The sequence below is a fragment of the Winogradskyella poriferorum genome (assembly GCF_036553625.1).
GTDB classification, from domain to species: Bacteria; Bacteroidota; Bacteroidia; order Flavobacteriales; family Flavobacteriaceae; genus Winogradskyella; species Winogradskyella poriferorum.
The window spans coordinates 57,672-115,342 of the sequence record NZ_JAZHOU010000008.1 but is presented as its reverse complement, the minus strand read 5'-3'; the positions used below and the strand labels follow the sequence as shown (position 1 = coordinate 115,342).

Here is a 57,671-nt window from a genome sequence, read left to right as displayed (position 1 = left end):
GATTATCAAATTGAATACCACATTATAGAAGGTGGCCAGCACAATGAGAAACTATGGTCTGAAAATTTTTCAGCAGCATATGAATGGTTATTTACTAAAGCAAACTAAATTATGACGAACAACGATATTTTTAAAAAACTAAGAGTCGCCCACAAACTCAGAGACGAAGACATTGTAAAAATCCTAGAACTTGTAGATTTTAGAATTACTAAAAGTGAGCTTAATGCCTTTTTTAGGCGAGAGGATCACCCTAAATACATGGAATGTGGAGACCAAATACTCAGAAATTTCCTAAACGGTTTAATTATTCATTTAAGAGGTCCAATGCCAAAAAAGCAAAAAAAGACGTCTTAAGCTAAGAATTTCATAAAAATAATTAAATTCCTTTTTTGTTATATTCTTTGCTTTTAAATTGCATAATAGAAATTGATTGATAGCATGTTTGAAACCTCTTCAAATTACACTCCTTTGCTAAACATTTCTGCAGAGGAAATTAAAGCACTTAATAAAAAGCACAAACCTTTATCTCCAAGTGAACGTATAAAGCAATTGTACTTAGATTTTGATATTGCAGATGTAATGCTAACCAGTTCTTTTGCTGCAACGTCGGCATTTTTATTAAAGTTGGTTTCTGATATTAATAATAAACAAGAAGTGTTTTTTATTGATACAGGCTATCATTTTGACGACACCTTAAAATACAAAACTACCTTAGAGAAAAAATACAATCTCAATGTTACTTCTATTTCTGCAATTAAGGAAGAACACGAGTTTACAACCAAAGATGAAACCTGGAAAAAAAACCCTGATTTCTGTTGTTCAATCAACAAGGTTCAACCTTTAGAAAAAATAAAGAAAGAATACAAAGTTTGGATTTCTGGTTTAATGGAGTGGCAAAGTGACCATAGAGCAACCTTAGATATCTTTGAAGAGCGTGGTAATATTTTAAAGTTCTACCCTCTTTTGGATGTTAGCAAAGAAGAGCGAGATGCTTTTATAGAAGAGCACAACCTTCCTTTCCATCCTTTAGTAGCTAAGGGCTATCATTCTATTGGTTGTACACATTGTACAGTTCCAGGAGAGGACAGAAGTGGCCGTTGGAACAACAACCCTAAAACCGAATGTGGTTTGCATTTATAAAAGACACATACTAACTAAAAAAAATAATTGTTTTTTAGTTTTTTATCATAAAAAAGCGCCTTAATTAAGGCGCTTTTTAATTCTATATTTATTGTTTTCTTAAGAAAGAACTTCTTGTACTTTATCAGCAGCTTCTTGGAATTCTGTAGCACTTAGTACGTCTAAACCAGAATTATCAATTAAGTCCTTAGCAATATCTGCATTGGTACCTTGTAAACGTACAATAATTGGTACGTTAATGTTACCCATGTTTTTATAAGCATCAATAACACCTTGTGCTACTCTATCGCAACGAACAATACCACCAAAGATATTAATTAAGATTGCTTTTACGTTAGGATCTTTTAAAATGATTTTAAAAGCAGCCTCTACTCTAGCAGCATCTGCAGTACCACCAACGTCTAAGAAGTTAGCTGGCTCACCACCTGCTTGCTTAATTAAATCCATAGTAGCCATTGCTAAACCAGCACCATTTACCATACAACCAACGTTACCGTCTAGGTCTACATAGTTAAGGCCTAATTCACCAGCTTCAACCTCAATTGGGTTTTCTTCACGCTTATCGCGTAATTCAGCTAAATCTTTATGTCTGTATAATGCATTAGCGTCCAAAGTAACTTTAGAGTCTACAGCCATAATTTTATCATCACTTGTTTTTAAAACAGGATTGATTTCAAATAAAGATGCATCAGATTTTACATATGCAGTGTAAAGTGAAGACACAAACTTGGTCATTTCTTTAAATGCAGTACCAGATAATCCTAAATTAAAAGCTACACGACGTGCCTGAAATGGTAAAAGACCTAAAGCAGGATCGATTTCTTCTGTAAAGATTAAGTGAGGTGTTTTCTCAGCAACTTCCTCTATATCCATACCACCTTCAGTAGAATACATAATCATATTTTTACCACTACCTCTATTTAAAAGTACTGACATGTAGTATTCTTCTGGTTCGTTATCACCTGGATAGTAAACATCCTCAGCAACTAAAACTTGGTGTACTTTTTTACCTTCTGCAGAGGTTTGTGGTGTTACCAAATTCATTCCGATGATTTGACCAGCAAGATCTTTAACCTCGTCTAAGTTTTTGGCAAGTTTTACACCTCCACCTTTTCCACGTCCACCAGCATGAACCTGAGCTTTAATAACATGCCAACCTGTGCCTGTTTCTTCAGTTAATTTCTTAGCTGCTTCTACAGCTTCGTCAGCAGTTTGAGCCACAATGCCGCGTTGAATGCGTACTCCAAAGCTGTTTAGTAATTCTTTTCCTTGATATTCGTGTAAATTCATGTGTGATCTGAAATTAATTCGTTACGCAAAAATACATATACGCTTAGTTTAAACCAATAATTTTTGGGTTGAATTTTTAATCCTTGTCTTTAACTGAAAACTTTACTTTTTATTCAGGTTTTTTATAATAGAAAATGCACTATCTACATAGGCATCTTCAACTACAATTGTAAATTCGTTGGTTGTAGAAATCACTTCATATAAGGCCACATTTTGCCATGCCAAACGCTTTAAAATTTGATAGTATAAACCAGCAACAGTCGTATTACTCTTTGGTAATGTTAGACTGATGGCAGATAAATTTTCTTTTACAGCGATACACTCTTCATTCTTAAAACTTTCTTGTACAGAAGACTTTTCTGAACTAGAAATGATGATATTACTTTCTAAAATACCTCTGGTGAAAGTGTAAAACACATTACTCTTATCTTTTATTTTAGTGAGAATTGCTGCCTGACTATCTATTAAGGTGTTAGAGTTCTTATACGTAAAGTCACTTAAATTAGAACGCAACGTAATATCACCTAACTGCCCTAGAAGTGTATCTAGTTTATAATAAGGTTTACTGACCGCCAAACGATCTTTAAAGCGTCGTAATGCCATCATTATAGCCCCTGTTTTTACTGGTTTCCCTAACTTCTTGGAGACTTCATCTTGTAAGGCCTCTGCTAGTGCTGAATAATTAATAATTTCTTTTGCCAGACCTTCTTCTAAAAAAGGCTGCTCTAATACAATACGCTCTACACAAGATGCAATTGTCTTCATTTTGTTAATTATTTAACTTAATGTGTAAAATTAGTAAATATTCAACAATAAATTCCATTATAAAGTATCTAACTCTATGTTTGTGACTTTATTTAAAAAAATTGATGGACAACAATACGTTATTACAAATTGCCAAAGAATACGGGAGCCCAGTTTATGTATATGATGCAGAAAAAATTACAGCACAATACAAGCGCTTAACCAAAGCATTTAATTCTGTAAACAACTTAAGAATTAATTATGCTGTTAAAGCACTATCTAACATATCTGTGCTAAAGCTATTTAATACTATGGGTTCTGGATTGGATACAGTTTCTATTCAAGAGGTTCAACTTGGCTTAAAAGCAGGTTTTAAACCAGAAAATATTATTTATACTCCTAATGGTGTTTCTCTTGAAGAGATTGAAAATGTAGCAGAATTAGGTGTTCAAATTAATATTGATAATCTTTCTATTTTAGAACAATTTGGCTCTAAACATCCAAAAATCCCAGTTTGTATAAGAATAAATCCGCATGTTATGGCTGGTGGAAACACTAACATTTCTGTTGGTCACATTGACAGTAAATTCGGTATTTCAATTCATCAGATACCTTTATTGCTTCGTATTGTTGAAAATACAAACATGACCATAAACGGTATACACATGCATACTGGTAGTGATATTTTAGACATTGATGTGTTTTTGTATGCCAGTGAAATTTTGTTTGAAACTGCTAAGAATTTTAAAAATTTAGAGTTTATTGACTTTGGTTCTGGTTTTAAAGTCCCTTACAAAAAAGGAGATATAGAAACCAATATTGAAGAACTTGGTAAAAAACTATCAAAGCGATTTAATAGTTTTTGTAAAGAATATGGAAAAGACCTAACCCTTGCATTTGAGCCAGGTAAATTTTTAGTGAGTGAAGCTGGTGTGTTTTTAGCAAAAGTGAATGTTGTAAAACAAACAACATCTACAGTTTTTGCTCAAATAGATTCTGGCTTTAATCATCTTATTAGACCTATGCTTTATGGATCTCAACATGAAATAGAAAACATCTCTAACCCAAAAGGCAGAGAACGTTTTTACTCTGTTGTAGGCTACATCTGCGAAACCGACACCTTTGCCAATAACAGAAGAATTTCAGAAATAAACGAAGGTGATATTTTGTGTTTTAAAAATGCTGGTGCCTATTGCTTTACCATGTCTAGCAACTACAACTCACGCTACAGACCTGCTGAAGTTTTAATATACAAAGGCAAACCTCAACTCATACGACAACGAGAAACCTTTGAGGATATCTTAAGAAATCAACTTGAAATTGCTATGTAAAAGTTGAGAAGCGTTGCAAATTGCAGCGCTTTTTTTATACCTTTAAGCAATAGGTAATTCATCAATTAAAAGTTATATGAGTGGTTTTGATATTGTCATAGTTATTTCGGTAATCTTATTTGCCAGACTCGGAGTCCGCTTAGTATCAAAATACTTACAGATGAAGAAAGAAAAAAAGGATGATAAATAAAAACTATGATTCGTGTCTTTAGAAAAATCAGAAAGAAGTTCTTCGCCAACAAAGTAAGCAGCTACTTAGTATATGCCATAGGCGAAATAGCATTGGTAATGATTGGTATTTTATTGGCACTTTATGTCAATAACTGGAACGAAAACCGAAAGCTAAAATCAGTAATCAACAACACACTTAGCACAATTTCTTATGATCTTGAAGCAGACACATTATCTGCTAATACCATTATAGAATTTTACAAAAAAAACCTTGAAGACAGTAATAGAATATTAAATAATGAAATTACGCCAGAGAACTATATGGACTGTTTAAATTGTTTTAATCTTGTAACGGTTTACCAACCTTTTGCCATACAAACCAAAGGTTTTGAGCAGTTAAAGCGACTAACAGACGAAACTAACACACAAAAGGACAGCCTTATTTCTGATATTACCAGACTATATTCTGTTTACACTCCTATAATTGACAAGAATAATGACAGAATGGAAACCATTGTGATGAAGAATTTTTATGAACTTGAAAAATTTCCTTGGTTTATAGATTTAGCCACCAACAAATTAAGTGAAGAAGTCATAAAATATTACACAACAAGTGAAGATTATAAAAAACGTGTAGCATCTCATAGAATGCTCGCTGTCGGTAACCATTTAGGCGCAACACAAAAATACAAGGAAGATGCGATTGAACTAATAAACAGAATAAAACAAAGGCTTGACAAATCTCAATAGCTCTGTTTTAATCCTTTATCTCTTTCATTTTTAACGTCGTTTCCACACCATACTTATCTACCAAATACACCAAAGCTGTCATAGTTGCCGCTCCAAGTTCTAGTTCGCGTTTATTAACGTGTTCAAAGGTATCATTGGCAGCATGATGATGGTCAAAATATCGTTGCGAGTCTGGTCTTAAACCTGCTAATAAAATACCGTCATCTTTTAGTGGACCAATATCTGCACCACTATAACCTTTTTCAAAATAATGAATTAAATATGGTTTAAAAAGTGGTCTCCATGCATCAATTTTTTGCAGCATTAATTCACTACCATCAAAGCTAAAGCCTCTAGGTGTAAAACCACCTGAATCGCTTTCTAGTGCAAAAACATGTTTTTCGCCTTTTGCTTTTGCAACTTCTGCATATTTACGTCCTCCTCGCAGTCCGTTTTCTTCATTCATAAAAAGCACAACTCTAATGCTTCGTTTTGGTTTAATGCCACTTTCTTTCAACAAACGCAACACATCCATAGATTGTACGACTCCTGCACCATCATCGTGTGCTCCATCACCTAAGTCCCAAGAGTCTAAATGACCACCAACAACGATATATTCGTTAGGAAATTCGTTTCCTGTAATTTCACCAATGACGTTATAAGATTGTACATCATCAAACTGCTGACAGCTCATCTCGAAGAAAAATTCTAAGTCTTTATTTTGTTTTAAAGCTTCACTGAGCTTTACAGCATCATTGGTACTTATTGCTGCAGATGGTATTCTTTTTTCTATTGGCAAATCGCCGTAACTCATACTACCAGTATGTGGATAATCGTCTTGCCTAGAACTGAGTGAACGTACAATAGTCCCAACAGCACCATATTTTGCTGCTTCTGCCGCGCCTCTGTAACGCTCCACAGAACAACCTCCATAAGCTTCGAAGGTATTTATCAAATCTGGCTGTAAAGCTCTATTAATGAATACAATTTTGCCCTTAATCTTCGCCTCTCCAAGATCCTTTAAATCTTCATAACTACCAACCTCAATAACCTTTGCTTTTAATCCATTTTCTGGTGTAGCAACAGAGCCTCCTAAGGCACAAATATTAACCTTATTAAATTCATTATTAGAAACAAAGTAAGCCATTTCCTTTTCACCTCTCACCCATTTTGGAACCATTACAGGTTGTAGCCACACTTTATCTAAGCCAAGTTTTTCTAATTCTTTTTTAGTGTATTGCACTGCAAGTTCTGCATTGGTTGAACCAGATAAACGACCACCAATAGTATTGGATAAATAGCCTAACCATTGGTAACTTTTACCATTGGTTAAAGACTGTTTGTAAATGGTTTTTAATGCTGCTTCGTCTGTTTGTGCTACACAAAAAGAATATGAAAACAATATTAATATGAATGATAGTGAGGTTTTCATCTTAATTAATCTTCGGTTAAAACTTTTTCTAAAATTGAACTCGGTAATATGGACTTTAGTAAGAACGGATTTCCTTTTTCAACAACTAAAAATTTCCATGTCTTTTCGTCCTCATCATAAATAGCAATCGCTTTTTTTATAGCTTTTATATCAAAAAATTCAGTAGATTCATTGTAGGTCACATTCCCTTTACCAAACTGCTGTTCTAACAGTGACTGCGTCATCAATTGAGTTAACTTTTTGTCTTCTTCAGAAGTTTCTTCTTGTTGCTGCGTATATTTAATAGACATCTCATTCTCATAATTAAGAATAACATAAGAGGTGCTATCAACAACAATAGGTTCTTTTATTTCATTTATAACAAAATCTCCAAAAGTAAACTCCACGCCCTCAACATTAAACATTTGCTCCATTAGAGTTAGCATAGTTTCCTTAGGAATAATTTCGAAAACATCTTCTACCAAATAATCTAAAGAGGTTTCAAAATCCTGAGTCTTTATGGCTTTAAGATAGTTTGCAAAATCAGATTTAATGGCTTCTGAATTATCTTGCGCAAACAATGCAGAATTAAAAGCCAGAAATAACAGCAAAATAATGCTTTGGGTAACCTGCTTTGTTTTACTCATTTTCTAATTCTTGTTTATACAAACCTATATTAGCTTTTTCCTCTGCAGGAAGTTCTGGCTCTTTTATATCTGTGTAAGTTTTTAACGTATCATACAAAATTTTTGCCACCAAATATCTTGCTGTTGGTTTATCATCAGCCGGAATATTAAACCAAGGTGCATGAGGCTTTGAACTTTTGTTTAAAACTTCTTCGTAACATGACTGGTATTGATCCCAAAGTTTGCGTTCGTCTAAATCATCCGCAGAAAACTTCCAATGCTTAGAAGGCTTTTCTAGACGTCTTAACAATCTATTTTTTTGTTCATCTTTTGAAACATTCAAAAAGAACTTAAAAATAATGGTACCGTTATCTGCAATATGCTTTTCAAAATTATTTATTTCTTCAAATCGCCTTTCCCAAAAAGCTTCATCGACATCATCAACACTATTAATATCTGGCATATTTTCATACATCAAATACTCTGGATGAACTCTAGTCACTAAAACATTTTCATAATGCGTACGATTGAAAATCCCAAACTTACCTCTAGCTGGTAATGCGATATAATGCCTCCATAAATAATCATGTTTTAATTCAATATCTGTTGGTTTTTTAAAACTGTGTGCTACAATTCCTCTTACATTAAACTCCTTAAAAACTTCACGAATTAAACTGTCCTTTCCTGCAGTATCCATACCTTGGATACACATTAAAACCGCATATTTTCCATGAGCATACATGGTGTTTTGAATATCTGCCAATTCTTCACTTACCGTTCTTAGTTCGCGTTCGGTTTTCTTTTTGTTAACACCTAAATCTAATGTTGTTGGTAAATCTTTAATGCTGACTTGGGACTTAATCCTAAAATCTTCTATGTTTATTTTTTTCATATTCAAATTGATTAAAAGATAAAAAATAAATGTAATGGCATATCACTTAAAATAATAACTACAGTAGAAATCATTATTCCTAAAAAAGCCTTTTTTTTATTTGATTTAAAACTATAAATATTAAAAAAGAAACCTATTACACCAACAAACAAGGCTATTAACTTCAAGTTTTCTTTATAATCAAATGGCATAGGAAAATTAATATTCCTTAAATTTTCTTGATAATAAATATAATAATCATAATTAAGCCAAATTATAAGTAATAGGCCCATCAATGCAATACTTAGTCCTGTAGTTATTGATTTCAATACATCCTACTTTGAAGCAAAAGCTTTTACATCTGCCTCACTAACTTCTTTACCTCCTAAGATAATTAACCTTTCTACTACATTTCTTAACTCTCTGATGTTTCCTGTCCAGTCATAATTTTGAAGAAGCTTTATTGCTTTGTCAGAAAAGGACTTCTTAGCATTACCTTGTTCTCCTGAAATTTTATTAGCGAAATAATCTACAAGTAAAGGAATATCTTCTCGCCTATCATTTAACGCTGGAACTTCTATTAAAATCACTGCCAATCTGTGGTATAAATCTTCTCTAAATTTACCATCTGCAATTTCATTTTTTAAGTCTTTATTTGTTGCAGCAACAACTCTTACATTTACCTTAATATCCTTATCGCTACCAACACGTTGAATTCTGCTTTCTTGTAAAGCACGTAGCACTTTAGCTTGCGCAGAAAGACTCATATCTCCAATTTCATCTAAGAAAATAGTGCCTCCGTTTGCTGCTTCAAATTTACCAGCTCTGTCTTTATTTGCAGATGTAAAAGCACCTTTTACGTGTCCGAATAATTCACTCTCTATTAACTCACTTGGTATAGCAGCACAATTTACCTCAATCATAGGTCCTTTAGAGCGCTCACTCTTTTGGTGCAACCAATGCGCTACCAACTCCTTACCTGTTCCGTTTGGTCCTGTAACCAAAACTCTGGCATCTGTAGGCGCTACTTTATCTATCATGTCTTTGATGCGAGCAATAGCAGCACTCTCACCAATCATTTCATAGTTTTTGCTTACTTTTTTCTTTAGTCGCTTATTTTCTACAACAAGTTCCTTTCGATCTAAAGCTATGCGAACGGTATTTAATAATCGATTTAAATCTGGTGGCTTTGATATATAATCAAAGGCACCCAAACGCATGGTATTTACGGCTGTGTCTAAATCTCCGTGACCAGAAATCATAACCATTGGTATTTCTGGCTTTAGCTTTTTAACAGCTTCAAGAACTTCTACACCATCCATTTTTGGCATCTTTATGTCACAAAGTACCAAATCGTAGTCATCTTTTTTAATTTTTTCAATTCCGACTAAACCATCTTCAGCTTCTTCAACTTGGTATGTATCACTTTCTTCAGAAAGTATCTTAACCAATACTCTGCGGATTGCAGCTTCATCTTCTATTATTAATATTTTAGACATATCTATATTTTAAATTTTAATCCTGTTCTCAAATAAAATGTATTTACATCATTTAACTTAAAAACTTCTCCTCTATCTTCGTTTCTTAAGGCATTATTTAACCTGAATGTGTAACCTGTATACATATATGCTACTAAGTGTTTTGTAAAGCAATATTCGTACCCAAGTCCACCAACAGCTAAAGATAATGATATATTATCTACTTGTTTTCCATTAACTTGTTGCGGACGTTGTATATGTGCAAAATAGCCATCTAAAGTAACAAAGGTTTGAAGCATATTTTTTTCATTGAAAAAATACTTAATATTAGATTTTGGTACACCTGCATTAAAGGACCATTTCTCGTTAACTCGCCTGTAATAGCTTATAAAAGGCAAAGGAATAGGCAGACCTGTTGTAGAATTGTAAGTAAGTCCCAAAACTAAACGATACGGTTTTTTAGCACTTTCGTCTTTTGTTCTATCATTTATTGCAAAAACTCCGCCATTAAGAAAAAAGTCATCAGACGTTAATCTTTCTGTTAATGTAGATGCGATTCTTGGATTAAATTTTAAACCTAAACGCCATTTGGTACTAGATTTAAAAGTATATCCAATACTTACATCAATAATATTTATAGTCTCTAAAAGTGACGTATCAAACGGATAGTTATCTTCTAAATTTAGTATAACACGGTTATATTCTGCACCTAAAACCAAATAACAATCTTTACTCGTTTCAATAGGATAATTAAACAGCGCCCTAAGTCTTGTATATTGATCTTCAGACTTATTATTAGGAATAAATGAATATTCTAAACGTGCTAAATCTGTAAGTTGTGCTTTTGCAGAATACATACAACATACTACAACAAGAGCTAATATTGTATGGCATTTCTTAAAGCGTAAAATCATATATTTTTATTTCGTTTCTATTATGTGAACATCGCGCTGAGGGAACGGAATGGTAATGTTATTTTCTCTAAAGAGTCTATCAATTTCAAAACGAATATCACTCTTAGGGAAAGAGGCTTTAAAACTATCGTTTAACGTAAATACTAGTCTAAAATTAAGGGCACTATCCCCAAAGTCTCTAAATAAAACAATAGGCTCTGGTTCTGAAATAACGTCTGGATGTGTGCTTGCAGCCTGTAACAATAATTTTCTTACCAGCTGTACATCACTTCCGTAAGCTACACCTACATCAACACTTTCTCTGGTTAATGTCCCATTTTGTGTCCAATTGTATAACGAATTGGTTAAATACAAATGGTTAGGAATTACCAGCACTTTATTATCTATGGTTACTGCTCTGGTTGTTCTTAGTTTAATTTCTTCTACTCTACCAACCTTACCTTCAATCTCAATGATATCTCCTACATGCACAGACTGATCTATAAGTATAAAAACACCCGAAATAATATCTTGAAACAACGTTTGCAATGCCAAACCAACACCAATTAAAAGTGCTGCTGAAGCTGCAAATACTGCAGTAACATTAACACCTACAGAGTGTAATGTTATAAGCAAAATAATGATATAGATTAACCATCTAAAATAACCATAGACAACATTAAATTTTCCTTTATCTGCATCTGGCAAGTTTCTGGTAATAATTCTTAAGAAAATTTTTAATACAACTGTTGTGATTACAATAGCCGTTACAACAACAATCATATCAAAAATTGAAATACTAATATCCTTAGTAAAATCTATATGCAGACTTAGAAACTCTTTGGTATTTTCCCAAGCTGAACTTTCCGTTATTTTTTCCTCTATTTCACTAAGTCCTTGCATAATGCTATTAATACTTCAACCATTTAAATAGCTCTTTGTAGGTTGGTTTTTTACCATACATTAAAATACCTACACGATAAATTTTGGCAGCAAACCAAACAGCAAACATAAATGTACCAATAAGAAGTAACAATGACAAAATTTGTTGCCATGGTGGTACTCCAAACGGAATACGCATTAACATCACCACAGGAGACGTTAATGGTATAAATGAAAACACTGTTGAGACTGTACCATGAGGATCCTCAATAACCGTAAATACACCAACGTATACAGCCAAAATCAACGGCATTAAAATAGGCAACATAAATTGCTGTGTATCTGTTTCGTTGTCCACAGCGGCACCAATTGCAGCATAAAGCGAGCTATACAATAAGTAACCACCTATAAAGAAGAAAATAAATGCAATTACAAGGTTTAATAGAGGTAAGTTATTAATACCGTTTAAAAGATTTTCAGCCATGGCTTGAGCACCTTCTGCCTGCATAGCTTGGTTCATTAACTCTTGTTGTGGAGTTGATGTTTGAGCTAAATCTATTCCAAATATTGTGGAAACAACAATCATCAAAACACCACCTAAAACTACCCAAATTGCAAATTGGGTTACACCCGCTAATGATGTACCTATAATTTTCCCCATCATTAACTGAATAGGCTTAACTGAAGAAATTATGACCTCTATAATTCTACTGGTTTTTTCTTCAATAACACTTCGCATAATCATGTTACCATAAATTATGATAAACATAAATAGTAAATAACCTGCAACACCACCAAATGCTAGTTTTATAATATTGTCTAATTTCGAACTTTTTTGACCATCAAAACTCTCTTGAGCAATATCTACATTTGTTTTGGCTGCCTCTATTTGTGTTATTGAAACACCATCTTGTTGAAGCTTCTTGTCTCTTAAGAATTTTTCTATTTTACCTTCTAATCCAGAAATAACCGTCAAAGAAGGGGTTTCTTCTGAATAAAACTTAATCTTCTCAGAAACGGCATTTAAAGAATCAACTTTCTCTACATAAAGTAACCCATATCCTTCGGTTTCTTTAACCAAGGCGACCGCCTCTTCCAAGCTAAAATCTTCCAGGTTATTATAGGTTGTGTTCTCTGTACTCTGAAAAATATCTTTTAAAAATCCAGATTTATCAAGTACTGTTATTGTTCGTTTTTTATCATTGTTAAGTTGCGACAAATAAGCCACCACAGCGATAAGCGCAATCATAATTAACGGACTTAAAAACGTCATTATAATAAAGGACTTATTCTTTACCTTAGTTAGGTATTCTCGTTTTATAATGAGTGGTAAATGATTCATTCTTAGTTATTTTGAACAGTTTGAATAAAAATATCATTCGCTGTAGGAATCACTTCTACAAAGTGATGCACCTCTGCTTTTGAAGCTAAAAACGATAGCAAATCGTTTGATGATGTTGACTCATTAATTTTTATATTGAGTTTTACATCATCATTTAAATTCTTGAAGGTTGCAGGCAAGACTTCAAACTTATTTTTTATTTCTGCAATAACAGCTTCGCTATTGTTAGACTGTAAACCAACCTCAAATGTATTGGTTTTGTACTGACGTTTTATATCATTTAACTTCCCGTCTAGAATTTTATTTGACTTGTGAATTAATGCTATATGATCGCAAAGTTCTTCTACAGACTCCATTCTATGGGTAGAAAAAATAACTGTTGCTCCTTCATCTCTTAATTGTAGAATTTCATCCTTTATTAAATTAGCATTTATAGGGTCGAATCCCGAAAACGGTTCGTCAAAAATTAAAAGCTTTGGTCTGTGCAAAACTGTAACTACGAATTGTATCTTTTGTGCCTGACCTTTACTTAACTCTTGTATTTTTTTGTTCCACCAATCTCCTATTTCAAGTTTATCAAACCAATACTTCAATCGGCTTCTAGCCTCTGATTTAGACATACCTTTTAGCTGTGCCAAGTACAAAGCTTGCTCACCAACTTTCATGGATTTATACAACCCACGTTCTTCCGGCAAATAGCCGATATCTCTAATATGCTCAGGTTTTAAAGGCTGTCCATCTAATTGCACTAAACCTTCATCTGGCATTGTTATTTGGTTAATAATACGAATTAGAGTGGTTTTTCCGGCTCCATTAGGGCCAAGTAATCCAAAAATACTGCCTTTAGGAACAGCGATTGAAACTTCATTTAGTGCTTTAAAATTTCCGAAGCTTTTAGATACGGAATCAGCAACTAATAAATCGTTCATAGGAGTAGTAGTTTTTTACGACGGTTAGTTTGTAAATATATTAAATGTTAAACATTTTGTTGCATTTAGACCTTACTTATTAAGTGTTTTTTTACTGTACAAATAACATGTTGTGCACACAAATAATGTTCTGTATTGTCTAAAAAAACAAAACCCACCCTTATGGTTAGATAAGGATGGGAAAAAATTGCTATGAAAAAGAAAAATTACCGCTAATAAGAATTAGCGATAATTCAAAGATAGTATTTTTTATTTAACATTTAAGGTTTTATGAAAACATATCTTTAACCTTTTCGAAAAAAGACTTATCAGAGCTCTCTGGCTTAGGCTCAAAGTGCTCGTCATCTCTCATGTTTTCAAAAAATTCTTTCTGTTTTTTATTCAAAGTCTTTGGTGTCCAAACGTTTACATGCACCAATAAATCTCCTTTACCATAACCATTAATACTTGGTATTCCTTTGCCTCTTAGTCTTAAGATTTTGCCCGATTGCACACCTGCATCAATCTTAATTCTTACCTTACCAGTTACTGTATCAATCTCTTTAGAAGTTCCTAAAACAGCATCTGGCAAACTTACATACATATCATAGTGTAGGTTATCTCCTTCGCGCTTTAATGTTGGATGCTCTTCTTCCGAAATTACAACCAAAAGATCTCCTGCAATTCCATTTCCTGGCGCATCATTACCTTTTCCTGTTACTTTTAACTGCATACCATCTACAACACCTGCTGGTATTTTTACAGAAACAGTTTCTTCAGATACTTTTAAGCCTTGAGCATCTGCATCAGAAGGTTTTTTGTCTATAATTTGACCTGCACCACCACAGGTTTGGCAGGTAGTTGCAGTTTGCATTCTACCCAAAATAGTATTGGTAACTCTCATTACCTGACCTGCACCATTACATGTTGTACAGGTTTTATAGGTTGTACCTGGTGCTTGTATTTTTCGCTTTACTTTTATCTTCTTCTCGACTCCATTAGCAACTTCTTCTAGAGATAATTTAACGCGTATTCTAAGGTTACTACCTTTTACCATTCGTTGTCTACTGCCACCTCCACCGAAGCCGCTAAATCCACCTCCTCCAAAGGCACCACCAAAAATATCACCAAATTGGCTAAAGATGTCATCCATATTCATGCCACCTCCGCCAAAGCCACCTCCACCTTCAAAGGCTTGGTGACCAAATTGATCATAACGTGCTTTTTTGTCTGGATTACTTAAAACTTCATAAGCTTCAGCTGCTTTCTTAAACTTCTCCTCTGCCTCCTTATCATCTGGGTTTTTATCTGGATGATATTTTAATGCCATTTTACGGTAGGCTTTCTTTATCTCTGCGTCTGAAGCACCTTTACTTACTCCTAGTATGTCGTAATAATCTTCTTTCATGTTTTTTGCCCAAAAAATTGGGTATCTTTTATTGTTCTCGATACAATTTTTCGTCCCTCAAAATCACTCGAACTGACGAATCGTTAATACTCTCTATCTACTAAGCCTGTCCGATAACCACTTTTGGGAAACGGATAACTTTATCACCTAGCTTATAGCCACGTTCTACCACATCAATGATTTTTCCTTTTAAATCATCACTTGGAGCTGGTATCTGAGTTACCGCTTCGTGATCGTCTGCATTGAAGGTATCGCCTTTATTGACTTCAATTTTAGATAAGCCTTTTTGCTCTAATGTGTTTAATAATTTGTTATAAATTAAAAGTACACCCTTGCGCAACTCTTCAGCTTCTTTGTCTTCTTCGATATGCAATAGAGCACGTTCAAAATCGTCTAAAACCGGTAACATAGCCAGCATTACACTTTCGCTAGCCGTCTTAAATAATTCTACACGTTCTTTGTTTGTTCTTTTTTTATAGTTTTCGAACTCAGCAAACAAACGCATAAACTTATCTTTCTCTGCTGCTAACTGGTCTTGCAACTGCTCTTCAGCAGTTTTTTCTTCTTTTTGCTCTTGTTCTGCTGTAGCTGTTGCTGTATCTTCTACTTGTGGCTCTTCTGCCTCTTTATTTTTATCTTTTTTACTCATCTTGAGTTTATTTTATTTTGAATCTGAATTTAAATCTACGATTTAGGGTTGCAAAAGTACTGCCATTATTATAATAATGTCAAAATGTCATTAACATTTTTTTATAATACTAGCAACTCCTATATCCTTAACTTTGCTTTTCAACAAACAAATTTTAAAAAAACACTAACATGAAAACAAATTTTTTAAAAATTACCGCTTTAGTTGCCTTTGTAGCTTTCTCTAGCTGTAAAGACAAAGCCGAAGAAGCAGAAACAAAAGCCGCTGAAGAAGCTGCTGTAGCAAAATCTACCGCTGTAACATTTAAAGCAGACACTGACAGATCTACTATTGTGTGGAAAGGTTTTAAACCTACAGGATCTCATGAAGGTACTATAAGCATTAAAGAAGGAAATATTGCAGTAAATGACAAGACTGTAGAAAGTGGTAAATTCACTATAGACATGTCTACTATTGTTGTTACAGATATTCCTGAAAGCGAAGAAGGTAATGCTAAATTGCAAGGCCACTTATCTGGACCTGATTTCTTTGACGTTAAAGGTTTCCCTACTGCAGAATTTGAAGTTACTGGTTTAGAAAACAAAGAGGGTAAAACAATGCTTTCTGGTAACCTAACCATGAAAGGAGAGACAAACAACATTAGTTTCCCTGTAAAAACTTCTTTTGATGAAGATATGATGACTCTTAAAAGTGAGACCTTTACGATTGATCGTTCTAAATGGAATATAAAATATGGCTCTAAGTCTTTCTTTGATGACTTAGGTGATAAATTTATAAATGATGACATTGAGTTAACTGTAAATCTTGTGGCTAAAAAAGCATAATACTTCTAGATAGTTTAACACTTCGACTGCGCTCAGCCTGACAAAACTCGAAGTGACAAATCAACAAATAACAAAAAGCACTTACGTTTCCGTAAGTGCTTTTCTTCTCCATAGCAATCTTATCTCTAAAATTGCTTCGCTATTAATCAACAATCATCAACCAAAACAATGATTAATAACGCTGTAGTAATGCGCTAACTATTAACACTAAAACCATATTACGGCATTACTACTGTATCAATGACGTGTATTACACCATTGCTACCTTTTACATCTGTCGCAGTAATCTCACTATAATTACCATTTTGGTCTTTCAACCAGATTTTACCGTCTTTTTGCATTACAGTTAAGATCTCTCCTGCCAAAGTCTTTACCTCTACTGTTCCTTTGTTCTTCTTTAAAGCAGCTACAACATCGCTAGCCATTAATTTTCCTGGTACAACGTGATAGGTTAAAATCTTAGTTAAGGTCTCTTTGTTTTCTGGCTTTAATAAATTGCCTAAAGTTTCTTTGTCGATTTTTGCAAAAGCATCGTTGGTTGGTGCAAATACAGTAAAAGGACCATCGCCTTGTAAAGCTTCAACTAATTCTGCTGCTTTTAAAGCTGTAACTAAAGTTGAAAAATTCTCATTGCCTACTGCTGCGTCTACAATGGTTTCTTGTGCCACAGTCTTTTGTGAGAATGTTAAGGCTACAATTGTCGTTAAAACAAATACTAACTTTTTCATGATTTTTTTAAAATTTTGGTTAAACTATTGCACTTATTTCATTTTTGAAGTGCTTTCATTTATATTTACACAGGCTTGATGCTACTGGATGAGCAAGCCTTTATTTTTTGGGAAATCTTTAACATTAATGCAAAACGATAACTTTCTTATTCAACAACTCAAAGACAAGGATGAGCGTGCGTTATCGTTACTCTACGACAAATATGCTGGTGCCATTTACAGTGTTATTATTAAAATGGTACGCGACGAAGGCAAAGCCCAAAATCTACTCCAAGACACCTTTATGACCGTTTGGGATAAAGCCGAAAGCTACGATGCCAGCAAGGGCCGTTTTTATACTTGGGTATTTAGAATTGCAAGGAACAAAACGTTAAATTTTCTCAGAAAAGTAGAACCTCTCATCCAAACCGATGATTTTAGTGTACATGATAGTAAAGAAGAAGCTATTAGTATAGATGCTAAGTATTTAGAACTTAATGGTGCTATAACCACGTTAGAAGAACACCATAAAAAAGCTATAGAACTGGTTTATTTTAAAGGCTTAACGCACAAGGAAGCGCACCAGCAGATGGATGTGCCACTTGGCACGTTTAAATCTTATGTGCGCCAAGCTTTAAAGCAATTGCGAAAAGCCTATACCAAAACCCTGAGTGTACTTTTACTAATACTAAATGCGCTGTGATGATGGATAAGAAAACGATATTAGATAACGGACTATTAGAGCAATACCTGCTTGGTGAACTCAATGCGCAAGAGTGCGAACAGATTGAGCAAGTTTTAGCATCTGATACCGAACTAAAAGCGCAGTTTGATGCTATTGAAAAAGACTTTGAAACGCTTGGTTTAGAAAATGCCATTGAGCCACCAAAAGGCATTAAATACCAATTAATACAAGATATTAGAGAAGCCAAAGACACTAAAAATAATAAGAATAACACCAACCTTAAGTATTACTTAGGTATTGCAGCCGCTATTGCAGCATTATTAATGCTTGGTAATTTTTGGATGTATAACGAATTAAACGTGGTAAAAGACCAACTACAAACCGTTGAAACCGAAAAAACCGAATTAAACGATAAACTCAACAACCTCAACAAACAAATAGATGAGGAAATCGCACTCTTTAGTACCATAGCACATCCTGATACTGAGCAGTACGTATTAAAAGGCAACACCTTAATGCCAGATGGTAAAGTGGTAAGCTATGTAAACCATAGCACTAAATCTGTGGTGATTAACACCGAACGCTTACCAAAATTAGATGCTGAACACGACTACCAAATGTGGGCAGATGTAGAAGGCGAAATGATAAACATGGGAGTGATTGCCAAAGACCAAAACCTTATGGCTATGAACTACATAGACCATGCCGAATCCCTAAACATTACCATTGAACCTGCTGGTGGTAATGACCACCCAACCGTTTCTCAATTGGTAAGTAACGTTTACCTTAACTAGTCTGAAAAATACGTAAGGTTACGTATAGTTTGTTTTATTGTATTTTTTAATTTTAGAGTTTTAAGTTAGGCTAGTATTTGTTTTATTCTGCTTAAGTGCTGGGATAACCTAATATTTTGCTTAGTTAAAACTAGTTGTAAAACATATGAAAAAAGTCCTGATAACATTCATAATCGGAATTTTAATTTGCTCTTGTTCTGCCACTAAAACTGGAAAAGACAAGACAAGATATTTCGATGAAAATAATGTAGAAATAAGTAAATCTAAATTCAACCGAATTCGCTCAACGAATAAATTGTTGGATATTCCCGGAGATTCAATTAATCATAAAAAATTGACTTTAAGAGAAAAACGAGGAAAAATAAATGATAGAAAAAGTCTTGAATTAATGCTTGAAAAAGCAACAAATCTTGAATTGGATTCTGACAAACCTATCGTAATAATCTACTATCCAGGTAAAGACCGTTGCAACAGTAGCGGAACAACTGACAAAGAATGGATTAAAAGTTGGTACGGACAATTAGAAGACGGATTAAATCAAGTGGCTGAAATAAAGCCTCTATACATATTTAAAGATAACGAAGGTCTCGAAAAATATGATGGAATTTTAAATTGGCATAAAGACCCTGAAAAGACAATTGAAAGATTGTTTTTTGAACATCATTATCCTTGTAGCAGTTTTGTAGCTATTTCTAAAAATGGAGATTATATAAGTTACTTTGGAGAATTTGGAAAAGAATATGTTTGGGAAGCAACTCAAATTATGAATAAATAAATACGTTTTACAACAATGGCTATAAGTAATTGCTTGTTCTCGCCTACTTCTGAAAATCCTCGCGGATTTTCAGTTTGGTGTGTACTTGCAAAGTTATGTGCTAACCCACGCAACTACTCATAGCCGAGACCGTTATGCGCAAGTTGAGAAAAAATGACAAACAAAATCGACTATAAAAAAACACTTGACGAAATCCAAAAATTAGTTCATTTGGAATTAAAAGCTGATGGATTTAAGAAAAAAGGACGAACTCATAATAAAACTCTTGAAAATGGACTAATTCAAGTCGTGAATTTTCAAATGGCTAAATATGAGTTTGACAGCGTAGTTGAAATCCCAGGAATAAGAACCAATCTATACGGAAATTTTGCAGTGAATATCGGAGTTTTTGTACCTGAATTATATGAATCAACTTTTAACCAAAAACCAAAAGCATTCATACAAGAATATGATTGTGAAATACGAGAAAGAATAAATGACAAGGCAAGTGGAAAAGAATATTGGTTTTCATTAGGTGCGGATTATCCTAAAACCGCTGAATTTATAATCAGAAAACTTAAATCGGATGTAAAAAATTGGTTTGACCGATTTGATGAACGCAGAAAAATTGTGTCTGAATTAACCGAATCTAACGAAATTATGTTCTCGCCAAGAGAAAAACTTTGTGGAGCAATAATAGAATTGGAAATTGACCGTGAAAATGGCGAGCGAATTTTTAATGAATATTATAATTCGGTTGAGGAAGGAAAACCTCATAAAAATTATGTTAAGCAATTAGCAAAACAACTGAATATAAAATTAACCGAAAAAACCAGCACATAACAATGGCTATAAGTAATTGCTTGTTCTTGCCTATTTCTAAAATCACACCAACAAATCCTCTAAAGCCGGTCTTAAATTCGCATATGTAAAATCAAAACCTTTATCTTCAATTTTTTGTGAGCTGACACGTTGGCTTTCAAATAAGAGAATATGCATTTCACCAAGCGCTAATTTCATTACAAATCTTGGGATATTTGGTAAAATTAAAGGGCGTTGCAATACACTTGCAGCTGCTTTAGTAAGCTCTTTATTGGTTACAGCATTTGGTGCCACACCATTGTAAATGCCTTCTAGTTGGTATTGTAATACATACATAAAAATACTTGCAAGGTCTTGTACGTGTATCCAGCTTTGCCATTGTTTACCATCACCAAAAGCAGCGCCAGCACCAAACTTAATAGGTTTTACAATTTCTGGTAAAGCACCACCATCTTTGGCTAACACCAAACCAATACGCACTTTAGCTACTTTAGAACCCAAAGTTTTAAAACCATCTACAACTCTTTCCCATTGCTCTACAACCGTACCTAAAAATGTATCAGAGACTTGTTTAGTGTCTTCCTCGTAATAGTTCGTTAAACTTGTAGGATATACACCAATAGCACTTGCAGACACAACAAATTCAATCTTGTAATTATGCTTTATGATGGTGTCTTGTAAGAGTTTTGTTGTTTTGGTTCGGCTTTCTAAGATTTCTTTTTTGTAGCTATCTGTCCAGCGTTTTGAAATACTTGCTCCTACCAAATTGATAATTGCAGATACACCTTTAAAACAGTTGTGGTCTATCTCGTTGGTGTTAGGATTCCAATAAAAGCCTTTGTAATTGGCTTCGGTACTTAATTTAGATTTTGATGTTGTTAAATAATGGACCGTGATTTCTTGTGCATGACATTGCTTTACAATTTCCTGTCCAATTAATCCTGTTGCTCCGGTTATTAAAACTGTCATTGCTCTTTTCTTTTTCTTTAGCTTTTTGTTCTTAACAAAGATACGATATGCTTTAGGGCTTCAAGGAGACTTTAATTTGGTTTTAACGTTTGGTGTGCTCAATACCAGTTCGAGTGGATTTTAGATACGAGAGCAGATAAAATTTGTATCGAGAACTATTTGAACTCACAAAACTTCTCGATACGATTGCTCATACCTCGCAATCACTCGAAGTGACGTTTAGTGAGCATTTGGCACTCTACGTTCGCTGAATGTTACGAGCGCATGCTTATAAAAAGCATTTAGCTCACTACGTTCGCTGAATGTTACGAGTATATATTGCGCGCTCGTAACATTTCCCGCTTACCAGGTGGACCAGGAAGTCGCTCAACTTTAAAGCCAACGGCTTGCATGGCACGTCTTACACTTCCTTTGGCTGAATAGGTAACCAAAACACCTTGGTCTTTTAATGCTTTGTACATAATCTTGAAGATGTCTTCTGTCCAAAGCTCAGGTTGTACGCGTGCACCAAAGGCATCAAAATAAATGATATCAAAATGATTTTGATCAGTGATGTCTTTAAAAAATTTTTCTTGCTTTTCGAGCTTGAAAGTTGGACTTATATCCTGCTGCTCTTCCCAAGGAATTAAATGCATTTTCTCGAATTCAACTTTATGCTGTTTAGAAATTAACTCAACATAATTCAACTGCTGAATTTCTTCGGTTTTTACAGGATAAGCCTCTACTCCAACATAATTTATGGATAGCTGAAGTTCTTCAGTTTTTAAAAAAGTAAGAAAGGCATTGAGTCCTGTCCCAAAGCCAATTTCGAGAATGTTGATTGGGTGAGAATCTGAATCAAGTTTAGGATGACAAGATTGAAAATAAAAAAGCAAACCATGTTTAATAAACACATGGTTTGCTTCTTGTATAGCACCATGAATGGAATGGTATTGTTCATTCCAATCTTCTATCTGTATGGTTTTAGAACCATCTGACGTGGTGATTATTTTTCGCTTCAACTACTGAATTAAAAGTTTTTTAATCTTCGGTATTGGTCCTGTACATTCTGTTTTATGACAAGCCAAACAATTGCTTATAGCAGTATTATAACGTTGTTTTAATTCAACATTAGATAAGGTATCTACAATAATAGTTTGCTGCGCTTCTATAAAACCATCTATCTTGCTATTCCATACAGATGTTCTGGCATGTCCATTACTCATGTCAGCAGAATGTAACTTCATAAGATCTAATGGCATAGACACTGGGACTTCGCCATTTATTATTTGTTGTCTTATCTGCAAATTGTATGCATACATACCGTTCATAAGATTTGCCATCTCAGACGGTTGATACATAATAAGTTCTTCGTTTTGCTCTTCTTCTAAAGGTTTTGGTTCAGCTTCATTCTTACAACTGAAACATATTAGCAGTATTACTGCAAAGACAAAAACCTTATTGTTTAAGGAGAACTCCATCAGCTAAGAACTTATATTCAAATTTAGGTTCTGTGATTGCAGCAATCTCTTCTTCAGATTTACCAGCATCTTCTGCATAGTGTCTTAATTCGTCTACTGAAGTTTCTTCAACAAAAGCTTTTCCGTTTACGACTACTTCACCCTCAGCATTTAAAGGCATAAAGAAACCGTAATCTTTAAAACGCACCATAACTTCCTTGTCGTTACCCATGTCTAAAGTCATCCAACAGCCTTTTTTAGAGCATACTTCGTTGATTTTCCCTGTCATTTTAGCATTGATTGTATCACCTGCTTTCATCCCTTTATAATGCTCCATCATACCATCAGAAGATAATGCGTCAGCATCATTAATTTCCATTCCGAAAGAGGCATAAGCAATCTCTTCTTTTAGATCTTCTACCTTGTTTTCAGTAACTTCTTTTTTGTTTTTACAAGACGCTAAGGCTAAGCTCATTGCAAAAAATAAAACTATTTTTTTCATTATTGATTTGTTTAGTATTGTTTACATTAGAATTACAAAATTACGAATTTTAAGATAATATTACCTTTTATTAACCACATTGATTTTGTACTTTTGCACAAATTAAAAACACCTCATTAATGGTAGAAACTAACCCTAACGAAATCGTTGTCGTAAAGTCTGAAAATTCAAAAATTAACACTGTTGATTTTGACAATTTAACATTTGGCCGTGTTTTTACAGACCATATGTTTGTATGCGATTTTGAAGATGGTAAATGGCAAACTCCAAAGATTATGCCTTACCAACCAATGACGATAGAACCTTCTGCACGTGTGTTTCATTATGGACAAGCAGTATTTGAAGGTATGAAAGCCTATAAAGATGAGGATGGCAAAATATTTTTGTTTAGACCTGAGCAAAATTTCCATAGAATAAATAAATCTGCTTCCAGACTCGCTATACCTGAATTTCCAGAAAACTACTTCTTTAATGGCTTAGAAACCTTATTGAAAATGGAAAGCGACTGGATAAAACCAGGATTAGGCAACTCATTATACATTCGCCCTTTTGTTATTGCTACTGAGCCAGCTATTTCGGCTTCACCTGCAGCAACATATCGTTTTATGATTATATGTTCGCCTGCAAAGGCATATTACAATAAACCAGTGCGCGTATTGTTTGCTGAAAAATTTAGTCGCTCTGCAGATGGTGGTGTCGGATTTGCAAAAGCAGCTGGTAACTATGCTGCTCAGTTCTACCCAACCGGTTTGGCCCAGAAAAAAGGATTTGATCAAATTATTTGGACTGATGCTTCTACTCACAAATACTTAGAAGAAGCTGGCACTATGAACATATTTTTTAGAATTGGAGACAAGCTTATTACAGCACCTACTAGCGATAGAATATTAGATGGTGTAACACGTAAAAGTGTAATACAGCTCGCTGAGGATTTAGGTATTGATTGCGAGGTACGACCTGTAAGCGTTAAGGAAATAAAAGAAGCAGCAGCAGATGGAAGCTTAAAAGAAATTTTTGGAGCTGGTACTGCAGCAGTAATTAGTCCTGTTTCTGCATTTGAACATGCAGACGATGTTTTTGAAATTCCGCAGTTAGAAGCTTCATACGCTTCTTTATTTAAAAAGACACTCACAAGTATTCAACATAATCTATCTGACGATAAACATGGTTGGAGACACGAAGTAAAGTAATTAAAAAAGCAGCCGATTGGCTGCTTTTTTTTTATGATTCTAAAATCTCTTTAATGTTTGGTTTAAAGTAATTAGGTCCTTTAAGAACCTTACCATCTTCTCTATAAATTGGTTCACCATCTTCACCCAGTTTGCTCATATTGCTACGTTGAATTTCTTCAAAAACTTCTTCTATCTTATATTGAAGTCCATGCTCTATAATTGTACCACAAAGAATGTACAGCATATCACCTAGCGCATCTGCAACTTCTACCAAATCATTATCATTAGCAGCTTCGAGATATTCTTCATTTTCTTCGCGCATAAGCTTGTAACGCAGCATATTTTTTTCTATTCCTAAATCAGCTTTTGGTGTTTCTCTGTGTCCTATTTTAAAAGCGGCATGAAATGCTTTTACCGCATTAATTTTGTCTTGCATATTACTAAAAAACTAAGGTTGTTATTTTTTCGTATATAAAATTAGTCAATATCATTTTGTGATGATTTTGCTCTAATTTTAATTATTTTTGTATAAAAATACACTAATGTTTACAACTGGTCAATGGATTTTCGGGATATTATTTTTTATAGCTTTTGTTATAGCTGTCGCCTACCAATATCGTAAAGATTTAAAAATTCATAAAGCCTATTACAAAGGAACTGTTTGGATTCTTATTGCCTTTATTGGCTTTATTGGTATGATTGCCGCTGTTAAGTTTCTTTTAATGTAGCTATTTTTTTAGGCTGTTTGACCTAATTTTCTTATCAATTCACATTTATTTTATAACTTATTGACTGAAATATACCTCTTATTGGGTATGTTTTGGTGTACTCCTACTTGGCATCTTTGAATCAAGGAATTACAGAATGGAATATAAATTTTATTGTTTTAAAGAACTGAAATATATGCCTCAACCAGAGTCTTCATACTGGTGCTGGGCAGCCTGTCTATCAAAAATGGTGATTGGTCTTAAATCTCCATCAACTTTTGGAAGAACACAATGTGAAATAGTAAGTCAGTACAGGTCTAATTTTATTGATAACTCTAGATTTAATTGCTGTACTAAAGACAACACTATACCTATTGGTTGTGATTTACCTTTAAAAGAAACTGACCTTGTAGAAGTATATGATAGAAGTGGATTTGACACAGAAGAAATTCAAATATTTAATTTAGATAATTTTGAATATATAAAAACTACATTAAAAAAATGCCAATCACCAATTGTATTAAAAATAAGGATAGACCGTAGTGCTCACATGAACCTTATAACCGGTTACGGTGAAAAAGGTGATTGCAAATATATACTAGTTACAGACCCTCAAAATAGCATTGGAGAAACTTACTACAAAATAAATGAGTTTCGGCGAAAAATTAACGTCGAAAGTGCATGGGCTACTAAAGTTAAAGATAATAATCTAGATGAAGACAAAGCACTACAGCGAAGTTTGAATTTCATTGACGAGTTTATAGAGAAATTCCAAGATAGTATTTATGATTTTTCTAGAGATAGTATTATCGATAGAACTTTACTTCTTGACCCTTGGTCTTATTTGTCATACAAAGACCCATCAATATTAGCTCAACTTATTAATGATTTACTGAATAAAAAATCTTACAACGACGATACAGAGTTAAAAGAGGTGTTCAAATTAATAATTGACAATATCCAAACAAAGAACATCAAAAATAATCTACAAAAAACGTTTTGTTGGCCTTACATTAACAAGACAATTTTTAGATTGAAAGACCTAAATTATATTGACGAAAATTTGTTGGGTAATAAAATTGATAACGAAGGAATTAATCTTTCTGTCTTTAACAGAATTAAACGAGGAAATGCATTCACTGTTTTAAAGAATTATGCAATAACAATTCAACTAGAACTAAAAGAAAACATAATTTATGTAAAACCTGTGAAATTTCCTTTTAATTATTCCATAAACACAGAATGGCAAAATTACAACGATTTTATGACCTCCCTAGTCTCATTACCTACAATCGAATATTTTGCTGAAGACCGAACACGACCAATGGGTGATGCAAAATTAAATATGTAATCAATAAACCGTAATTATATGGCACACGAAAATTTAAAATTCACTTTAAACCTAAAAAAGAACGATACATGGCAGCCCGTTTATGGCGGACAACACCATGGAACTTTTTATATGATTTATATAATGATTCATAACTATGAAGAAATAGAAATAGTTAAAGGCCAAAAAGCTTATAGTTTTGAATGTAGTTTTAGACTTCAAAACTTTAGAGGTGCCATTACAATTGGCTTAAATGATTTTAGAAACCATAAATTTGCTGTTGAAGAGTCAGATGGAAATACAGAGAATATTTTAAATTTTAACCTAGAAGTAAAACCTTTTAAAAAACAAGATTATTTAAATAATATACAAATCCCAATAGAAAAACCAATAGAATCAGGCCTTATTGCAGTATTCAATGTCTTTATTACTGCACCACCTGATTTTCTTTTCAATCCTGAAGACTTAGATAATTCAACATATATTAACCCATATACACACTTAAGGGATGGTGATCAATATATAGATGTAGCATTTAGAAGAAATGGATCAGAGGAACAATTTAGACCACCAAAAGATATGGGTTGGGGTAAATATGGATTCTGTATACCTGATGTTTGTGTTTTTGAGTAATCTAAAAAAACATATTAGTAAAAGTGTTTTATTCTTTTTGTTTCCTTTTTTTTTATTTGGTCAAACAGAAGAAAGCACTTTTTTGAGTTTATATAATTCAGGTGAATATGAAAAAGCTAAGAATTACGCCAATAAAGTTGAGAATAGTCAATTAGCACTTGAATTTATTAAATTTCTTGACGTCATTCAATATGGCGAATTTGATCAAATAGATTTAAAATACATTCCTGATTCAAAAAAAGATAAGCGGATTATTGTTTTTAACAATATCAATAAAGCCTTAAAATATTACTTAAAAGACGGCAGTGAATTAAAAGCTTATACACTTTTAAAAGAAAGTTTTAATATCTCTGAGAAGATTGGCAACAAAAGTTTAATCTGTTTAACTTCTAAGTTACTTCTCGAGATCTATAGTAGAACACTATTTACTTTAAATGACAAATCCTACAAATATGTTATAGAAAATTACAAGAACTATGCTAATAACAACTATGACAGGAAATTGGCTGAGTACTATGACTATAAAATAACAATGAGATTCTTTTTCCAAGATTCAACTGAAACATTAAGAAGAAAATACAATAAAATCAATTCACTATATAAAAACGATGGTTTAAATTTTAACACAGCCAAGCTTTATCTTAGTAACTCAGCTTATCATAATAGGATAACAAGAAATACCGATAGTAGTTTTTATTTTTTGAATAAAGCTAAGCCGTTTTTTGCAGTTGAAAAAGGATATTTTGAAAACGAAAAAAGTATAGCTCTTAAAATAAATCTAGCGTCATTATATTTTAAAGAAAATAAATTTAATCAATCTCTCGATGAACTTAGTCAAGTCAAGATTAATCGAGACGATTATATATATCGCATTTTAGATTCCTATGTCAATTTATATAAATACTACAATTATAATGCTTTAGGCGATTCTATAAATGCATTAATATTTCATAACAAAGCACTTAATCAACAATTAGTACAGAACCAAACTAGAAATCTACAATTAGTCTCGGAATACGAAACGAAATACGAGTCAGAAAAAAAAGAAAAACAGAATCTTCTACTAGAACAACAAAAAACCAAAAACCAAAATATCGCCATTGCATTAGGTGGCAGTCTGGCTCTAGGAAGCATTATCGCTTTTTTAATCTTTAAAAACACCAAACGCAAACAAAAACTTGCCGAACAAGAAAAAGAAATAGAATCTCAAAAATTAGCAACTGTTTTAAAAGAACAAGAGCTAACTGCTATTGATGCCATGATAGAAGGCCAAGAAAAAGAACGCCAACGGATTGCTAATGATCTACATGACGATTTAGGAGGCCTTATGGCAACAGTTAAACTACATTTTAATGCGCTTAAAGACAAGGACTCACCAGAACTTTTTGAAAAAACAAACTCGCTCATAGAAGAAGCTTATCAAAAAGTACGCACTGTTGCTCATGCTAAAAACTCTGGTGTTATTGCAAAGCAAGGTTTACTTAAAGCTGTAGAAAACATGGCTGAAAAAATATCAGCTTCTAACAAAATAGAAATAGAGGTTATTGATCATGGATTAGATAATCGGTTAGAAAATAGTTTAGAATTAACCTTGTTCAGAATTATTCAAGAGCTCATTACCAACGTTATAAAGCATGCTGAAGCCACTGAAGTCACCATTCATTTAACCAATCATGACGACACTATAAACATCATGGTAGAAGATAATGGTAAAGGATTTAGTCCAAATCAGGTAACAAAAACCAAAGCGGGAATGGGCATAAGTAGTATTGACAAACGCGTAGAACATTTGGATGGTAAAATGACCATTGAATCAGAAAAAAATAAAGGAACAACTGTAATAATTGATATACCAATTTAAATAATGAATAAACTCATTCTAAATTTATTAATGGTCTCTCTTACAATTTCATCATTTGGCCAAGAAGAAAAAACAAACCTCTACAAACAATGGAACAACGACAAGCTTGCTGATACAACTAGAGCAGATGCACTAAATAAATTAATTCACAAGTATTATATACAAACAAAACCTGATAGTGCTTATATACTCAATAAATCGCTAGAGATCTTTGTTTTAAATAATAAATTAAAAAAACGAGAGGGAGACATATTTTTGATTAATGGATTAATTGAAAGTATGATAGGGACTCAAGATCAGAGCATAATTAACTACAATAAGGCGCTCGATATTTACAATAAATATAATGACAAAATAGGGCTAATTACTACTAAGATTAATCTCGGAAGAACCTATAAGTCTAATTGGGATATAGAAACTGCTCTTGAATATTTTGAATCCAGTTTAGAAATTAGTAAAAGTATCAAGGATTCCATTCAAATTTCAACATCACTTACAAATATTGGAAATGCTTATTTTATGGTTTATAAATTTCAAAAAGCGATACCTTATTTTGAAAAGAGTATTTCCATATCAGATAAAATTGGTGATAAACGCGGTAGTTTAATTTCTAAAGGAAATTTGGCAAATATCTTTTTAAAAAGTAAGAAAGTTGATGAAGGTCTAGAGCTCATTACTAATGTAATCTCTGAAGCAGAAAATGAAGGATTCATTGACATAAAAATAACTGGTCTTCAAATATTAGCAGGGCAATACATAACATTTAAAGATTATAAAAGAGCAATTAAATATGGTAATGAATGTCTAGAATTAGCATTAGAAGAAAATGACAAAATTTCTGAGAAAAACTGCTACATGTTGCTCTATAAAGCATATGAAAATCTTGGAGATTATAAAATGGCAAATAGCTATTTATTAAAAAATATGACCTCTTTTGAAAGTTACGAGGATATAAAAGCAAGACAGAAGCTTCAACGTCTTGAAATTTCACGCGTTAGATCTGAAGACAGTCTTATAAATGTAGCCAATACGTATAAAAGAGAGTTAACATATCAAAAAGAAAAGACTAACCTTACCCTTTTTTGGGGTGTATTATTAACCGCAATATCTCTTATTGGATTTTTAATCTATAAAAACATAAAACGCAAACATCGTAAGGCAGAGCACGAGCGCCAAAAAGAAATCGATGAAAAAGAAAAAATCCTTAAAAATTTAGAATTATCTACTATTGATGCAATGATCCGAGGCCAAGAAAAAGAACGCCAAAAATTAGCATCAGACCTTCATGATAGTGTTGGCGCTACACTATCTGCAGCAAAACTTCAGTTTGAGCACTTAATAAAAGATGAAATAGACGCTAAAATGAGAGAAGAACTCATAAAAAAGACAAGTACATTATTAGAGGATGCCTATGTAGAAATAAGATCTATGGCACACTTAAAAAATTCTGGTGTAATTGCCAAAAACGGTCTCTTACCTGCTGTTATAAAACTTGCTGAAAACGCATCAGGAGCAAACAGTCTTAAATTTGAAGTACAAAGTCATGGTTTAGAAGAAAGAATAGATAACAGTTTAGAAATCTCAATTTTCAGAATCATTCAAGAATTAGTTACTAATGTCATTAAGCATGCCAATGCTACTAAAGGTATAATTCACCTCACCAATCATGAAGAAAGCATCAATATCATGGTAGAAGATAATGGTAAAGGATTTAATCCTAATCAGGTAACAAAAACCAAAGCGGGAATGGGCATAAGTAGTATTGACAAACGCGTAGAACATTTGGATGGTAAAATGACTATTGAATCAGAAAAACTTAAAGGAACAACTGTAATAATTGATATACCATTATGATACGACTAGCAATTGCAGAAGATCATCAATCATTGATTGATGGTATAAAACTTCTATTAGAATACGAAGATGACATTGAAATTGTTGGCACAGCTAATGATGGTGAAGCGTTATTACATCTCGTGAGACTAAAGCAACCCAATGTTGTTATCACAGACATAAGAATGCCCAAAGTTGACGGCATCTCTGCAACAAAACAAATTATAAAGGAGTTTCCACACACCAAAGTATTAGGCTTCACCATGTTTGATCAACAAGATGCCATCAACCAAATGCTAGATGCTGGTGCTTCTGGCTACCTACTTAAGAATTCACCCTTGGAAGAAGTGCTTAAAGCAGTGCGTTCTGTCTACAATGGAGACACCTACTTTGATGCCAACATTAAAGTAGAAGACGACAGCAACACCAACAAAAAAGCAAAAGGCAAGCTCACAAAACGTCAAATAGAAATTTTAGCACTTGTTGGCCAAGGGAAAACCTCTCGAGAAATAGCAGACGAATTATTTATCGGAGTCCATACTGTAGATACACACCGAAAAAATATGATACGTATTCTAGGCCTTCAAGGCAAAGGTGAATTGATGCGCTATGCTTTAGAAAAGAAATATAAATTCTGATAAAAATAAAGAAATACCCAATAAAGGGTATTTCTTTGCTAATCAATGTTTTGTAAATTTACACTGACCATTAATTCTTGTAACTATGAAACGATTATTACTATTTTTAATTTCTTTATCATTATCTAATTTTGGGATATCTCAAAGCTCAGGTAATTTTACCGCAAATGATCTTTGTTATAATACCTCAACAAGTTGTTTTAATACCGAAAATTCCTATCAGATTGTAATGCCTTATGATGGCAAAATTGTATTTACAGGTACAGTTAACGGTACTACATCAAGCCCTAACCCTGTAACATTTTCAATTTATACATATATCGATTATATGACTTTTGAAGGTAATAATGCAGGTCAGACCGTGGGTGTGGTTCAAAATGAAACTGGTCCTCTCATTGAGATGGAAACTAGCGGACTTCTGGCAGGGACAGTTGTTGATGTATATATTGGCGCTAGTTTTAGTAGTACTTATGCTTCAAGTGGTGGATACAACATAGATTATTATGTTATACCTCCCACATACAATAATGACCCAGAACCAAATGATAATTACACTCAAGCCATCAACACAACTGAAAATACATTTTATGAAGGTCACGGTTCTTTTATTCCTGATGCAGTAAACAATATCAATGAAAGTGAAGATTGGTACAAGTTAACCGTTCCTGTCAATGGTACCTTAAACGTTACCATAAACCACGATACTGTGATTGATGGGTACTTTTCCACAAGCCTTCAAATGTTAAGGCAAAATAATGATGGTACAGTAACAGGCATTGGCTATGAAAGTAATGATACAAACGGCTTACTATTAGCCTCTGTCTATTGCCTTAAACAAGGAGATGTTATTTTCTTAAAAATAGCTGGAAATGACAATAGTTATCAAATGTATTGGAATATGCAAGAACCTCTTGGATATATTGATAACGAACCAAATGACTTAGACTCACAAGCATTAACAATAAATTTAAATGAAACCAAGTATGGAAATATTGGTTATGGTATTACACCAGATTCTAATGGATATGCGTTAGACGATGATTCTGATTGGTATAAATTTGATGTTGTAGAGTCTGGTGATGCTACCATAACTCTAAATGCTTCACAAAACTTTGTCTATATCACAGAAGCATTTTATGAGGAAGAAAATGGTACATTAACTCCAATTTACTTTGAAAACAGTGGACCAGACGACCCTATATACAATTTTAATTGTATCGTAGAAGGTACTTACTATGTTATGGTGAAGGATTACACCTCATCACCATTAGGGATTCCTGGTTATGGAAGTTGCCAGGATTGTTGTAGCACCTATTCTATATCGTACACATTTTCGAATCCTACCAACTACAGCAGTGATGAAACAGAACCTAACAATGATTTTAGTACAGCTGAGTACTTACCGTTTAACACAAACTTTAATGGACAAATTGGCTATAGAATATCTGATGTAGTAGATTATGATGACAATTATTTAATACAACCTATATATAACGGTGCTTTAGAGATCAGCTTTAGCGAACCCTTTATTGGTACAGTTTTTTTCTATTATTACGAAGGTATCCCTTTTTCTGTTGGCAATATTAACACCAACACTAATGGTGAAGTTACATCTGTAAGTATTCCTTGCGCTGCTGAAGGAGAAACATATTATCTTGCACTTTATTCAGCATCTTGTACGTCATACCAATTGTATGCAACAAATTCTTATTCGGGTGAAAATGGAGAATTGGAACCTAACAACACAACTAATGACTCTCAAACTCTAGGAGAGTACGACAATGTATTTGGACAGGTTGGCTATGGAAACATTTCTAATCTAGACAATTACGATTATTATGATATTCCTATTTCAAACTCAGCACCTATTGAGTTTTATTTTGACCTATATGGTGATTCTACAGTAGAATTGAGAAACGATTTTTCTATGCTTACAAGTATTACTCAAGATCAAAACTCTGGATCAATTACATCACTCACTTATAACAATATTGAATCTAGCTCAAACTATTTCTTAAGAATAACTGGTAATAGTTGTACAGATTATGATTTGTACGGATGGAATCAAAATTTTACAGCTGAAAATGACACAGAACCAAACAATTCGCAATTTGAGACAACAGCTATCAATTTTAATCAAGATTATGAAGGAAGACTAAGTTATTATAGCTCTGGCAGTGATACTGAGGATTATTATAGTTTCTCACTATCTCAAAATGATGATGTAGAATTTCAATTAAATGCCTTTGAAGGATTAAATAATAATGCATCATTAACTGTATATGATGCTGTTAATAGCAATCAAGTTTTTCAACTTAATCATGATGGTACTAATTCTTCAAGAACAACTAATACGATTAACCTTAATGCTGGCAACTACTATTTCATTATCACAGGAACGGACCAAACTGGATCTTACGATTTTAGAGTTACCCCTCAAAACACATTAAGTTTAAATAATTTTATTGACATTACTGCATCCATTTTTCCAAATCCAGCAAAAGACGAAATCAAAATAAGCCTTAACAATCATCATGAAGATATAAGTGCTTCTATAGTAGATATAACAGGTAAGTCAGTAAACACTTTTGTTATTAATTCAAGTGAAACGCAACTAAATATCACTTCTCTAGAAAGAGGCCTATATTTTATTGTATTTAAAACCGATACCTCAACAATTACAAAACGCTTCATAAAACATTAGTTAGTTGTTTATTAGGATAGTTAGGTTGCTATAAATTTTAGGGTAAAAATATTAACCAGCTATCACCAAAAATCCCCATTAAAGGGGATTTTTTTATATCCTTTATACATATACTTTTATAATATGTACTACCCATCTAAAACTGCAAAAAATCAGCTTTTAAAACTCATTTCAATTATTGAAAATGAAGGGAAAATGCTGACCACAAATGAATTAATTGTCGTATTAGAAAACATGAAATGCATCTGTAAAAGCCCTGAGATTGTTTCAGCACTTACTAATTCTTTAAAACTAAAGTCTAACAATAATTCACATAACAGAAGCAACCTTACTAATCGCGAAAAGCAAGTGGTATTACTAATTGGTCAAGGCTTACCAAATAAAGACATTGCCCATGAACTTAATCTTAGCAAATCGACCATAGAAACTCACCGTAAAAACATTAGAAAAAAACTAAAAATAAAAGGAAAAGACAGCCTTATGGTTTTTGCTATAATCTATAAACTACAAAATGAAACTAAACCATAATCCAATTAATAGTACTCTGTTAATTCATCAAGATTAATTTTTAATATTAAAGGAGTAGGACTTTTCGATTTGCAACTGTTATATATATAAAAGCTATGACAATTATTTACTCTATTTTAATTTTGTTAGTAATAAACGGACTTCTATTATTTTTTAGTACAAACAAAAAGCAGCCCAAATAGGCTGCTTTTAAAACTCAGTATAAACGTATATTTAGTTTACCTCTGGTAAAAAATTATACGTTTTGCTATACTCTAACATTTGCTCTGGGAATCCTACTGGCTGCGTTACTTTAATGGCAGTAATTTCACCGTTTTCATCCACCTCTGGCACTAAAACAGGATTTACAAAACCACTGTAAGGTGGATCTGGATAAGCTTCATTACGCTTTAAAACTTCTGCATGAATAGCTTGATCTACCTTAACTCCATAACCTTCTACTAAAGCTTCAACGGCAGCATAATCTCCTTCAGATTTAATACGCTGTGTTTCTCTTAATAACTGACCAAATAGTTCATGTAACTTATCGTAATCATTAATATTAAAATATGTTTTTCCATCTCTGGTAACCTTTTCAATAACGTTGTCTGCTTTTCCTTTTTCAAAAACCCAAGCAGAAACCCACTGACGGTTTCTCATATGCGCTTCCTCTACATCGTCACCTAAATTCAAACGGATTAATTGTGTCATTAAACCATTTCTGATATAACCATCGTAAGCTGCTTTTCCTACAGATTTCCAATCATCAACTAATCCTAATTCTTGAAGTTTAGAATCGTACAAATAGTATAAACCTACTAAATCCGCACGCCCTTCTTCTAAAGTAGATGCATAGTTCTTTAAAGTCTCTTTGGTCTCTCCTACTCCTGGATTTAACTGACCAGATGCATGACCAATAACTTCGTGCAATGCTGTGTGAAGCTTGTCTGCTAATTGTCCATACTTTTCTTCAAGTTGTAACTCTTCTTCATCATGTACAAACTCCTTTAAACGACCTGAACCTTTTGATTTTGCATAAGCTTCAATTATGTTACCAAGAGATACAGACTTACTTCCAACTTCTTTTCTAATCCAGTTGGCATTTGGTAAGTTAACACCAATTGGAGTACTTGGCGATGCATCACCTGCTTCGCCTGCAACCGTTACAACTTTGTACGTAACACCTACTACATTATCTTTTTTATGCGCATCCATTAAAGGAGAATTATCTTCAAACCACTGCGCATTATCCGATAATACTTTCATTCTTTTAGACATTTCAAAATCATTGATTTGTACAATTGTCTCATAAGAACCTCTATATCCTAACGGATCGTTATATACTTCTATAAAACTATTAATGTAGTCTACATTACCTTCGGTAGCTGCCGTCCAAGCCACATTATAATCATCCCAGGTTTGTAAATCTCCAGTTTTGTAATATTCGATTAACAGTCCTAAAGCGTCACCTTGTGCTTTATTTTCAGCAACACCTTGTGCTTTTTCTAACCACTTAACGATTTCATCTATTGCAGAACCGTAAAGTCCTCCAGATTTATATACACGTTCTTTTAAAACACCATCTTCTTTTACTAACTGTGAATTAAGTCCATAAGACAAAGGTTGATCTGGATTTGGTGATTTTTTAGCTGCATAGAATTTTTCTACATCTGCATTAGTAACATTTGGTCCGTAAAAATTTACAGCAGATAAAGCAACATTGTCCACACCTTTAGCTTGGTTAACTTTCTTAGAATCTTTATCATTAAAGATGACATCAAAAGCAACACCGTCTAATTTTGTGTTCGTTACTTTGAATAATTCATTTAAGTAATCTTTAGAAAACTCTGGCTTCAACTTGTCATTAGAGTAGTGATGATGTATACCATTACTAAACCAAACACGCTTTAAATACACTTCAAAAGCTTTCCAATCATCCGAAGTTTTATCACCAGAATAGTTAGCATAAACATTCTCTAAAGCTTTACGAATTTTAAGGTTGTGTCTATAATTTTGATCCCACATAATATCACGACCAGCCAAACCTGCTTGGGTTAAATAGTATACTAGTTTCTGTTCTTTTAAGCTTAAATTATCCCATCCCGGAATTTGATAACGTAAGATTTTAATGTCAGCAAATTGCTCTACATTAAAATCAAATTCTTCTGATACTTTTTCTGTAGTATCGTCCTTTACAGGCTCTTTGCTGTCATTTTTACAAGACCAAGCAAAAACGGCTATAAGGCAAATTGCAAATATTGATTTTAAGTTCATATTATAAGTTAGTTTTTTTTGAATTCTCACAAATGTAACACATATAAGACAAATTACTATCTTTGGATAACTACTAAATCATACTAAAATGAAGACTCTTAAATATATTCTTCTGTTGTTGTTAATCCTCATTATTGGATTTTCAATTTACATTGCGGTACAGCCAAATTCTTTTGAAGTTACACGAACCAGAAACATAAAAGCACCTCAAGAAGTACTGTATAATAAAATTATAGATTTTGAAACTTGGAAGGACTGGTCATCTTGGATTGAAGCCGATCCTGAAATGAAACTAACTTTCCCTGAAAAACACGAAGGTATTGGAGGCTCATATTCTTGGGAAGACAAAGATGGTGTTGGCACTATGACAACTGTTGCTGCCAATCCTCACAACTCTATTACCCAAGAAATGCAGATTGCAGAATTTCCTAAATCTGATGTATCATGGAAGCTGGAACCTAAAGAAGATGGTTCTACAGATGTAACCTGGTCTATCTCTGGGAAAAATCTACCCTTTGGTTTTAAACTTGTTTCCACTCTTATGGGAGGTATGGAAAAACTAATTGGTCCTAATTATGAACGTAGTTTAGAAAAATTAGATAGCATTACACAAGAAGATATGAAGCGTTTTGAAGTCACAATAAATGGCGTCACTGAATATGGTGGTGGCTACTACCTATACAAAACTACTAATGCCAATTCTCAAAACATAAGTGCTAAAATGGGCGAAAATTTCGGCACCATTATGATGTTTATGGGCAAAAATAACATTAAACAATCCGGAATGCCACTAACAGTTTACAACGATATGAGTTCTGCTGATGTAATAATGAGTAATGGAATTCCTGTAAAAGAAAAAATAGCATTACCAGAAGGTTCTGATGTGTCTATTAATTTCATCCCAAATATGAAGGTTTTAAAAACGACCTTAAAAGGTAATTATACCAATCTTAGTAAAGCTTGGGAAGAAACTATGGCTTACTTAGTTAAAAATAATTTAGAGCAATCTGAAGAAAAGCCTTTTGAAATTTATACCACTGACCCAGGAAACTATCCAAATCCTGCGGATTGGGTTACTGAAATCTACATTCCTATAAAATAAATGAAACAACTCATTCTCGTTTTTATTGGTGGTGGATTTGGAAGCACACTTCGTTACCTCATTGGAAAATGGCTAAACAGTGACCAAACCGGAATTCCTTACGGTACTTTTGCCGCCAACATTATTGGTAGTTTATTAATTGGGATTATACTCGGACTTGCTGCCAAAAATGATAGTCTTACGCAAAACCAAACCTTGTTACTTGCAACAGGTTTTTGTGGTGGTTTTACCACGTTTTCAACCTTTGCTTATGAAAATCATGTGTTTTTAAAATCAGGTGATTTTATGACTTTTGCGATTTATACAATTGCTAGTTTTATTGTTGGGTTTTTAGCTGTTTTCTTAGGCATGTATTTGGTTAAGTAGTATTTAGTTGCTAGTAAATAGTTTGTAGTATTTGGTGTTTGGTTTTTAGTGCTTCGGCTGAAGTACTATGATCAATTGGTTATTTCAATACAGAATTCTAACCTCTAACCTCTAACCTCTAACCTCTAACCTCTAACCTCTAACCTCTAACCTCTAACCTCTAACAAAACTACTTCTTAAATGCCTTTACTCCTGCTTCAACTTTTAGTGGCAAATAATTTTCTCTAGGTACAATTGGGCAAGAGTACTTTTCGTTATAAGCGCAATAAGGGTTATAGGCTTTATTGAAGTCTATTTCCATAGTATCACCTTCTGGGATTCTAGCCTCAATGTATCTTCCACCTCCATAACTTTCTTCACCATTGGTATCATCTAAAAATGGTAAGAATAAGTAATCCTCGTATCCTTCTCGTTCTATTAGGTTTATATTTTGATATATTTTTAATTCATATTCTTCTCCCTTAAGTGTAAATTTTAAAACACCATATTGCACATATTCGGGAAGACGATCTGTGGTCGTTTCCATCTTAAACTTCTTTGCCTTTGGCGTTCTAGTAAATTCTGGAGTAACCACATAAGTAGAATCAAATTTGAAGAAATCTAGTCCTTTAAACTTTTTTAAATCTTTTTTCTTTAATGGCGACTTACTAGCATCTTTAAAATCAGCATTCATTTCTTTTTGCCATTCAGTTTCACCACTTAATACTTGTTTGTCTTGTGCACATGCAACTGTACACACCAATAAAAAAATTAAAAAAAAGTTTTTCATCATTAAATATTTAAAACCCAAAAATACAACTTATGGAAAATTATTGTAGCTTTATGCCATTAAACGATTAAAATAATGTTTCAAGTCAATAGATGTACAAAACAATACTGGACAATTTCTTCGGAAATCATTCGGACGTATTATCTATTGTAGCTATTCCTATATACTATTAAACAATATTTAAAAGTCCGACGGTTACGTCGGACTTTTTATTTTTATAACAATCAATCAAAATGAAAACATTATTCAACAATTACTTTAAAACCTTTAATGGTTTATCTAAAGAAGTTTGGTGGCTTGCGCTCATTACATTTATTAATCGTGCAGGCACAATGGTCATTCCGTTTTTAACCTTATATCTCGAAGAAGACAAAAGTCTATCATTATCACAAATCAGTTGGGTAATGAGTGCTTTTGGACTTGGCTCTGTTGTTGGTACGTGGATTGGCGGAAAACTTACTGACTCTATTGGCTACTACAAGGTTATGACACGAAGCCTTTTTAGTACTGGTATCTTATTTATTGCTTTACAGTTTTTAGACACTTTTGCTGGTATTTGTTTGGGTATATTTTTTGTTATGCTTGTTGCAGACACCTTTAGACCAGCAATGTTTGTGGCTATGAGTGTTTACAGTAAACCAGAAAACAAAACACGTTCTGTTACCTTGATAAGACTTGCAATAAATCTTGGTTTTTCGGCTGGTCCTGCTGTTGGTGGATTAATCATTTCCACAATGGGTTATGGTGGTTTATTCTGGGTAGATGGTGTTACTTGTATATTGGCAACACTGTTATTGATTTCAGTTTTAAATCCTAGAAAAGCTAAACCGTTAGACGAAACTAAAGTTGAAAACCCTGTATCTGTTTACAGCGACAAACCGTTTTGGGTATTTTTTGTAGCTATGGTAATTTTTGGCGTTGTGTTTTTGCAGTATTTTTCTACAATGCCTTTGTATTACAAAGAAGTACACACGTTAACACCTGTTAAAATTGGATTGCTTTTAGGCTTAAATGGCTTGTTCATTTTTTTATTAGAAATGCCATTAATCCATTGGTTAGAGCAGTTAAAACGTTCAAAAATTGGCTTAACCTTATTCGGGTTATTACTTACAGCGATTAGCTTTTTGGTCATTAACCTAACCTCGTGGACAGGCGTATTGGTCATTGGTATTTTATTTATGACTGTTGGCGAGATGATTGCCTTTCCGTTTTCTAACGCATTTGCGATGGAACGCGCCAAAAAAGGAAAGCAAGGCGAGTATCTTTCTATGTATGTAATGACCTTTTCCATCGCTCATATTTTTGGACATAATATTGGTTTAAGACTAGTTGATAATCTAGGGTACGACACTACTTGGTTTATTATGTTAGTACTGAGCTTTGTTGGTGTTTTACTGCTATTATATTTAAAAAGAATGTTAATAAACGAGCGTAATTTGAGTTAAAATTTTGAATTGCGTTACCTTTATAAATCCTATGAAAACAACAGATTTAGACATCATAATTATTGGCGCAGGACCTATTGGAATTGCCTGCGCCTTAGAATGTAAAAAACATAACTGGAACTACGCTGTCATTGAAAAAGGTGCATTAACCAATTCACTTTTTAATTACCCTTTGAATATGACATTTTTTTCAACTTCTGAAAAGCTGGAAATTGATGATATTCCTTTTATAAGCAACAATCCTAAACCAACCAGAAACGAAGCCTTAGAGTACTACCGAAGAGTGGCAACTTCAAATAAATTGAATATTAAATTGTATGAAGAAGTAGCAACTATTAACAAGGTCGAACATCATTTTGAAGTCGTAACCAGCAAAAGCCATTACAAATCAAAAAAAGTCATTATAGCGACTGGTTTTTATGATATACCAAACTTGCTGAATGTACCTGGCGAAGATTTACCAAAAGTGTTTCATTATTACAAGGAAGCACATCCTTTTACTTTGCAAAACATTGCTGTTGTTGGTGCCAGTAATTCGTCTGTAGATGCTGCTTTAGAAATATACCGCAAAGGTGGAAATGTCACGATGGTTGTACGTGGCGAAAGTATTGGCGAGCGTGTAAAATATTGGGTAAGGCCAGATATTCTCAACCGAATTGAAGAAGGTAGCATTAAAGCCTATTTTAATTCTGAAATTATTAAAATTGAAGAACACCAGATTACCGTTAAAACGCCGGATGGCGAAATCATTTTACCAAACGATTATGTTGTGGCTTTAACGGGTTACCAACCTAATTTTAAGTTTTTGAATAAAGCAGGAATTGAATTTTCTAAAGACGAACGTCATATTCCCTTCTACGACGATAAAACAATGGAATCTAATATAAAAGGGTTGTATCTCGCAGGTGTAATTTGTGGTGGAATGGAAACACACAAATGGTTTATTGAAAACTCTCGCATTCATGCTAAAATGATTGCAGAACATATTGCAAATACGATTTAATAATTTGGGATTATGAATTTAAACCAAGTGACCATACCATCGCTAGATGTTGCAAAATCTGTAGAATTTTATAAAACTCTCGGACTGCAACTCATTGTTGATGCAGCACCAAGATATGTTAGGTTTTTATGTCCTGATGGTGATGCAACGTTTTCTATTCATAAGGTTGAAAAGTTATCTAACGATAATCAAACCATCATTTATTTTGAAGTTGACAACCTTACCCAAACTGTAGATATGCTCAAACAAAAAGGTATCATTTTCGACACAGAAATTAGCGAACAATCTTGGTTATGGACAGAAATAAAATTGAAAGACCCAGACCAAAACCCAATCATAATTTACACAGCTGGTAAGAATAGAAAAAATCCACCTTGGCGCATCAATTAGAATTACTTTAAAGGCTTAATCTCACTATGTTTTACCACGTGAGATAATACAATCTGTGTTTTAGTTTCTCCATAAGTAATTAATTGGTCTATGAACGTTTCTAAGTGTTTTTGATTTTTTAAGACCACTTCCATTACAATATTTTCGTTTCCTGTAATTCGGTAGCAGTTTACAACTTCGTCGTAGGTTTTTACTTTTTCCAGAAAGGGTTTCAACATTCCCATAAATGCTCTCAAAGTAATTAATGCCTTTAACTGATAGCCAGCTTCAAAAGGTGAAACAAAAGTGGTATATCCTTGAATGATTTCGGCATCTTCCATCTTTTTAATACGTTCACTCACAGCAGGTGAGCTAATACCAACGCGTCTTCCAATCTCTGTATTAGACATACGTGCATTCTGTTGTAAACACTTTAAAATCTTCCAATTGAGTTTATCAATAACCATTTAAAGAAATAATTTAAAATAACACAAATATTAAAGCTAATATAATATTTAACCTTAAATATTAAAGTTAAATCTCATTTTTCTTGGGTAATTTCGTAACAATTGCTATTGAAATTATGAGTTACCACTTACCATCACATTTGTCGGATTTGCCTGTATATCAAAAGGCAATGGATATTATTATGCTTTCGAGAAGCATCTCGACATACATCAATCACGATTTATCATATTTGAACGAAGATGGTACAGAAGATAGCGACATTTACTTTTCTGGCGATATTGTGCAACAATCCACAAACCTGGCACCAGAAATTATCAATGCAGAACGCGAGCGCCATTCCGATAAGAAGCACAAACACCTGGAAAGTTTAGAACGTTTAACAAGCAGATTGTATAGCAATTGCAGACGATTGGAACGCTCTAAAAGCAATGGTAAAGATTACTTACCACTTCTTCGAGGTGAAATCAGAGCCTTTAGAAGGTTGAAGCGCAATTGGATGCTAACGCTTTAATTGCAGACCTTACAATCCTCTTTATCTTTTATCTCGCCAACTAAATGACCTTCGTCGTTCATTTGGTAGCCGCAACAATCCATAAAGCCTTGTGCTATTTGTTTTCTGCCACGTTGTATTTGAGATTTTATTGTTGGCAAGGAAAGGTTTAAACGCTCAGCTACTTCTTTTTGTTTTAAACCCATAATGTCTGACAAGAAAATGGGTTCTCTGTATTTCTTAGGTAGATTGACCAAAATACCTCTTAAGCAATCTTTTTCGGTATGCTGATGGGTTTCAGAAGTATCTGCAACTTCAAAATCATTTAGTTCTACTTTAATTTTTTTTGTTTTAAAATAGTCCATAAGTGTGTAACGCGCCACAGAAAATAACCACGATTTTAGCTTATCATCATCCTTTAAAGTCTGTAATTTGGTATGTACTTTTATAAAGGTATCCTGCAAAATATCATCCACTATACTTTCATCTTTAGTTTTACTTAAGATAAAACGTTTTATATCCTGCGCATATGTATCCCAAACGTATTTTGTAGTCATACTTTAATATAAAAAAATCAGCTTAAATTTTCAAAAAAACTCAAGCTGATTTTAGGTTTAACAATTACAATTACTACATGTACAATTTTGACAAGTACAGTCTGTACATCTTCCGTTATTACAAGGTTCGCAATTGCAATTACATGATTTATCTGTTTTCATAAGTGAATAAATTTTTAGGGTTCACTTAATAGACGATAAAACTTTAAAAAAGATGCATAATTGTTACGCTATTTTGGTAATTCGACTTTATTTATAGTGAAATTTAAGTTGCTTATATCGCCTGAAGCCTCGTTAATTCTAGAATTGGTATAATATAAATACCCATTGTAAATACTAAAAGTATCTGCCCATTTTACGTTATCGCCTTCAACTAAAGTTTTGATAGTTCCATTTGGTGTGATATAATCAATTTTATTGTGCTCTAAATCGGCATAATACAGATTACCAATTTGGTCAAAAATCATTCCGTCTGGTGCTGCTGTTTTGGCTTCAAATTTTACAGAAGCTTCAATTTCAGTTGAATTTTTCAAATTGAAACTACTCACAGGAACAGAGTATAAACTGTAACCTGTTAACGCTTGGTAAAATAAGCGTTGATTATTTTGGTCAAACGCAATTCCATCACAATGTACTGTATTTTTCCAAACTTTGTTATCAAACGTAAGCTCAGAGACTTCTGCTGTAGTGCTTTTGTGGTTATCTAAAATTCGAGTACTTTTTCCGCTTTTTAAATCCAAAGCAACTAATCCTGCGTGACCAGAATCTGTAAAATACAATTTGTTATTTGCTTTATCTACACGCAAATCGTTAATGTAAGAATCGCTATGATAGCTGTCCTTATCTAACTTATACGTTTGCTCTAAAACATTAGTATTTAAGTTGAATACAAACACTCTTGGCGCATCTACAACACCTGAAAATTTAGGGTTCCTCGTATCTAAAACATACAATTTATCCTCAAAAGCAACTACAGATTGCACACCTAGAAATTGATCGTCTTTTGGCTGCTCGCCTGGTTGCCATAAATTCCAAATGTCGTTTGGATACGACTTAGATGAACCATCTTCAAACACCTCAACTACAGAATATTTAACCGTATCTCGCCATCTTGGAAAGTTAGCAAACACACGACCGTTTTGTGTTACCGTAACACCTGTAACTTGCTGACCTTTAAAACTGGCAACTTCAATAACATCTTGCTTATTTTCAGAAATTGATTCTGAAGTTTTAATGTCTTCTGTTTCTTTTTTGGTATCGTTTTTACAAGCGAAAAATGATACAACAGATAGTAATACTATGAATAACTTTTTCATTTTAAAACATTTTATTTGTCTTCATTTGCATAAGCACCAGACGAATACGTTAACTCGTAACTGTGTGTATAAATTTCGAAAACAATCCCAAAAGGATCTTCTACATAACACATTTTATAAGGCTTATCGTTTGGGTAATATTCTCTAATTGGCATACGCTGTTTTCCACCAGCTGCAACAATTTTTTCAATTAAACCTTCAATATCTGGATCTTGCACACAGAAATGAAACAAACCTGTATTAAATGGATTAAATTCTGGCGCTTCCTTTTTACCGTGAGGAAAACTAAACAACTCTACACCTATACCATCAGACGTTGCTAAATGCGCGATTTCAAAGGTTTCCCAATCATCACCAAAAACATCAATACACATTTGCCCTATGGCAGTATCGGTTTCTTTTTTTACTAAAGATGGTGGCATAATGGTGTACCAACCCATCACTTCTGAATAAAATTTAGCAGCTTTATTAATATCTGGCACGGTAATACCAATGTGCGAAAATCGTTTTGGATATGTTGTCATAACGTTATTTAATCTTTTGAATAGAATGCAAAGTTATTGGGTGTTTTACTGAAAGTATGTTATAGGTTTTATAAAAAATAAAACAACCATTCCGTTTTCAATTGGAATGGTTGTTTGTAATCATTTTATAAGATGCTTCGGTTACGCTCAGCATAATCGATTCACACAATTTTTTAAAGTAATTAAGTGACTATAATTTTATGAGATCCCAAAACAAGTTTGGGATAAGCAGTCTGCTCAAATTTTTTCTTCCTTACAGTTGAAAAATTTGGCGACCCGCTTACATATTTCGTCTATACTGTCCACCAACTTCAAATAAGGCTGAAGTGATTTGCCCTAAACTACATACTTTACAAACGTCCATTAAGACTTCAAAAATATTTTGATTGTTAATGGCTTTGCTCTGTAAGTCTTTTAATAAATCGCCTGTATCTGCAGCTTTATGTAAATTTTGAAGCGTTTTAATTTGATCTTCTTTTTCTTCTTCAGTTGCTCTAATGACTTCCGCAGGTTGTACTGTTGGCGAACCTTTACTGCTTAAGAATGTGTTTACACCAATAATTGGGAATTCACCATTATGCTTCAAGGTTTCGTAGTATAAACTTTCTTCCTGAATTTTTGAACGTTGATACATCGTTTCCATAGCTCCAAGTACACCACCACGCTCTGTGATTCTGTCAAACTCAGTTAATACTGCTTCTTCTACTAAATCGGTTAATTCTTCAATAATGAAAGAGCCTTGTATTGGATTTTCATTCTTAGCTAAACCTAATTCTTTATTTATGATCAACTGAATTGCCATTGCACGACGCACAGATTCTTCCGTAGGTGTTGTAATAGCTTCGTCATACGCATTTGTATGTAGAGAGTTACAGTTGTCGTAAATAGCATAAAGTGCCTGAAGTGTTGTTCTAATATCGTTGAAATCAATTTCCTGAGCGTGTAAACTACGACCAGATGTTTGAATGTGATACTTCAACATTTGTGCTCTTGGATTGGCACCATATTTATGCTTTAATGCTTTTGCCCAAATTTTACGTGCTACACGACCAATAACAGCATATTCTGGATCAATACCATTTGAGAAGAAGAATGATAAATTCGGACCGAATTTATTGATGTCCATTCCTCGACTTAAGTAGTATTCTACATACGTAAATCCGTTAGCCAACGTAAATGCTAACTGTGAAATTGGATTTGCACCAGCTTCAGCAATATGATATCCAGAAATAGAAACTGAGTAGAAGTTACGTACATTATTTTCAATAAAATATTCTTGTACGTCACCCATTAAACGAAGTGCAAACTCTGTTGAAAAAATACAAGTATTCTGTGCCTGATCTTCTTTTAAAATATCTGCCTGAACCGTTCCTCTTACCTGAGCAATGGTCTTTGCTTTAATGTCTTCGTAGACGTCTTTTGGTAATACCTGATCACCTGTAACACCTAATAACATTAAACCTAAACCATCGTTTCCTTCAGGAATTTCAGCATTGTATTTAGGACGTTCTTTGTCCTTGTAAATAACTTTTATCTTTTGCTCAACTTCTTCTTCTAAACCATTTTCTTTGATATAAATCTCGCATTGCTGATCTATTGCTGCATTCATAAAAAAGCCTAGTAACATTGGTGCAGGACCATTAATAGTCATACTTACCGACGTCATAGCATCAGCCAAATTAAATCCTGAATACAGTTTTTTAGCATCGTCTAAACAACAAATACTTACACCTGCATTACCAATTTTGCCATAAATATCTGGTCTGTAATCTGGATCATTTCCGTATAAGGTTACCGAATCGAAAGCTGTAGATAAACGCTTTGCTGGCATCCCTAAACTTACATAGTGAAAACGTCTGTTGGTACGCTCTGGACCACCTTCGCCTGCAAACATACGCGTTGGATCCTCACCTGTTCTTTTAAAAGGATATAATCCTGAAGCATACGGGAATTCTCCTGGTACATTTTCTTGTAAACACCATCTTAAAATATCTCCCCAAGCTTGGTATTTTGGTAAAGCTACCTTTGGAATATCGGAATGTGATAACGACTTAGTATGTGTTTCTATCTTAATTTCTTTATCTCTTACTTTGAATCTATAAATAGGATCTTTATAACGATTTACCTTATCATCCCAACCTGTGATGATTTCCCAATTGTAAGGATCTAAGTTTAGCTTTACACGATCGAATTCTGCGATAAGCATTTTAATGAAATCCTTTTTGTCTTCCTGAACTTGTTTCAGGATCTCATTTTGGTCTAAACCTTGTTTTCCTATAAAAGACTTTTCAACTGCGCTCAAAGTGACATTACCAACTGAACAAATGGTTTTAAAAATTCCGTATAACTTTTGAGCTACCTCTACCTGAGCATCTGCTGTTTTGTCGTAAGCTCTGTTATTCTCTGCAATCTCTGACAGATAACGTGTTCGTGATGGTGGAATAACGAAAATCTTCTCGCTCATTTCCTTAGAAATCTCGAAAGTCGATTTTAAGTCTGCTTCAGTTTTTTCAGCAACTTTATCCATTATCGCTTTGTAAAGCGTGTTCATTCCAGGATCGTTAAACTGAGATGCGATAGTACCAAAAACAGGCATTGTATCTGGATCTTCGTGCCACAGATTATGGTTACGCATATATTGCTTTTTCACGTCGCGTAAGGCATCTAAAGCACCACGTTTGTCGAATTTGTTAATCGCTACTAAATCCGCAAAATCTAACATATCGATTTTTTCAAGCTGTGTGGCTGCACCAAATTCTGGTGTCATTACATAAAGTGACACATCGCTATGCTCTAATATTTCGGTATCTGATTGTCCGATACCAGACGTTTCTAAGATAATTAAATCGTATTCAGCCGCTTTTAAAACTTCTACTGCTTCATTTACATATTTAGAAAGCGCTAGGTTCGATTGACGTGTTGCCAAACTGCGCATATATACACGAGGTGAGTTGATGGCATTCATTCGGATTCTATCTCCCAATAATGCACCACCTGTTTTACGTTTTGAAGGATCTACAGAAATTAACCCAACGGTTTTTTCTGGAAAGTCGATTAAAAAACGACGTACCAATTCATCCACTAACGACGATTTACCTGCACCACCTGTACCTGTGATTCCGAGGACTGGTGTTTTTGAAGTTTCATTTTTAGTATGAATAGTTTCTAAAGCATCTTTGGCTACTTCAGGGAAATTTTCGGCAGCAGAGATAACTCTCGCAATAGATTTTGGATTCTTTTCGTGAAGTGTATTTGCTTCGCCATTTAATTGATCTCCTATGGCATAATCTGATTTTTGAACCAAATCATTAATCATTCCTTGCAAGCCCATTTCTCTACCATCATCTGGTGAATAGATTCTGGTAATACCATAATCCATTAATTCTTTAATCTCTTCAGGAAGAATTACTCCACCTCCACCACCAAAAATCTTGATGTGGCCTGCACCTTTTTCTTTCAACAAATCGTACATATACTTAAAGTATTCATTGTGTCCACCTTGATAGGATGTCATTGCTATAGCATTAGCATCTTCTTGTATGGCTGTATTTACAACCTCTTCCACACTTCTATCGTGCCCAAGGTGAATAACCTCTACTCCTGTTGCCTGGATGATACGACGCATTATATTTATGGCTGCATCGTGCCCATCAAAAAGAGAGGCCGCAGTTACAATTCGTACTTTATGTTTTGGTTTATATGGTGTGATTTGTTCCATTCGTAATAAAATTGCTTAAATGAGGTGCAAATTTACTGAATATTCAAAAAATATCATGGTTGGTTGCAAATTATATAACAAATCGAAACACTAAATATTTGTGATCATTAATTTATAAGAGAATAAACCTCATTTAAAGTATAATAAACAAATTATAAAAAAGATTGTATATACTGCTTCAACTTATATAATAACGTAACCATAATAGTTTCTTAATTTAAGATTTTGAATGAAAATAGTAGTTTTAGAAAAAAGTTCTTAAAACAGTTAACAAGATAATAACTCAATAAAAACGTTAATATTTTAGGAATTTTTTATATTTTTAACATATTGATTAAATTTTTAATTATTTAATCCTAATTCTATTCACTGACTTATTCCCTAACCTCTAAGTTAATAGTGACTCTTGCTAATTAACCGTGTCTAATGAAAACACGTGGGAGGATAATTCTTACGATAAAAATAAACTATAACCATTAACTAATTATTTATTTCTTATGAAACAAAAACTATTATTACTAGTTTGCTTTGTAGCTGGGATAGGATTTTCTCAAGCACAAGGATTACCAACAAACCCAGAACCAGGTAAATGTTATGTAAAATGTATTACTAAAGACGAGTTTAAAGAAGTTGAAGAAACAATTCAAACTTACCCAGCTTACACTACTCTACAAGTAATACCTGCAACTTACAAAACGGTTGAAGAGCGTGTTTTAGTAAAAGAAGCATCGAAAAAGTTTGTTTATGTACCTGCAACTTACGAAACTGTTGATGTACCTTATGTAAAGCAAGAAGCTCGCACAGATTTAAAAGTTGTTCCTGCAACATTTGGAAGAGATTCTAGAACTTTTGAAATTTACCCAAAGACTTCTGGTTGGGAGTATAAAGTTTTAGAGGATTGTCCTTCTGTAGATAAGGATGATTGTGTTGCTGCTTGTTTTGTTGAGTATCCTGCTCAATCTAGAGACGTAAGTTTTACAACTTTAGCATCTGACGCTAGCACTAACTCTGTACCAGTACCAGAGCAAACTACAACTTACAAGAAAAGAGTTATTAAAACTCCTGCTAGAATGGATGAGATTGAGATTCCTGCTGAGTACACAACTATTAAAAGAAGAGTTGTTGACACACCTGCAAGAACTGAAACTACTACTATTCCTGCACAATACCAAACAGTTACAAGAACTGTATTAGACAAAAAAGGAGGTATTACAACTTGGGAAGAAGTTGATTGTGAGTTATTAAACCCTAATGTATTACCTGTTTTTTATGAATTAGGTAGCGCTAGATTAACTGCTTCTTCTAAAAAGACTATAGATGACACTTTATTACCTATCCTAAACGATAGTAATGTAAGCATCGAAATTATGTCTCATACAGACTCTAGAGGTAATGATGATTTTAACATGTCTTTATCTCAACAAAGAGCAAACTCTGTTGTAAACTATTTAGTTTCTAAAGGCATCTCTAGAAACAGATTAACTGCAAGAGGTTTTGGTGAAACAAGATTGACTAACAGATGTTCTAACGGAGTTGACTGTTCTGAGGCTCAACACCAAAGAAACAGACGTACTGAGTTTAGAGTTATATCTAACTAAGAATTACATTATAAAAATAAAAAAAGCTCCTATTAAGGAGCTTTTTTTTGTATGTGATATACAGGATAACTTATCGTTTTCTTTTCAGCTTTAATGCCGTAATTATCTTCTAGATCTGTTTGCATCAACTGAAAAAACTTATAATGAAAATCCCAATCGTGTAACCCCAGAATTACATCTGAATCATCAGGAAATATAACTGGCATATCTAACACATAAGCCAGTTGATATGCTATATCTTTTAACGACACATTATCACCTTGTATTTGGGAATCTCCTATAAGATATTTAGAATTGTTAGTGCCCCAATCTATTTGATTGGTATCCCAAAACTTAGGTGTATCTATAGTAAAACTAATACCTTCACCTTCATCATACTTTCTATCAACACTTAGTTTTAATTCTGTAATAAGTTTAAATGCTAAATTCTCATTTGTATTTAGTGGTTTTTTAAAATACACCTCGTAATTGGTATCTAAGTCTTCTGCAATTACTATTTGGTTCTTGTAGATTTTAGCTAAATAACCCAAGATTGATTTTAATGATCCTGATATTTTTAAATAGTGGTCGTTATCCACAACGCTTAACTCTTCGAAACCACTTTGTAAAGACTTAACCTCCATGACTTCCGTTGGGATATATTCGTTTAAAGTTTCATCCTCTATGCTAACAACATTAAAAAACGAACTTAATGATGTCCTCGCTGTTTGCTGTCTTAAAAACCTTGCTACCATCTCTTTCTTTAGGTCTGGAGCTCCGCCTTCCCAAAGCACCTTTCCATTAGCATTAAACAAAACACCTGCAGGTAGAACATTTACATTATACTTGCTAAATGTCTCTTTATTATAGTCAATTGCAACCGCTAAATCATTCGGTTTTTTCTTTAAGAATCTTTCTACTTTAAGAGGATTTTCACTTGATAGTGACACAACATAAAAATCATTAGGAAATTGATTTTGCAAAACTTTTAAATGCTCTTTTGCTGTAATACATGGGACACACCAAGTTGCCCAAAAATCAACAAAATATAATTTGTTACTTTCAGGAGAAGCTATTTTAGATTCTTGAATAAATTCTGAAACTTTTACTTGGCTATAGCCATAATTAACCATCACAAGGAAAATTACGATTGCTAAGAGATTCTTTTTATTGAAACAATTCATAATGAACTTTATCGTTTTCAAATGGATAATCAAATACTATGCTAAAAATAAGAATTTTAAATAATTAATAAATAACAATACTATTTCTGGTATTAAAATTGCCTGTAATTTTATAACACCTTATTTTTAAAATATCTTTGTTTAAAATTAAAATCTTGAATTATGATCAAAAGAGTTTTTGCTTTACTTGTGGTTTTTAACTTAAGCGCATGCGCAGAATTACAAAATGTAATAAATGAATTACCACAAACTGGTGGATTAAGTAACGAAGATATGGCTGCTGGTTTACGCCAAGCATTAGACTTTGGTATTGACAAACAAGTAACTAAGCTAACTCAAAAAAATGGATTTTATAAAAATGAGCTGGTTAAAATTCTATTACCTGAAGAATTACAAAAAGTAGATGACGCTTTAAGAAAAGTAGGATTGAGTAGTTTGGCAGACGAAGGCATAAAAGCACTTAACAGAGCTGCCGAAGATGCTGTAAAAGAGGCTACTCCTATATTTGTTAATGCCGTTAAAGACATTACCTTTAATGATGCAAAAAACATTTTACTTGGCGAGGATAATGCTGCAACAGAATACTTAACTTCCAAAACTCAAACACAACTATACAACAAATTTAAGCCTGTAATTAGCAATTCTTTTGGTAAAGTAGGTGCCGATCAAATTTGGAATAATCTTATAACAAAGTACAATAATTTACCGCTTACCAATAACGTAAATCCTGATTTAACGGACTATGTTACTAATGAAGCTTTAAAAGGTGTCTACACCATGATTGCTGTTGAAGAGAAAGAAATAAGAACTAAAGTTTCATCTAGAACTACGGATTTGCTTAAGAAAGTCTTTGCTTTACAAGATTAATTATTTAACATAATTTTTCTTATTCAAAACGCATGTTATTTGCTTAATTTTTAGTAACTTAGAAGACTAACTAATATCTTATATCGTGCAGAACTCAGAACACTTGCTCCGAAAAAGGTTTAAATTAAGACAAGAATACCTACGACTTATTGAGGACGCTTACAACCTGAGGCAAACAGACCATGCACTAAGTGATTTTTCAGAATTTAAAGCTACAAAGATTTTGCATCAACTCAACAAACTTAAGTTTGTTATCGGAGATACAAATTTACAAGTCAACTAATTTTTACGCTTATATAACCCGTCAAAGGCCACAGTTACATCTTTACCATCTGTAATAGTTTCCCAGAGTTGCCTTACTGTTCCATCATCATTGTCGGTCCATGTTATACGATAAAAAAAAGTTTTACCTTCAGCATTCTTCTCGTCATCTGTTCTTAAAATCATTTGGTTACCAACCTTATTTCCTTTGAGATGTAAACTTTGCCCTTGGTTATCTACCCAGATTTGTTCCCACAGTTTTGTCTTGTAGTTATAAAAATTATTACTTGTACCTGTATATCCTGGTGTAGCACTAATCCAGTTTTCTTGCAATACACAATCGCCTTGTTTTTTTTCTATAGTATTCTCTCCAGCTTTTGTACCATTAGCATTGGTAACCTCCCAACTGCCAACCCAAAAATCAAATTCTGAGTGCTTTTCTGTACAACATTTACAATTAGAATCTTGCGCAACTAGTGAGATGGAGAACAATACAACAACAAAAAATGGTAAAAATTTTCTCATGATTGATATTGTTTTACCCTAAGTTATTAAACTACATTTAATTATAAGCTAATATTAACATAACATTTAAAAGCTAGAAAGTCAACATCTTTGTACCGCAAAAGAGATTAAGTCTTAAAAGAGATTAGAACAAGTTAGTTAGATGAAAGTCGGTATTTTAGTTAGGTACCGACTTTTCTATTTAATAAAATGTTTCTTTAAAATATTTGAAAGACTTCAACAATCGGCTTCCGTACCACGAAAACATTTCACCATCAACTATACTTATATCTTTTAACGGAAACTGCTCTCTAAAACCCTCTATATCTTTAGTTTTAAAAGGATATGGCTCACTTGAAAGGAATATTAAATCGGCTTCTTTTAATTTTGAATGCTCTAAATCTATTTCAGGATAACGTGCTTCGCTCTCAAAAACATTACTAAAACCAGCCTCATTAATCATTGTGTTTATAAACGTATTTGAAGCTACAACCATCCAAGGATTCTTCCAAATAAAATAGGCTACTTTCTTCTTACTTTTAGATTGTAAAGCAGATTGAAATTTTTGTCTTTCAATTTTAATAGCCTCAATTAAGTCTGAAGCATTTTTAGAACTATTGAAAATAGTACCATACATTTTTATAAGCTCTAAACAATCTTCTACAGTATCTACATCACTAATATGTATTGGAGCTACATCTTCTAAATCTCTGATGATTTCCTTTGTATTTTCTTCTTTATTACAAAGTATAATGTCTGGCCGAAGCGCTTTTATTTTATCAAGATGAATTTGTTTTGTACCTCCAACAACCGCTTTATGTTTTCTGAGATGATTTGGGTGTACACAAAATTTTGTAACACCTACAAGGTCGTTTTCTAGTCCTAAATCAACTAATAATTCGGTTTGCGAAGGCACTAGAGATACAATTCGTTTCGGTGTATGCTCTAGCTCAACGTTTCTATTTAACTGATCTAAGTATTTCATCTTGAGATGTTGAAATGAGTTCAGAATGGTATATTCGTATATAGTTTATTATTGAAATTACATCAGATTTTCTGATTTAGCTAATAAGGTTGATTTTCTATCTCCAATTAAGCTGTAATGAACTATATACACGATAGCTATGTATCCGATTTTTTTTAATTACATCCAATTTTAGGAATACACAACATTGGTGGTAAACCTCCAAGTATTGAAACACCTATTTTTTCAGATTTATGAGTAAAATATAATATTTTGTTTTCAATTTTTTCTGGTAATTCATCAGGCATTCCCACTTGGTAGATTATTGCTTTATCAACATTTTTATTGATAAAAGCAATATTACTCATTCCACGAGGCGATTCCATTTCTCCGATTCCGATAATTTTAAAACTAGTAATTACGTGATAGTAATTTTGATTATCCAAATCCATTAATTTACCCAAGTATGTAATTTCAGTTTTAGCATATTCATCGGTCAATATTTGTTTTTTCGTTATTAAATTTTCAGAAATGAATTGCTTATAAAATTTTAATTTTGATTGACCAAAGGCATACTTTTCAGTCAATTCTTTTCTTTTCATATTTTGATTAAAAACTAAAGTATCTAAAATTAAGCCGAATTCGTTCTTTTCCGTTTCTACTTGATATTCCGCAGTTAAGTTGTTCCACGTATCAATTTGTTTCTCTTGTTGATTACAGCTTACAAGCAGAATTAATATTAGAATTATATATACAATTTTAATTTTCACGATAGTTTTCTCAAATGACAAAAAACTTAAGCATTCAGAATTTCACTCATCTGCAACTGCAACTCTTTAGCTTTTGCTGCTGCAGCCTGTGCAAAATCATCGTTTTGAGATGCATATATTATTCCTCTAGAAGAATTGATAAGCAAACCTACAGCATCAGTCATTCCGTATTTACAAACATCTTGAAGATTACCTCCTTGTGCACCAACACCTGGCACCAACAAAAAACTATCTGGTATGATTTGCCTAATATCTGCTAAAAACTCTGCTTTTGTGGCACCAACCACGTACATTAAATTTTCAGAATTTTTCCAAGTTTTTGAAGTTTTTAAAACCTGCTTATAAAGTTCTACTCCATCAACGGTTTGAGTTTGAAAATCGAAAGCTCCTTGATTAGAAGTTAGTGCTAACAAAATGGTGTGCTTATCCTCAAAAGCTAAAAAAGGTTCTACCGAATCTTTGCCCATATATGGTGCTACAGTAACACTATCGAAACCTAAATCTTCAAAAAAAGCTTTTGCATACATTGTACTTGTGTTACCAATGTCTCCTCGTTTTGCATCTGCAATGGTATAAATTTCCGGATGCTTGTCGTTGAGATAATTTATGGTTTTTTCTAAAGCTTGCCAGCCTTTAATTCCGTAGGCTTCATAAAAAGCAGTATTAGGCTTGTATGCCACACAAAGCTGATGTGTTGCATCAATTATAGCTTTATTAAAAGCAAATATTGGGTCTTCTTCCTCTAAAAGGTGTTGAGGAATTTTATTTAAATCTACATCTAATCCTATGCAAAGAAAGGATTGTTTTTTCTTGATTTGAGTGATTAGTTGTTGTGTTGTCATGTTATAAAAAAAAGCCTCAAAAAAGAGGCCTAAAAATTTATATTGTTTCGTCGCTAGCTTTTAACAACTCAGTGTTTTCTGCAAGCATTAACTCGTCTATTATTTTTTGAATATCTCCGTCTATGATGTTTGATAAATCATATAAGGTTAATCCAATTCTATGATCGGTTACACGACCTTGAGGATAGTTGTATGTTCTAATCTTAGCACTTCTATCTCCAGAGCTTACCATACTTTTACGCTTTTCTGAAGCTTCTGCCTGACGCTTTCTTAATTCCTCTTCATACAATCGCGAACGTAAAACCTTTAAGGCTTTTTCTAAGTTTTTGTGCGATGATTTCTGATCTTGACAACTTACAATCATACCTGTTGGCTCGTGGTGTAGCTTAATTGCAGAGTATGTTGTATTTACCGACTGACCTCCAGGACCTGTTGATGTAGTACGTTCTATACGAACCTCTGTCATGTCTAGTTCGTAATCAAACTCTTCTGCCTCAGGCATTACTACCACAGTTGCTGCACTCGTATGCACACGACCTTGTGTCTCTGTTTGTGGTACACGTTGTACACGGTGCACACCTGCTTCAAACTTCATAGTACCGTAAACATCTTCTCCAGAAACTTCGAAAATAATTTCTTTAAAACCTCCGGATGTTCCTTCGCTTGTACTTACTACATCTACCTTCCAGCCTTTGTTACTACAGTATTTTGAATACATTCTGTATAAGTCACCAGCAAAAATACTAGCTTCGTCTCCACCTGTTCCTGCTCGTACTTCTACTACAACATTCTTGGCATCATCTGGATCTTTTGGTATCAATAAGAAACGAATTTCTTCTTCAATTTTAGGCAAATCCTCTTTAGCTTCATCTAACTGCATTTTTGCCATTTCTACCATCTCTGCATCAGAGCCATCTGCTATGATCTCTTCAGCTTCAGAAATATTATCTAATAATTCTTTATAAACGTCACCTTTATCAACTATTTTTTTCAGGTCTTTATATTCCTTATTTAGTTGAATGTAACGCTTCTGATCTGCAATAATATCTGGTTGAATTATGAGGTCATTTACCTCATCGAATCGTTGTTTTACAATCTGTATTTTCTCTAACATCTCTCTTCAAAAAATTGGAAATCAAAAGTACAATTTTTTAGTTGATTATGGAGATTTAAGTCTTTAGAAACTTATTTCTGAATTTATAGATTTTATCAAAAATGTATTTTACGACTATTTTAAAAAATATTTTTTAATCTTTTAGCGTTGTAGGTAGTATGCGAAAGCAGTTTACCTCTATACTAAACTACTACAAGCCGCTTGCTCTATGGTCGTTTTTAGTGACCATTGCTATTACGGTTATTAATCCGGAATTGATTTTAGCGCTTTGCACTAAATTATTCCTGGTCTTTCTGCTATGGATAATGATTAGTGATAGAAAATTAAGGCAACGCTTAAATTTTTATAAAATAAGAGGTGTGTCTAACCTTAAGTTTTTTAGTATCATATTTTTGCTAGACAGTTTAATTACCAGTGTTTTTCTTTCGTTGAT

60 protein-coding genes (1 of these 60 only partly in view) are annotated in these 57,671 nt (G+C 33.3%); 28 read left to right on the top strand and 32 right to left on the bottom strand.

The window, feature by feature from the left end; genetic code table 11:
- The 3 genes from V1468_RS16235 to V1468_RS16225 form a co-directional block, all read left to right on the top strand.
- Positions 1 to 108, top strand: partial view of an alpha/beta hydrolase gene (locus tag V1468_RS16235; RefSeq protein ID WP_331811260.1) — the 3' end only. 570 nt of this gene lie to the left of the window's left edge; 108 of the gene's 678 nt are visible here — the last part of the coding sequence; the start codon falls outside the window, past its left edge; its stop codon occupies positions 106 to 108.
- Between the two features lie 3 nt (positions 109 to 111).
- Entirely contained in the window at positions 112 to 354 is a 243-nt protein-coding gene (locus V1468_RS16230; RefSeq protein ID WP_331811259.1) for a DUF1456 family protein, read from the top strand.
- Between the two features lie 84 nt (positions 355 to 438).
- Positions 439 to 1,140, top strand: a complete 702-nt coding sequence (locus V1468_RS16225) for a phosphoadenylyl-sulfate reductase (protein WP_331811258.1) — start codon at positions 439 to 441, stop codon at positions 1,138 to 1,140.
- Positions 1,141 to 1,239: 99 nt separating this feature from the next.
- On the opposite strand, the gene sucC is transcribed toward V1468_RS16225, so the two are convergent.
- The gene (gene sucC / locus V1468_RS16220; RefSeq protein WP_331811257.1) at positions 1,240 to 2,430 is read right to left on the bottom strand and encodes an ADP-forming succinate--CoA ligase subunit beta; all 1,191 of its coding nucleotides are present in this window, start codon (positions 2,428 to 2,430) and stop codon (positions 1,240 to 1,242) included.
- 102 nt (positions 2,431 to 2,532) lie between these two features.
- Entirely contained in the window at positions 2,533 to 3,195 is a 663-nt protein-coding gene (locus V1468_RS16215; protein WP_331811256.1) for a hypothetical protein, read from the bottom strand.
- Positions 3,196 to 3,299: 104 nt separating this feature from the next.
- Between V1468_RS16215 and lysA the strand changes: the two genes are divergently transcribed.
- Entirely contained in the window at positions 3,300 to 4,505 is a 1,206-nt protein-coding gene (gene lysA, locus V1468_RS16210) for a diaminopimelate decarboxylase (RefSeq protein WP_331811255.1), read from the top strand.
- Positions 4,506 to 4,700: 195 nt separating this feature from the next.
- Entirely contained in the window at positions 4,701 to 5,426 is a 726-nt protein-coding gene (locus tag V1468_RS16205) for a hypothetical protein (protein WP_331811254.1), read from the top strand.
- Between the two features lie 7 nt (positions 5,427 to 5,433).
- Here V1468_RS16205 and V1468_RS16200 read toward each other — a convergent pair whose 3' ends face one another.
- The 11 genes from V1468_RS16200 to V1468_RS16150 all read right to left on the bottom strand — a co-directional run bounded on the left by V1468_RS16200 (position 5,434) and on the right by V1468_RS16150 (position 15,873).
- A complete protein-coding gene (locus V1468_RS16200) occupies positions 5,434 to 6,837 on the bottom strand; it encodes a M20/M25/M40 family metallo-hydrolase (RefSeq protein WP_331811253.1) in 1,404 nt (467 codons plus the stop codon).
- A 5-nt stretch (positions 6,838 to 6,842) separates the two neighbouring features.
- Positions 6,843 to 7,463, bottom strand: a complete 621-nt coding sequence (locus V1468_RS16195) for a hypothetical protein (RefSeq protein ID WP_331811252.1) — start codon at positions 7,461 to 7,463, stop codon at positions 6,843 to 6,845.
- The gene (locus V1468_RS16190; protein ID WP_331811251.1) at positions 7,456 to 8,334 is read right to left on the bottom strand and encodes a PPK2 family polyphosphate kinase; all 879 of its coding nucleotides are present in this window, start codon (positions 8,332 to 8,334) and stop codon (positions 7,456 to 7,458) included. Before V1468_RS16190 ends, V1468_RS16195 begins: the two co-directional genes overlap by 8 nt.
- Positions 8,335 to 8,345: 11 nt before the next feature.
- A complete protein-coding gene (locus tag V1468_RS16185) occupies positions 8,346 to 8,642 on the bottom strand; it encodes a hypothetical protein (protein ID WP_331811250.1) in 297 nt (98 codons plus the stop codon).
- 6 nt (positions 8,643 to 8,648) lie between these two features.
- A complete protein-coding gene (locus tag V1468_RS16180; protein ID WP_331811249.1) occupies positions 8,649 to 9,812 on the bottom strand; it encodes a sigma-54-dependent transcriptional regulator in 1,164 nt (387 codons plus the stop codon).
- Between the two features lie 2 nt (positions 9,813 to 9,814).
- The gene (locus tag V1468_RS16175) at positions 9,815 to 10,705 is read right to left on the bottom strand and encodes a DUF6268 family outer membrane beta-barrel protein (protein ID WP_331811248.1); all 891 of its coding nucleotides are present in this window, start codon (positions 10,703 to 10,705) and stop codon (positions 9,815 to 9,817) included.
- Between the two features lie 6 nt (positions 10,706 to 10,711).
- Positions 10,712 to 11,587, bottom strand: a complete 876-nt coding sequence (locus V1468_RS16170; RefSeq protein ID WP_331811247.1) for a mechanosensitive ion channel family protein — start codon at positions 11,585 to 11,587, stop codon at positions 10,712 to 10,714.
- A gap of 7 nt (positions 11,588 to 11,594) precedes the next feature.
- Positions 11,595 to 12,908: an ABC transporter permease gene (locus tag V1468_RS16165; RefSeq protein ID WP_331811246.1), complete on the bottom strand. Its 1,314-nt coding sequence runs from the start codon at positions 12,906 to 12,908 to the stop codon at positions 11,595 to 11,597.
- A gap of 2 nt (positions 12,909 to 12,910) precedes the next feature.
- Positions 12,911 to 13,837 (bottom strand): ABC transporter ATP-binding protein, encoded by a 927-nt coding sequence (locus tag V1468_RS16160; RefSeq protein ID WP_331811245.1) that lies wholly within the window; start codon positions 13,835 to 13,837, stop codon positions 12,911 to 12,913.
- A gap of 268 nt (positions 13,838 to 14,105) precedes the next feature.
- Positions 14,106 to 15,224: a molecular chaperone DnaJ gene (gene dnaJ, locus V1468_RS16155; protein WP_331811244.1), complete on the bottom strand. Its 1,119-nt coding sequence runs from the start codon at positions 15,222 to 15,224 to the stop codon at positions 14,106 to 14,108.
- Positions 15,225 to 15,324: 100 nt separating this feature from the next.
- On the bottom strand, positions 15,325 to 15,873 hold the full coding sequence (locus V1468_RS16150; protein WP_331811243.1) for a nucleotide exchange factor GrpE: 549 nt from the start codon (positions 15,871 to 15,873) through the stop codon (positions 15,325 to 15,327).
- A 170-nt stretch (positions 15,874 to 16,043) separates the two neighbouring features.
- Here V1468_RS16150 and V1468_RS16145 point away from each other — a divergent pair, with 170 nt between their 5' ends.
- Complete coding sequence (locus V1468_RS16145) at positions 16,044 to 16,697, top strand: YceI family protein (RefSeq protein WP_331811242.1); 654 nt, start codon at positions 16,044 to 16,046, stop codon at positions 16,695 to 16,697.
- Between the two features lie 218 nt (positions 16,698 to 16,915).
- Here V1468_RS16145 and V1468_RS16140 read toward each other — a convergent pair whose 3' ends face one another.
- Positions 16,916 to 17,425: a fasciclin domain-containing protein gene (locus V1468_RS16140; RefSeq protein ID WP_331811241.1), complete on the bottom strand. Its 510-nt coding sequence runs from the start codon at positions 17,423 to 17,425 to the stop codon at positions 16,916 to 16,918.
- A 127-nt stretch (positions 17,426 to 17,552) separates the two neighbouring features.
- Between V1468_RS16140 and V1468_RS16135 the strand changes: the two genes are divergently transcribed.
- The 4 genes from V1468_RS16135 to V1468_RS16120 all read left to right on the top strand — a co-directional run bounded on the left by V1468_RS16135 (position 17,553) and on the right by V1468_RS16120 (position 20,480).
- A complete protein-coding gene (locus V1468_RS16135; RefSeq protein ID WP_331811240.1) occupies positions 17,553 to 18,107 on the top strand; it encodes a sigma-70 family RNA polymerase sigma factor in 555 nt (184 codons plus the stop codon).
- Positions 18,107 to 18,883: an anti-sigma factor gene (locus tag V1468_RS16130; protein WP_331811239.1), complete on the top strand. Its 777-nt coding sequence runs from the start codon at positions 18,107 to 18,109 to the stop codon at positions 18,881 to 18,883. Before V1468_RS16135 ends, V1468_RS16130 begins: the two co-directional genes overlap by 1 nt.
- A gap of 145 nt (positions 18,884 to 19,028) precedes the next feature.
- Positions 19,029 to 19,658 carry a hypothetical protein gene (locus tag V1468_RS16125; RefSeq protein WP_331811238.1) on the top strand — a complete coding sequence of 210 codons (630 nt, stop codon included), beginning with the start codon at positions 19,029 to 19,031 and terminating at the stop codon, positions 19,656 to 19,658.
- Positions 19,659 to 19,811: 153 nt separating this feature from the next.
- On the top strand, positions 19,812 to 20,480 hold the full coding sequence (locus V1468_RS16120) for a DUF4304 domain-containing protein (protein WP_331811237.1): 669 nt from the start codon (positions 19,812 to 19,814) through the stop codon (positions 20,478 to 20,480).
- A gap of 42 nt (positions 20,481 to 20,522) precedes the next feature.
- Here the strand turns inward: V1468_RS16120 and V1468_RS16115 are convergent, their stop codons facing one another.
- From V1468_RS16115 to V1468_RS16100, 4 genes are all read right to left on the bottom strand, one after another.
- Positions 20,523 to 21,428, bottom strand: coding sequence for a TIGR01777 family oxidoreductase (locus V1468_RS16115; protein WP_331811236.1), 906 nt, complete (start codon positions 21,426 to 21,428; stop codon positions 20,523 to 20,525).
- A 305-nt stretch (positions 21,429 to 21,733) separates the two neighbouring features.
- On the bottom strand, positions 21,734 to 22,429 hold the full coding sequence (mnmD, locus tag V1468_RS16110; protein WP_331811235.1) for a tRNA (5-methylaminomethyl-2-thiouridine)(34)-methyltransferase MnmD: 696 nt from the start codon (positions 22,427 to 22,429) through the stop codon (positions 21,734 to 21,736).
- Complete coding sequence (locus V1468_RS16105) at positions 22,430 to 22,888, bottom strand: hypothetical protein (RefSeq protein ID WP_331811234.1); 459 nt, start codon at positions 22,886 to 22,888, stop codon at positions 22,430 to 22,432.
- Positions 22,866 to 23,369, bottom strand: a complete 504-nt coding sequence (locus V1468_RS16100) for a DUF4920 domain-containing protein (RefSeq protein WP_331811233.1) — start codon at positions 23,367 to 23,369, stop codon at positions 22,866 to 22,868. The genes V1468_RS16105 and V1468_RS16100 overlap by 23 nt, the downstream gene beginning before the upstream one ends.
- Positions 23,370 to 23,488: 119 nt before the next feature.
- Here V1468_RS16100 and V1468_RS16095 point away from each other — a divergent pair, with 119 nt between their 5' ends.
- Positions 23,489 to 24,559 carry a branched-chain amino acid aminotransferase gene (locus tag V1468_RS16095; RefSeq protein ID WP_331811232.1) on the top strand — a complete coding sequence of 357 codons (1,071 nt, stop codon included), beginning with the start codon at positions 23,489 to 23,491 and terminating at the stop codon, positions 24,557 to 24,559.
- Between the two features lie 31 nt (positions 24,560 to 24,590).
- On the opposite strand, the gene V1468_RS16090 is transcribed toward V1468_RS16095, so the two are convergent.
- Positions 24,591 to 24,977 carry a nucleoside triphosphate pyrophosphohydrolase family protein gene (locus V1468_RS16090; protein WP_331811231.1) on the bottom strand — a complete coding sequence of 129 codons (387 nt, stop codon included), beginning with the start codon at positions 24,975 to 24,977 and terminating at the stop codon, positions 24,591 to 24,593.
- A 106-nt stretch (positions 24,978 to 25,083) separates the two neighbouring features.
- On the opposite strand from V1468_RS16090, the gene V1468_RS16085 reads away from it, so the two are divergent.
- The 8 genes from V1468_RS16085 (at position 25,084) to V1468_RS16050 (ending at position 34,775) form a co-directional block, all read left to right on the top strand.
- A complete protein-coding gene (locus V1468_RS16085) occupies positions 25,084 to 25,269 on the top strand; it encodes a hypothetical protein (protein WP_331811230.1) in 186 nt (61 codons plus the stop codon).
- Positions 25,270 to 25,405: 136 nt separating this feature from the next.
- Positions 25,406 to 26,599: a papain-like cysteine protease family protein gene (locus tag V1468_RS16080; protein ID WP_331811229.1), complete on the top strand. Its 1,194-nt coding sequence runs from the start codon at positions 25,406 to 25,408 to the stop codon at positions 26,597 to 26,599.
- A gap of 18 nt (positions 26,600 to 26,617) precedes the next feature.
- Positions 26,618 to 27,211: a hypothetical protein gene (locus tag V1468_RS16075; protein ID WP_331811228.1), complete on the top strand. Its 594-nt coding sequence runs from the start codon at positions 26,618 to 26,620 to the stop codon at positions 27,209 to 27,211.
- Positions 27,212 to 27,293: 82 nt separating this feature from the next.
- Positions 27,294 to 29,072 carry a sensor histidine kinase gene (locus V1468_RS16070; protein ID WP_331811227.1) on the top strand — a complete coding sequence of 593 codons (1,779 nt, stop codon included), beginning with the start codon at positions 27,294 to 27,296 and terminating at the stop codon, positions 29,070 to 29,072.
- A 3-nt stretch (positions 29,073 to 29,075) separates the two neighbouring features.
- Positions 29,076 to 30,926, top strand: coding sequence for a tetratricopeptide repeat-containing sensor histidine kinase (locus V1468_RS16065; RefSeq protein ID WP_331811226.1), 1,851 nt, complete (start codon positions 29,076 to 29,078; stop codon positions 30,924 to 30,926).
- Entirely contained in the window at positions 30,923 to 31,543 is a 621-nt protein-coding gene (locus V1468_RS16060) for a response regulator transcription factor (protein WP_331811225.1), read from the top strand. The genes V1468_RS16065 and V1468_RS16060 overlap by 4 nt, the downstream gene beginning before the upstream one ends.
- 85 nt (positions 31,544 to 31,628) lie before the next feature.
- Positions 31,629 to 34,247: a T9SS type A sorting domain-containing protein gene (locus V1468_RS16055; protein ID WP_331811224.1), complete on the top strand. Its 2,619-nt coding sequence runs from the start codon at positions 31,629 to 31,631 to the stop codon at positions 34,245 to 34,247.
- Positions 34,248 to 34,370: 123 nt separating this feature from the next.
- Positions 34,371 to 34,775 carry a response regulator transcription factor gene (locus V1468_RS16050; protein ID WP_331811223.1) on the top strand — a complete coding sequence of 135 codons (405 nt, stop codon included), beginning with the start codon at positions 34,371 to 34,373 and terminating at the stop codon, positions 34,773 to 34,775.
- A 213-nt stretch (positions 34,776 to 34,988) separates the two neighbouring features.
- Here the strand turns inward: V1468_RS16050 and V1468_RS16045 are convergent, their stop codons facing one another.
- Positions 34,989 to 37,028 (bottom strand): dipeptidyl-peptidase 3 family protein, encoded by a 2,040-nt coding sequence (locus V1468_RS16045; RefSeq protein WP_331811222.1) that lies wholly within the window; start codon positions 37,026 to 37,028, stop codon positions 34,989 to 34,991.
- A gap of 88 nt (positions 37,029 to 37,116) precedes the next feature.
- Here V1468_RS16045 and V1468_RS16040 point away from each other — a divergent pair, with 88 nt between their 5' ends.
- Both V1468_RS16040 and crcB read left to right on the top strand, forming a co-directional pair.
- On the top strand, positions 37,117 to 38,130 hold the full coding sequence (locus V1468_RS16040) for an SRPBCC family protein (RefSeq protein ID WP_331811221.1): 1,014 nt from the start codon (positions 37,117 to 37,119) through the stop codon (positions 38,128 to 38,130).
- Positions 38,131 to 38,496 (top strand): fluoride efflux transporter CrcB, encoded by a 366-nt coding sequence (gene crcB / locus V1468_RS16035; protein ID WP_331811220.1) that lies wholly within the window; start codon positions 38,131 to 38,133, stop codon positions 38,494 to 38,496.
- A gap of 169 nt (positions 38,497 to 38,665) precedes the next feature.
- On the opposite strand, the gene V1468_RS16030 is transcribed toward crcB, so the two are convergent.
- Complete coding sequence (locus V1468_RS16030; protein ID WP_331811267.1) at positions 38,666 to 39,265, bottom strand: DUF1684 domain-containing protein; 600 nt, start codon at positions 39,263 to 39,265, stop codon at positions 38,666 to 38,668.
- 233 nt (positions 39,266 to 39,498) lie between these two features.
- On the opposite strand from V1468_RS16030, the gene V1468_RS16025 reads away from it, so the two are divergent.
- Genes V1468_RS16025 through V1468_RS16015 form a run of 3 tightly spaced genes read left to right on the top strand, consistent with a single transcriptional unit; the run spans position 39,499 to position 42,103 of the window.
- Positions 39,499 to 40,710 (top strand): MFS transporter, encoded by a 1,212-nt coding sequence (locus tag V1468_RS16025; protein WP_331811219.1) that lies wholly within the window; start codon positions 39,499 to 39,501, stop codon positions 40,708 to 40,710.
- A gap of 31 nt (positions 40,711 to 40,741) precedes the next feature.
- Positions 40,742 to 41,713 (top strand): YpdA family putative bacillithiol disulfide reductase, encoded by a 972-nt coding sequence (locus V1468_RS16020; RefSeq protein WP_331811218.1) that lies wholly within the window; start codon positions 40,742 to 40,744, stop codon positions 41,711 to 41,713.
- Positions 41,714 to 41,725: 12 nt separating this feature from the next.
- Positions 41,726 to 42,103 carry a VOC family protein gene (locus V1468_RS16015; protein ID WP_331811217.1) on the top strand — a complete coding sequence of 126 codons (378 nt, stop codon included), beginning with the start codon at positions 41,726 to 41,728 and terminating at the stop codon, positions 42,101 to 42,103.
- Positions 42,104 to 42,105: 2 nt separating this feature from the next.
- Here the strand turns inward: V1468_RS16015 and V1468_RS16010 are convergent, their stop codons facing one another.
- Entirely contained in the window at positions 42,106 to 42,549 is a 444-nt protein-coding gene (locus V1468_RS16010) for an Lrp/AsnC family transcriptional regulator (RefSeq protein ID WP_299097900.1), read from the bottom strand.
- A gap of 83 nt (positions 42,550 to 42,632) precedes the next feature.
- Here V1468_RS16010 and V1468_RS16005 point away from each other — a divergent pair, with 83 nt between their 5' ends.
- Positions 42,633 to 43,061, top strand: coding sequence for a hypothetical protein (locus tag V1468_RS16005; protein WP_331811216.1), 429 nt, complete (start codon positions 42,633 to 42,635; stop codon positions 43,059 to 43,061).
- Here the strand turns inward: V1468_RS16005 and V1468_RS16000 are convergent.
- The 4 genes from V1468_RS16000 to V1468_RS15985 form a co-directional block, all read right to left on the bottom strand.
- Positions 43,058 to 43,597 (bottom strand): sigma-70 family RNA polymerase sigma factor, encoded by a 540-nt coding sequence (locus tag V1468_RS16000; RefSeq protein ID WP_331811215.1) that lies wholly within the window; start codon positions 43,595 to 43,597, stop codon positions 43,058 to 43,060. The genes V1468_RS16005 and V1468_RS16000 overlap by 4 nt on opposite strands.
- A 230-nt stretch (positions 43,598 to 43,827) precedes the next feature.
- A complete protein-coding gene (locus V1468_RS15995; RefSeq protein WP_331811214.1) occupies positions 43,828 to 44,913 on the bottom strand; it encodes an SMP-30/gluconolactonase/LRE family protein in 1,086 nt (361 codons plus the stop codon).
- Between the two features lie 11 nt (positions 44,914 to 44,924).
- Positions 44,925 to 45,437: a lactoylglutathione lyase family protein gene (locus tag V1468_RS15990; protein WP_027880746.1), complete on the bottom strand. Its 513-nt coding sequence runs from the start codon at positions 45,435 to 45,437 to the stop codon at positions 44,925 to 44,927.
- 280 nt (positions 45,438 to 45,717) lie between these two features.
- Positions 45,718 to 49,155 carry a methylmalonyl-CoA mutase family protein gene (locus tag V1468_RS15985; protein WP_331811213.1) on the bottom strand — a complete coding sequence of 1,146 codons (3,438 nt, stop codon included), beginning with the start codon at positions 49,153 to 49,155 and terminating at the stop codon, positions 45,718 to 45,720.
- Between the two features lie 497 nt (positions 49,156 to 49,652).
- On the opposite strand from V1468_RS15985, the gene V1468_RS15980 reads away from it, so the two are divergent.
- Complete coding sequence (locus tag V1468_RS15980; protein WP_331811212.1) at positions 49,653 to 50,753, top strand: OmpA family protein; 1,101 nt, start codon at positions 49,653 to 49,655, stop codon at positions 50,751 to 50,753.
- Positions 50,754 to 50,785: 32 nt separating this feature from the next.
- On the opposite strand, the gene V1468_RS15975 is transcribed toward V1468_RS15980, so the two are convergent.
- Complete coding sequence (locus tag V1468_RS15975; protein WP_331811211.1) at positions 50,786 to 51,916, bottom strand: TlpA family protein disulfide reductase; 1,131 nt, start codon at positions 51,914 to 51,916, stop codon at positions 50,786 to 50,788.
- Positions 51,917 to 52,078: 162 nt separating this feature from the next.
- On the opposite strand from V1468_RS15975, the gene V1468_RS15970 reads away from it, so the two are divergent.
- Entirely contained in the window at positions 52,079 to 52,783 is a 705-nt protein-coding gene (locus V1468_RS15970; RefSeq protein WP_331811210.1) for a DUF4197 domain-containing protein, read from the top strand.
- Between the two features lie 85 nt (positions 52,784 to 52,868).
- A complete protein-coding gene (locus V1468_RS15965; protein ID WP_331811209.1) occupies positions 52,869 to 53,066 on the top strand; it encodes a Lacal_2735 family protein in 198 nt (65 codons plus the stop codon).
- On the opposite strand, the gene V1468_RS15960 is transcribed toward V1468_RS15965, so the two are convergent.
- From V1468_RS15960 to prfA, 5 genes are all read right to left on the bottom strand, one after another.
- Positions 53,063 to 53,569 (bottom strand): hypothetical protein, encoded by a 507-nt coding sequence (locus V1468_RS15960; protein ID WP_331811208.1) that lies wholly within the window; start codon positions 53,567 to 53,569, stop codon positions 53,063 to 53,065. The two genes, V1468_RS15965 and V1468_RS15960, sit on opposite strands and share 4 nt — an antisense overlap.
- Positions 53,570 to 53,750: 181 nt before the next feature.
- The gene (locus V1468_RS15955; RefSeq protein ID WP_331811207.1) at positions 53,751 to 54,533 is read right to left on the bottom strand and encodes an ABC transporter substrate-binding protein; all 783 of its coding nucleotides are present in this window, start codon (positions 54,531 to 54,533) and stop codon (positions 53,751 to 53,753) included.
- A 155-nt stretch (positions 54,534 to 54,688) separates the two neighbouring features.
- Positions 54,689 to 55,114 (bottom strand): hypothetical protein, encoded by a 426-nt coding sequence (locus V1468_RS15950; RefSeq protein WP_331811206.1) that lies wholly within the window; start codon positions 55,112 to 55,114, stop codon positions 54,689 to 54,691.
- Positions 55,115 to 55,308: 194 nt separating this feature from the next.
- Entirely contained in the window at positions 55,309 to 56,124 is an 816-nt protein-coding gene (pyrF, locus tag V1468_RS15945; protein WP_331811205.1) for an orotidine-5'-phosphate decarboxylase, read from the bottom strand.
- A 37-nt stretch (positions 56,125 to 56,161) separates the two neighbouring features.
- Positions 56,162 to 57,238 (bottom strand): peptide chain release factor 1, encoded by a 1,077-nt coding sequence (prfA, locus tag V1468_RS15940; RefSeq protein ID WP_331811204.1) that lies wholly within the window; start codon positions 57,236 to 57,238, stop codon positions 56,162 to 56,164.
- Positions 57,239 to 57,671: the final 433 nt, after the last annotated feature.

Bases quoted from the DNA above. Each gene is read 5' to 3' on its own strand.
- V1468_RS16045 (WP_331811222.1), bottom strand. From the start codon at position 37,028: ATGAACTTAAAATCAATATTTGCAATTTGCCTTATAGCCGTTTTTGCT.
- V1468_RS16125 (WP_331811238.1), top strand. From the start codon at position 19,029: ATGAAAAAAGTCCTGATAACATTCATAATCGGAATTTTAATTTGCTCT.
- V1468_RS15990 (WP_027880746.1), bottom strand. From the start codon at position 45,437: ATGACAACATATCCAAAACGATTTTCGCACATTGGTATTACCGTGCCA.
- V1468_RS16050 (WP_331811223.1), top strand. From the start codon at position 34,371: ATGTACTACCCATCTAAAACTGCAAAAAATCAGCTTTTAAAACTCATT.
- V1468_RS16145 (WP_331811242.1), top strand. From the start codon at position 16,044: ATGAAAACAAATTTTTTAAAAATTACCGCTTTAGTTGCCTTTGTAGCT.
- V1468_RS16225 (WP_331811258.1), top strand. From the start codon at position 439: ATGTTTGAAACCTCTTCAAATTACACTCCTTTGCTAAACATTTCTGCA.
- V1468_RS16205 (WP_331811254.1), top strand. From the start codon at position 4,701: ATGATTCGTGTCTTTAGAAAAATCAGAAAGAAGTTCTTCGCCAACAAA.
- V1468_RS16015 (WP_331811217.1), top strand. From the start codon at position 41,726: ATGAATTTAAACCAAGTGACCATACCATCGCTAGATGTTGCAAAATCT.
- V1468_RS16165 (WP_331811246.1), bottom strand. From the start codon at position 12,908: ATGAATCATTTACCACTCATTATAAAACGAGAATACCTAACTAAGGTA.
- sucC (WP_331811257.1), bottom strand. From the start codon at position 2,430: ATGAATTTACACGAATATCAAGGAAAAGAATTACTAAACAGCTTTGGA.
- V1468_RS16200 (WP_331811253.1), bottom strand. From the start codon at position 6,837: ATGAAAACCTCACTATCATTCATATTAATATTGTTTTCATATTCTTTT.
- crcB (WP_331811220.1), top strand. From the start codon at position 38,131: ATGAAACAACTCATTCTCGTTTTTATTGGTGGTGGATTTGGAAGCACA.
- V1468_RS16020 (WP_331811218.1), top strand. From the start codon at position 40,742: ATGAAAACAACAGATTTAGACATCATAATTATTGGCGCAGGACCTATT.
- V1468_RS15980 (WP_331811212.1), top strand. From the start codon at position 49,653: ATGAAACAAAAACTATTATTACTAGTTTGCTTTGTAGCTGGGATAGGA.
- V1468_RS16010 (WP_299097900.1), bottom strand. From the start codon at position 42,549: ATGGTTATTGATAAACTCAATTGGAAGATTTTAAAGTGTTTACAACAG.
- V1468_RS16055 (WP_331811224.1), top strand. From the start codon at position 31,629: ATGAAACGATTATTACTATTTTTAATTTCTTTATCATTATCTAATTTT.
- V1468_RS15975 (WP_331811211.1), bottom strand. From the start codon at position 51,916: ATGAATTGTTTCAATAAAAAGAATCTCTTAGCAATCGTAATTTTCCTT.
- V1468_RS16075 (WP_331811228.1), top strand. From the start codon at position 26,618: ATGGCACACGAAAATTTAAAATTCACTTTAAACCTAAAAAAGAACGAT.
- V1468_RS16175 (WP_331811248.1), bottom strand. From the start codon at position 10,705: ATGATTTTACGCTTTAAGAAATGCCATACAATATTAGCTCTTGTTGTA.
- V1468_RS16040 (WP_331811221.1), top strand. From the start codon at position 37,117: ATGAAGACTCTTAAATATATTCTTCTGTTGTTGTTAATCCTCATTATT.
- V1468_RS16170 (WP_331811247.1), bottom strand. From the start codon at position 11,587: ATGCAAGGACTTAGTGAAATAGAGGAAAAAATAACGGAAAGTTCAGCT.
- V1468_RS16140 (WP_331811241.1), bottom strand. From the start codon at position 17,425: ATGAAAAAGTTAGTATTTGTTTTAACGACAATTGTAGCCTTAACATTC.
- V1468_RS16230 (WP_331811259.1), top strand. From the start codon at position 112: ATGACGAACAACGATATTTTTAAAAAACTAAGAGTCGCCCACAAACTC.
- prfA (WP_331811204.1), bottom strand. From the start codon at position 57,238: ATGTTAGAGAAAATACAGATTGTAAAACAACGATTCGATGAGGTAAAT.
- V1468_RS15955 (WP_331811207.1), bottom strand. From the start codon at position 54,533: ATGAAATACTTAGATCAGTTAAATAGAAACGTTGAGCTAGAGCATACA.
- V1468_RS16030 (WP_331811267.1), bottom strand. From the start codon at position 39,265: ATGAAAAACTTTTTTTTAATTTTTTTATTGGTGTGTACAGTTGCATGT.
- V1468_RS16115 (WP_331811236.1), bottom strand. From the start codon at position 21,428: ATGACAGTTTTAATAACCGGAGCAACAGGATTAATTGGACAGGAAATT.
- V1468_RS16150 (WP_331811243.1), bottom strand. From the start codon at position 15,873: ATGAGTAAAAAAGATAAAAATAAAGAGGCAGAAGAGCCACAAGTAGAA.
- V1468_RS16085 (WP_331811230.1), top strand. From the start codon at position 25,084: ATGTTTACAACTGGTCAATGGATTTTCGGGATATTATTTTTTATAGCT.
- V1468_RS16025 (WP_331811219.1), top strand. From the start codon at position 39,499: ATGAAAACATTATTCAACAATTACTTTAAAACCTTTAATGGTTTATCT.
- V1468_RS15985 (WP_331811213.1), bottom strand. From the start codon at position 49,155: ATGGAACAAATCACACCATATAAACCAAAACATAAAGTACGAATTGTA.
- V1468_RS16215 (WP_331811256.1), bottom strand. From the start codon at position 3,195: ATGAAGACAATTGCATCTTGTGTAGAGCGTATTGTATTAGAGCAGCCT.
- V1468_RS15995 (WP_331811214.1), bottom strand. From the start codon at position 44,913: ATGAAAAAGTTATTCATAGTATTACTATCTGTTGTATCATTTTTCGCT.
- lysA (WP_331811255.1), top strand. From the start codon at position 3,300: ATGGACAACAATACGTTATTACAAATTGCCAAAGAATACGGGAGCCCA.
- V1468_RS16180 (WP_331811249.1), bottom strand. From the start codon at position 9,812: ATGTCTAAAATATTAATAATAGAAGATGAAGCTGCAATCCGCAGAGTA.
- V1468_RS16065 (WP_331811226.1), top strand. From the start codon at position 29,076: ATGAATAAACTCATTCTAAATTTATTAATGGTCTCTCTTACAATTTCA.
- V1468_RS16060 (WP_331811225.1), top strand. From the start codon at position 30,923: ATGATACGACTAGCAATTGCAGAAGATCATCAATCATTGATTGATGGT.
- V1468_RS16130 (WP_331811239.1), top strand. From the start codon at position 18,107: ATGATGGATAAGAAAACGATATTAGATAACGGACTATTAGAGCAATAC.
- V1468_RS16100 (WP_331811233.1), bottom strand. From the start codon at position 23,369: ATGAAAAAAATAGTTTTATTTTTTGCAATGAGCTTAGCCTTAGCGTCT.
- V1468_RS16120 (WP_331811237.1), top strand. From the start codon at position 19,812: ATGACAAACAAAATCGACTATAAAAAAACACTTGACGAAATCCAAAAA.
- V1468_RS15960 (WP_331811208.1), bottom strand. From the start codon at position 53,569: ATGAGAAAATTTTTACCATTTTTTGTTGTTGTATTGTTCTCCATCTCA.
- V1468_RS16095 (WP_331811232.1), top strand. From the start codon at position 23,489: ATGGTAGAAACTAACCCTAACGAAATCGTTGTCGTAAAGTCTGAAAAT.
- V1468_RS16105 (WP_331811234.1), bottom strand. From the start codon at position 22,888: ATGGAGTTCTCCTTAAACAATAAGGTTTTTGTCTTTGCAGTAATACTG.
- V1468_RS16135 (WP_331811240.1), top strand. From the start codon at position 17,553: ATGCAAAACGATAACTTTCTTATTCAACAACTCAAAGACAAGGATGAG.
- V1468_RS16000 (WP_331811215.1), bottom strand. From the start codon at position 43,597: ATGACTACAAAATACGTTTGGGATACATATGCGCAGGATATAAAACGT.
- V1468_RS15970 (WP_331811210.1), top strand. From the start codon at position 52,079: ATGATCAAAAGAGTTTTTGCTTTACTTGTGGTTTTTAACTTAAGCGCA.
- V1468_RS16090 (WP_331811231.1), bottom strand. From the start codon at position 24,977: ATGCAAGACAAAATTAATGCGGTAAAAGCATTTCATGCCGCTTTTAAA.
- V1468_RS16080 (WP_331811229.1), top strand. From the start codon at position 25,406: ATGGAATATAAATTTTATTGTTTTAAAGAACTGAAATATATGCCTCAA.
- dnaJ (WP_331811244.1), bottom strand. From the start codon at position 15,224: ATGAAAGAAGATTATTACGACATACTAGGAGTAAGTAAAGGTGCTTCA.
- V1468_RS16190 (WP_331811251.1), bottom strand. From the start codon at position 8,334: ATGAAAAAAATAAACATAGAAGATTTTAGGATTAAGTCCCAAGTCAGC.
- V1468_RS16160 (WP_331811245.1), bottom strand. From the start codon at position 13,837: ATGAACGATTTATTAGTTGCTGATTCCGTATCTAAAAGCTTCGGAAAT.
- V1468_RS16195 (WP_331811252.1), bottom strand. From the start codon at position 7,463: ATGAGTAAAACAAAGCAGGTTACCCAAAGCATTATTTTGCTGTTATTT.
- pyrF (WP_331811205.1), bottom strand. From the start codon at position 56,124: ATGACAACACAACAACTAATCACTCAAATCAAGAAAAAACAATCCTTT.
- V1468_RS15950 (WP_331811206.1), bottom strand. From the start codon at position 55,114: ATGAAAAGAAAAGAATTGACTGAAAAGTATGCCTTTGGTCAATCAAAA.